A 56321-nucleotide genomic window follows, 5' to 3' on the forward strand; every position below is an offset into this window, starting at 1 on the left:
GCACTTCGCCCCGGCGTAAAACGTAAACTGCATCGCTGACCTCATAGATAAGATCGATATCATGGCTGGAGATCACCACGTGATTTCCTTGCGCCACGATGCGCTTGATTATCTCAATCATCTGCGTGCGGCCTGATGGGTCAAGGCCTGCAGTGGGTTCATCCAGTAGCAGATATTGCGCCTGCAACACCAGCGCACCAGCAATCGCCACGCGTTTTTTTTGCCCGTGGCTTAAACACTGAATCGGCTGATGGCGAAAATGCTGGGCATCAACCAGCGTGAGCGCATCCTCCACCCGGCGTGAGATCTCAGCTTCATCCACCCCAAGGTTGCGCAGGCTGAAAGCAATATCGCTGTCGATATCGGTATAAAAGATTTGCTGATCGGGATCCTGAAATACGGTTGCCACCTGCTGGCGCAGCGCCAGCAGGCCGCGCTTGCTGTAATCCAGCGGTTTGCCCTGCCACATCACCGCGCCTTGCTGCGGTCGCAATAACCCGCTCAGATTCATAAACAGCGTGGATTTCCCGCAGCCATTGGCCCCTACCAGCCCGGTGACGGCATGCGTAGAAAAGTCCAGCGTTAGCCCTTTGAGGATCGGGTCATCCTGATAGCGAAACCAAAGCGCTGAAGTGGCAAGCATACTTTTCCTTACAGGTGAAAATCACCTTGATACAGTTTGATATCCAGGGTGGTGGTCATTTGCTGGTAGCGGATCAACACACGGGTAAATAACAGTCCCACCAGCATCGCCAGCGAGCGGTAGCCCAACGGCAAGCTACGATAACCAAAACGCAGCGTTTGTGCGCGATGAATAGCCAGCGCCTCGTCTAACAGGATAAAAATAAACCGCCAGGTCAGCAGGATCTGTTCAGTCAGCAGGCGAGGAACGTGTGCGCGTTTGAGTAAAATAATCAACTGCGGAAACGGCAGATTCAGCACTAACCAGAAGGTTGCCGCCAGCGCCGCAAGGCTGCGCCAGAAGGTTTCATTGGCAGTGACCAGTCCTGGCGCGCTCACGCCGAACCAATAGCTTCCCACGGGGATACTGGCCAGCAGGGTTTGCGGATCGCGACTAAAACTAAACAGGATAGTTACGACGCCGACCGTCAGGAAACCAAACGGCAACGCCATCCAGCGGCACCAGCGCCAGAAGGAAATGCGCAGCAGCCAGCAGCTCAGTGCGGCAATCAGCAACAGCTCGATACCCTGCCCCAGCGGGGGCAGAGTGAACGCCAGAATCATCATCATCAGCCAGAGCAGAAATTTCCGCACCGGCGAGACATGAAACCAGCGGCTTTGATAGCTAAGCCTGTCAAGCCCGGTCATCACGGCGTTGTCTGCCCTTGGTGTAACCCAGAATGTAGAAAATTACGGCTGCGCCCAGCGACCCCTGGAGCGTAAACAGCAGGCTTTCAATTTCGCCACTTGCCGGTTCGTACAACGGCTGGAACCACGGCTCATAATGCGGGGCGATAGCCTGAATCTGGCTTTCCGCCTCACCGTCTGAACCACCGTACTCTCCACCGTGGTTGATAAAGAACGGCAGGATCACCAGCGCCACCACCATGCCTAACAAAATCAGCGTCTTTTTCATCGTTAATGTCCTTGTGCGGTTATCAACTGTCGTTTGGTTAGCTGGTCATAAATCATTACGGTGAGCAGACCTTCCGCAATCGCGATTGGGATCTGCGTCAGGCAGAAAATGCCCATGAATTTCACAATCGACCCCACTGCGCCAGCGGACGGATCCGGGAACGCAACGCCCAACTGAACAGAAGTAACAAAATAGGTGACGAGATCCGCCAACATGGCACACAGGAAGACGCAGACATCCCGGCGCAGCCCCGCGCGGCAGGCCATTTTCCACACCATGTAACCCACTACCGGGCCAATCACCGCCATCGACATGCCGTTGGCCCCGAGCGTCGTTAAACCGCCGTGCGCCAGCAGCAAGGCCTGGAACAGCAGGACTATCGCACCGAGAATAGCGACCACACCCGGTCCGAACAGGATAACCGCCAGGCCGACACCGGTCGGATGCGAGCAGCTTCCGGTAACGGAAGGAATTTTCAGCGCCGACAGCACAAAAATAAACGCGCCGCACAGGGCCAGTAACACTTTTTGGTGGCTGTCTTCCTGGACTATTTGACGCAAGCGCACTAATCCGTACCACAGGCAAGGTAAAAACAGCAGCCACCAGGCCAGCGCCCACATTGGCGGCAAGAAGCCTTCCATAATGTGCATGGCGAACGCTTGCTCAGGGACAATCATCAGTAATAGCGCCGCAGCCAACCCGCTGAAAGACAGCTGTTTTAGCTGTTGTTCAAGCTTCATTGTGCATACTCCCACTGTTTATTAACCAGAATGGTCGAGAAATAAGGCAGCGGCCGATCGTCGCTGACTTCGTTGAGATGACGCCAGCACTGCTCACCTGGCAGCGTGGCTTCAGACATCATCAATGCGCAATTCAACAAGCCCTCTTGTTGCAGTAATGCTTTGATGCGCGCAAAACGTCCGTACACCTTCATCAGCACCAGGCTGTCATGCCGCTTTAACGCCTGCTGGATTTCCGCTTCCGGCGCGGTACAGGAGACCACCGCCAGCGACTGTTGCTCCATGGCGAGTGGCGTTTTTGAACGCGCGGCAATCGCGGCGAAAGAGGTCACGCCCGGAACGATTTCCAACCAGTCAGGACAGCCAATACGCTGGAGTAAAAAGACCCAGGTACTGAACAGCATGGCATCACCAAGGGTAATAAAACCAACCTGTTTACCGGCCTCCACTTCCTGAACCAGCGCGGCAGCAACCTCATCCCAAACTGCCTCTTTTTCAGCACTGTCGGCACTCATAGGAAAATGGCAGCAGCGGACTTCGGTCTGCTCGCCGATATACTCCCGCACGATTGACAGCGCCAGGCTATCGCCGCCTTTCCGCCCGGCAGGCGCATAGAGAATATCGAGCTGACCCAGCGTGCGTGCGGCGCGCACGGTAATGAGATCGGAAGCGCCTGGCCCGGTGCTTAATGCGTACAGTTTTCCGCTCATGCCGCTTCCTCCAGAGCCACATTCAGCGCCTGCTGTAAATGCGCCACAAACATGGCGCGCACCGCCGGATTCTCACCCAACCCACTGAGCCACGGCGTAGCCCGTATCCCGGCCGCATTAAACAATGTCTTCCACGAATCGTCTTCGTCGGAGGCCATATCATTGATGGCATGGTCGCCAGCAACTAACATCAGCGGCATCAGATGCACCGCCGTCACCCCTTCCTGAGACAAACTCTCAATTAACACATCTACTTCCGGGTAGCTTTCTACCGCCCCGACCCGCGCCGGGTAGCGCTGCGCCGTCATCATATGGTCGAGACAGGCATAAGCGGCAAAGGCATGATGGCTGGCGCCGTGCCCCATAAACACCACTTTTTCCTTTTCGCCAAGCGGCGGCATCTGCTGTTGCAGCGCCAGCATCAGCTGGGCGTAATCTTCATGGCTGCTCAGCAGCGGTACGCCGAGCGTCAGGCGAGAAAACAGCGGACGCATACTTTGCACTTCGCGGACAATTTTTTCGTATTCATCGCCGTTGATGATGTGCAGTGACTGAATAGCCACATCCTGATACCCCTGCTCCGCCAGCTTTTGCAGCGCCTGCAGCGGCGTGTCGATATCAATGCCATCACGCTGCTTGAGCTTGCGGATAATCATCCCAGAGGTAAACGCCCGAAACAGGTCACGATCCGGGCAACTGGCCGCGAGATCGCGCTCACAGGCCACAATATTTTTCTCACAAGTGTCGTGATAGCTGGTGCCAAAGCTGACCACCAGAAGCGCCTTTTTCATCTCTAACTCCTTAAGCAGCGGCCAGCCAGCGCGTTAAACGCGCCCCAAATGCGGCCTGACTTTCCAGTAACTCTTCTCCCGTCACCAACGGTGCCGGACGTGTAATCACGATGCAGGGGATACCGGCATCCAGACAGGGTTGAACTTTTTCCTGATAACCACCTTCCGCACCGGATGCTTTGGTGATCACCACATCAGCCTGACACTGACGATAAAACGCGGCGTTGAACTCGGCGCTAAACGGTCCGCACAAGGCGAAGATCTCACCGACGCCAAAACCCAGATCCGCGCATTGCTGAATGACCTCAGGTACAGGCAGAACACGCGCCAGCAGCGTTTTTTCCGCTAATCTTTCACGCCAGATGGCTAAATCTTTACTGCCGGTGGTGAGCAACACGCGTTTACCGAAGCGTCGCGCAACATCGCAGGCTTGCTGAATACTCTGCACGGTATGCAGATGCGGGTGGGTTAAACCACTCAGCTGCTCAGGACGCTGGTAGCGGCTCAGCAGAACGCCCGCCGCTTCACAAGCGCTCATGATGTTGCGGCTCACCACCTCGGCATACGGATGCGAGGCGTCAATCACCCAGCGCGTCCGATTTTCCTGCAGCCAGGCTATCATTTGCTCGCGTTCCAGACGTCCGCAGCGCACCTGACCTTTGATGTCTCCCGCCAGCTGCTTCCCCGTCGGGGTCGCAACTGACAGGGTGTAGGCCACGTTTGCCGCATCCAGTTGCTGGCACAGCATGCGCGCATCGCTGGTACCGCCCATGACCAACACGTCACCGTAATTCACAGCACATAACCTCGTGGCGTGATCATCAGGCCGTCCTGCACGTAGGTTGTTTTGTTGCCAACGATCACCAGACTGGTCATATCAACCGGCTCAAAGTCCATTTCACCCAAGGTGGTCAGCCATTTTTCCTGCTTTTTACGTCCGGCTGACTTCACAATACCGACCGGCGTTTGCGCGCTCTTGCTGGCGGAAAGCAGCTCAAATGCGCGCGCCAGATGTCCTTCGCGACCCCGACTGCGCGGGTTGTAGAAACAGATAACAAAGTCGGCTTCGCCAGCGGCAACAATGCGTTTTTCGATAACCGGCCATGGCGTTAGCAGATCGCTTAAGCTGATGTGGCAGAAGTCGTGCATCAACGGTGCGCCCAGCAAAGAGGCGGCGGCAATGCTGGCAGTCATGCCAGGTATAAGCCTGACCTCAACGTCCAGTTTTTGCTTACTGACCAGCTCCAGCACCAGCCCGGCCATACCGTAAATCCCCGCATCACCGCTGCTGATGAGTGCCACATTGTGACCCGCCTGCGCCAGTTCGATCGCCGCCTGACAGCGTTCAATCTCTTTGCACATTCCGGTTTTGATCACCTGCTTATCGCCTGTGAAAGCCTTTACCAGATGGGTGTAGGTTTTATAGCCAACGATAATTTCCGCTGCCTGCAAAGCTTCAACGGCTTCCATGGTCATCATTGCCTGCGAGCCAGGGCCAATTCCAATTACGCTTAACATCAGTGTGAAACTCCCAAAGTGATAGTGACGCCCTGTTCTCGCAGGGTCTCGCCTAACAGTTGTCCGTGGCTCAGCAGCCAGGCTGCAGGACCAGAAACGCTTCCTGTCCCCACCGTTTTGCGAACAAACGATGAGGCCGGAAAACGGTGCTCATGCTCACGCAGCGCGTCAGCGGTAAAGGTTTCGAAAGGCACGCGGCAGCACGAGGCCAACTGGATGAGGCCCTGCTCATCTTTTTTCAGCGTGATACTGCCAATGGCTTTTAGTGCCAACGGATCGAGCTGCTGGGCTTCAAGTTGGCGGGCAAGCAGCGCAGCCAGCAGCGGGAACGGTGTGTCGCGGCGACAACCAATCCCAGCCACAACCCGCTGCGGCACCAGCTTCCAGTGCGGAACAGGCAGATCGGGTAAATTGGTGCGTAAGGTGATACACACCAGCGCATCCAGTTCGGGAAGCTGATTGAGATCGGTTACCGTGATAAAACCACGGCGATCACAATGGCTGACATCCTGCGTCAGTTCGTCATCCCACCACAGGCCAACCCGTTTGTTGCTGACCAACATCTGATTAACGATCTTCACCGCCGAACGGAAATCACTCATCCGCGCATTCAACTGGAATGCCAGTGTATCCAGGGCCGCCATATCATTGACATCCGTCGCCGTGGTGATTACCGGGTCGGCCCCCAACATGCCTGCCAGATAACGCGCCAGCGCATTCGCGCCCCCCGCGTGACCGGAAAGCAGACTGATGACATGCTGGGCACGTTCATCAATGACCACCACCGCCGGATCGCAAAATTTATCGTTGACCAGCGGAGCCAGCACGCGAACCGCAATGCCGGTCGCCCCGATAAAAATCAGCGCCGAGTAGTTCATAAACGCATCACGGGCGGTATTGGCAAAGCCGTTTTCAAAGGGAATAAACCCCTCCTCCAGCAGCTTTTCACTGGTAAAACAGGTGACCGGCAGCATAGCCGCCAGACGTTTCGCCAGCACAACGCCGCCTGGCGTCAGGCAAAAAAGCGCAATTGACTCAGGCTTTACGGTATTCATGGCTAAAGTCCGCCGCATAGAGTTTGGAGTAGTGATACTCCGAGCCCAGGAAATTACCGACCAGAATCAGGGCCGTTTTGCGGATGCCCGCATCGCGCACCTTGTCGCCAATATCCGCAAGGGTACCGCGCACGGTCTGGCTTTCCGGCCAGGTCGCTTTGTAGATCACCGCCACTGGCGTGGTCGCCGGATAACCACCTTCAATTAAACGCTCGGCCACCCGATGAATACGCTGAACGGACAGATAAATCGCCATAGATGTCTGGTGACTGGCAAACGACTCCAGCTGTTCGCGCTCGGGGACCGGCGTGCGCCCTTCCAGACGGGTAATGATCAGGCTTTGTGAGACTTCAGGCACGGTGTACTCCACGCCGAGTTCTGCCGCCGCACCGAGGAAGGCGCTGACACCGGGCACCACCTGCCAGTCGATCCCGCGTTTGGTCAGTTCCTCGCCCTGCTCGCGGACGGAACCGTACAGTGAGACATCGCCAGTTTGCAGACGCACCACGGTCTTGCCAGCCTTCACGCCAGCTTCCATCAGATCGAGGATCTGCTCCAGATGCAGTTCAGCGCTGTCGTGACATTCAGCATCGGCGGGACAATATTCCAGCAGTTCGGTGTTAATCAGCGATCCAGCGTAGATAACCACCTGCGCCTGTTGTAGCAAACGGTAACCTTTGAGGGTAATCAGCTCGCGATCGCCAGGACCTGCGCCAACGAACCACACGCTACGGGGATCAAAAATCTCAGACATGGTTTCCTTCCTTCTGACAGGCGATAACAAATACGGGGTTATTCGGTTTGAAATAATGACCACTGCCAAGCGTGGTAAGCGAGGAAACCTGTAGCTGCAGGCAATCCACTCCCTGTACGCCCAGATGGTCCAGATGAACCAGCGCGGTGTTGAGGTTTTCCTGGAGGATAAACGTCATGACCAGCCGCCCGGCGGGATGCAGTTGACGCATCGACCAGTCAATGAGATCGGTCAGATGCCCACCGCTGCCACCCATAAAAATGGCATCGGCTTTTTCGGCGATGGTCATCGGCGCAACGCCGGGAAAAATGTCGATATTTGCGCAAGCAAAATGCTGGCGATTTTCATCCAGCAACCTGAGCGCCGCCGGGTTACGTTCGATTGCCGTCACGCGCAATCCGGGATATTGCAGCGCCGCTTCTATCGACACGCTGCCGGTTCCCGCCCCAATATCAATCAGGTGACTGGCACGGTGTAATTCAAGTTTTGAGAGGGCAAGTGCGCGTACCGCTTCTTTGGTCATCGGCACCTTTTCTCCACGCAGAAACAGCTCATCTTTCATCAAGGATCACCACTGCATTCATGTCATAGTCGGCGTTAATTTCACTCACAGGCAGGACATGGATCCGCTCGTTTTCCATCGCCAGGTTTTCGCCAATGACCATCCAGCGATGTCCCTTGCCTCGAGTGATTAGCTCCTGTGCGATTTCACGTGGGCCGCACAACGCATCTGTTACCATCCCCACCTTGTTATGTCGGGCCAGCTCATCGAAACAGACGCTGCGCCCGTGGCTACTGGTCAGCCACATATCGTTCATATCGATACCGGACTGCGCGCACAGATACTGCACCGCGCTAATACCGGGAATTATGCGTACCTGCCCGATGCCAAAATGCGCCACCATGCGCGTCCCAATGCCGTAAAACAGCGGATCGCCAGACGCCAGCACGACGACATGCTTATCCTGGTGCGCAGTTACCCAGTTCAGGAGCTCCGCAATATTGGCGCCAAGAGCAAACCGTTCACCGGTAAAATCCGGGAATTGCTGCAAATGCCGCTTTCCGCCGACCAGCACATCAGCCGTTGCGACCGCTTCACGCGCCGCAGGCGTCATCAAATGCAAACCCGCGGGTCCCATTCCCACAACGGTTAACATTGCATCTCCTCAGCAATTTCAGCGATCGGGCGATTACTGCCAAGCACCTGATTGTCAAACGAGAACATGATGGCGTCGCAGGTCGGGGGATTTTTGGTAAAGCGCAACGTTTGCAGAACGCGCATGCAGATACGCTCCGCCAGATGGTTATAAATATGCTGAAAGCCGTACGCGTCGATGTGTTCCATCGCCGCTTCGGTAGTATCGCAGTCGCTGACCAGCCTCAGCAGTTCCAGCGGCGCGCCAAGCAACGCGAGATGGGCCACCAGCGTTTCCATGCGCGCATCGGCAATATGGCTGTGGGTATGGAAGATCCCCGCCGCGATTTTGATAAGTTTCCCGGGATGTCCCACCAGCACGATTTGCCGAAATCCCAGACGGACGGCTTCTTCAATCATGTAGCCGACAAAGTTGCTCATGGTGACCACAACCTGGGTGTCGATGCCCATCTGTTCGCGAACAAAACGTTCACCGTGGTTTCCAGGCACCAGAACCACGCGATCCAGACCCGCCGCGCGTTTAATTTCCAGCTCCAGCGACAGAGAACGCTTCCAGCTTTCTTCCGACATTGGCGTGACGATACCCGTGGTGCCAATAATCGAAATACCACCCAGAATGCCAAGGCGCGAGTTGTAAGTTTTTTGCGCCCGCTCTTCGCCTTCCGGCGCGAAGATTTCAATCTGCGCCCCACGATTTGGACCAATCGCTTCACGTACCGCCGACTCAATGGTCTGGCGAGGTGTGCGGTTAATCGCCGAACTCCCCACCGGTAGACCGATCCCTTTGCGGGTAACCGTACCGACCCCTTCACCGCCCTGTAAGGCGATCACGCCACTATCATCTAACGTCACGCGGGCAAAAATCAGCATCCCATGCGTGGCATCGACATCATCGCCACCGTCTTTACGGATCGCGGCTATCGCCTGCTGCCCTTCGATATGCGGCGATTCGACGTTCAGGCACAGCGTCACCCCGGAAGGCGTCACGATGGAAACCTGATGGATCAGGTGCTGGCGCAATACCATCAGCGCCGCCACTTTTGCAGCCGCCGTCGCGCACGATCCCGTGGTATATCCTTTACGCAGCGCTTTACCGTTGTGCCACACCGGTGTATCGAAGGCCTCGCTCATCGCGCCCCCTGCATGTGATAAAGCATGGCGTTGACGATAGCAGCGGCGACGTTACTTCCCCCTTTACGTCCTAACGCAGCAATGGCCGGGAGGTTGCTTTGGGTCAGCGCATCTTTCGACTCCTCAGCACCCACGAACCCGACCGGTACACCAACCACACCGCTGACGGCAACATCATGCTCAAGCAGACGGAACAGCGCTGTCGGCGCATTGCCAAAGACAAACAGCTTTTCCCCCTCTTCTTTCACCGCAATATCGACAGCCGCCATTGAACGGGTGATCCCCTGCTCTTTTGCCGTTCGTACGACCCGTGGATCGCTGATATAGCAGCGGCACTCACCGCCAAATTTTGCCAGCAGCGTTTTATTGATCCCGGAAAGGGCCATCGTGGTATCGGTATAAATTACGCTCGAACGTCTAAGCGCCGCGCAGAACTGCTCCAGCACATCACTGGAAAACCACAGAATGTCCAGCCAGTCGAAATCCGCGGTGGTGTGAATGACCCGCTTGATAATGGCTTCATGCAACGGACTGGCAAACTGATAGTCCGGACGGGTTTCACGGATAATCTCGCCAATAATGTCGAAACTTTTGGCCTCAATAGCCTGGGGTTGCTGGATATATTGCATAGTGTTGTCCTCAGGCTACACCGACCAGCAGCCACCGCAGCGCGATAAACAGCGCCAGTGCCAGCGTCGATGCCACCCACATCAATCGAATCGTATGGGAAATGTCGTCTACCGAAATGTCGCGTTGTGCATCACCGATCCACGGTTTCTCAACGCGCTCGCCAAAGTAGTCATTAGGGCCACCCAGACGAATACCTAATGCCCCGGCAACGGAGGCCTCCGACCACGCACAGTTTGGGCTGCTGTGGTTGTAGCGATCGCGCCAGCCGATCTGCAAAGCACGCGAACCGTCCTGACGGCATAAAAATGCAGCCGCGCCCAGCAACAGCCAGCTCAGTCTCGCAGGAATATAATTTGCGACATCATCCAGACGCGCGCTGACCATACCGATAGCGCGGTATTTTTCATGTTTGTAACCCACCATGGAGTCAAGGGTATTTACCGCTTTGTAGGCCATCGCCAAAGGCGCGCCGCCGAGAAGAAGGAAAAACAGCGGCGCGATGATGCCATCAACGGTGTTTTCGGCCACGGTTTCCACCACGGCACGATTGATCTGCTGAGGTTGTAATTGCGAGGTATCGCGACCTACGATCCAAGATAACTTTTCCCGACTTGCGGCAAGGTTACCGGCACGCAACGGACGTTCGACATCCTGCGCGGCGTTCGCCAGACAGCGCCCCGCCAGCACGGTAAAGATCATCCAAACCTCTACCACCCAACCAAGCCAGGGATGAATAGATTGCGCCAGCACCAGTACGCCCCAGGAGACAGTCCAGGTCAGGCCAACCACCACTACCCACATCGCCGCGCCACCAATACGCAACGCACGATCGCTATGGCAATAACGCCGGATAATTCGCTGCACCGCAGAAATCAGATTGCCAATCCAGCGCACCGGATGCGGCCAGTTCTGCGGATCGCCGATAATAAAATCAAGCAGCCAGGCAACACACCACGCAAGGATTGTCATAGCGCATTCCTCGCGGCTGCCAACCAATGGTTAAGCATCTGCGGACGTTGGGCAAAATGAACGTGCAGGTAGCTGGCGAAGGTGTTTCCGACCTGCCAGCCACCGGACCAGGCCTGCAGCGTTTTGCCATCGCGCATTTTGCGACAGTGCATCACCGCAGGTGTCTCAGGAGTGAAATCGGAATAGTGGAATTCATGTCCACGCAGCACTTCGTCTTTTGCGGCTAATAAGGTTTGCTGTGCGGCCTGCGCTTCACAGTAACCAAATCGGGTCAGACGTTTCCCCATTTTGCTATGACCGGGAATGATATCCGCCATCAGCCAGCGATCACCGTGGCTGTCCTCCAGCGAACTGCCGAGATACATCAGCCCGCCACACTCGGCATAAATCGCGACGCCGCGCTGATGGGCGGCTCGCAATTGCTTCAGCATCGAGACATTGCGGGCCAGCGCCGCAGCATGTAACTCAGGGTATCCGCCCCCCAGCCAGATCATCTGACAATCGGGTAAACAGGTGTCGTGCAACGGACTAAAACGGACAATCTTCAGCCCAGTGCGTTCAAGCAAAGTGATATTGTCCGGGTAATAAAAGTTGAACGCTTCATCATCAGCGATAGCAAGCGTTAACCCTTCTCCGGCGTCAGTAGCGGGAAGCGCAGGCCATTCACCCGCAGGAAGGGTGTTTAGCTGGCTTAATTTCAGTAGAGCATCAATATCCAGCGTCTGCTCCAGCGTCGCGGCAAAGGCCTGCCACGGCTGCTGATTGATAACAGACTCACGTGCAGTAACCAGTCCCAGATGACGCTCTGGAAGCGCAACGCCTTCCATCCGCGGAACGTAGCCTAATACAGGAACGGAACAGTAACGCTCAATCGCCACCTTCAGCAGCTGATAATGCGTTTCGCTGTTAACCCGATTAACGATCACCCCGGCGATGTTCAGCGTGGGATCAAAATGCTGAAAACCCATTACCGTTGCGGCTATCGAGGTGGAAACGGCTTTACCATCAACCAGTAAGATGACCGGGCAACCTAACTGTTTGGCCATCGCGGCGGTACTGCAGTAGTTCGGGTCGGTACCATAACCGTCATACAACCCCATCACGCCTTCAATCACGGCGATATCGGCATGTTGCATCTGCTCGCGGAATAAAGCATTGAGAGTGGAAGCGGGAAGCATGAAGCTATCAAGATTGCGGGAAGCGGTACCGCATACCGCTGTATGCCAGCCGGTATCAAGGTAATCAGGCCCCACTTTGCAAGGCTGGACGCGTAAACCGCGTTTTTTCAACAAGCTCAACAAGCCCAGCGTCACCGTGGTTTTACCACAGCCGCTTCCGGTACCTGCAAGAACAAATGCGTGAAAATTGGCCGCCATACCCTGATCCTGTTCAGGGTGGTAGGGGTGTAGAGATACCCAGTCTCTCGACTGTATGCATCTGAACCACCCACTTCCCACCGAAGTTGTTGGTAGTCACTGACAGGCAGGTCTTCTGGCTTAGCGTCATCCTCACCCGTCCTTCCCAATCTTGCGATCAGTGGTCCATACGGGGTCGTCAGCATCACAGCAGCGGGGGCTGCGGGGGATTCTCACCCCCTTCCCTACCACAAATGTGGCAAACCTGTCAGTTCAGGAGCCGTAATTAAGCTCCCTGTTATGAGGTAAATTCACGACCTCATGACAATAATTCAATTTAATATCTTTCCGGGTTCATTCAGCCAATTATCTGGCATAAACCCACTTATTCACATGTTCACATTTTGAATGAAAGTATCTGCAAAGAATAAAGAAAGTCATGCACACAGACACTGTATCTCATCACAAAAATAAAAACTGGTGCAGTTTATCCCTCTAATACTATTATTTTGTTGCGCTATGACAATTTATTGACTGCTGTTGTTACTTTTCATTTTATAGTGACTGACATAGCGCCCTATATCAAAAATCGGCAATAGCAAAATATTGCTATTTAAGCGGACTCACCGCGTGAAATGACATTTATTTGCTGGCGAAATGCCTGTGGCGTAACCTGATACGTCTGGCGGAATACTTTGCAGAAATAACTGGTTTGTGAAAAGCCTAAATTACGCGCAATGCTGGCTATGCTCCAGTCACTATGACAGAGCAACTCTTTGGCACTCGCCATTCGCTGTTGATTTACCCAGGCGTTAAATCCGATACCCTGATATTTTTTGAACAATTTACTGAAATAGTAAGGGCTAAGGTAAACATGAGACGCAACATCCTCCAGGCGTAACTCATCTGACAAATGCGCATCAATATAGCGCAGCGCTTTTTTCATTTTGCTGTCGTGAGGATTCGGTGCTCGGTTAGCGCGTACAGGCTCTGCCTGCTGTGGGTTATCCTTGATAACCACAAAATTAAGTTGTTTCTTAAGACAATTTTCTACGATGAGCTTTAGCAGGTCCGCCGAGGCGATGACTCGCGAATAGTCCATCTCCGGCACATTCCGAAATTCACTTAGCAGTTCGGGATCGGCTTGCCAGCGGTCATCGACGTTCAGGATATCAACCAGGCCGACATCGTTACTTAAACGCACCTGACCACACAATACAAACCCAACCAGATGACCCGCTATGACCAGCGGAATTGAGAAGTCGGTAAGCCCCGCGTGGCAGCGATAGATGCAGGGTTGATCGGATTTTGAAGCTTCCAGTCCTCCACAGCGATCGCTCATACGACAACGGGTACTGTGCTGAGGATGCTGGCGCATCAACTGACAAAAAGGGGTGAAATTAAAAAGCTCAGAAATTTCATCACCGTGAATATTGACAACCACAACAGCCAGACTGGTGGCCTGCGCAAAATCCTGTGCGATTTTATTAATGAGTTCTGAGTTCAGGGCACTCGCAGAAATCATGATAAAACCTCTCAGTTAATTTATTGTTATAAATAAAACATACTATTTACACATTCATTTTCATCTCGCTTTCCTAGGCGCTGATGAAAGTCATCATCGAACATAACAAAAGTCTCCCATTGTGGGGAGACTTTTTCAGCGGTTCAGGAAACCGGATCACGAAAACAGTTTTTACGCTTCAAAAATAAACATTTTCCGTGAAGCTAGCTCTCATTTTTCTCCAGCTTACACGTATTACACGGTAAATTTTTGCCAATAAAATAACGATAAATTGCTGCGCCCGCGCAAGCACCGATGACAGGGGCCACAATCGGTACGATGAAATAAGGGATATCACGCCCGCCGGTCATCGCCACATCTCCCCAACCGGCCATCCATGCAAACAATTTTGGACCAAAATCACGTGCCGGGTTCATCGCAAATCCGGTGAGCGGCCCGGTAGATGCACCGAGAACAGCCACCAGAATGCCAATTAATAAAGGTGCCAACGGCCCTCTGGGGACGCCATTACCGTCATCGGTAAGCGCCATGATCATGCCCATCAGAATGGAAGTGATCACTACTTCGACCAGCGCAGCCTGCCAGACGCTGAGCGCCGCCGCTGGATAAGTACTAAAAATACTGGCCAGTTGCAGGCTTTCAAGGCTGCCGCGCACCATTTGATGTGCCGACTCATACTCGGTAAATAAACTTCCGTACAGCAGATAGGCTAGCAACGCGCCGCCAAAGGCACCCGCAACCTGCGCTACGGTGTATGGCAATACTTTGCGCCCCGGAAAACAGGCAAATAACCACAGGGCGATGGTGATTGCAGGATTGAGATGCGCGCCAGAAATCCCTGCCGTCAGGTAAACGGCAAGCGAGATCCCCAACCCCCATATGATGCAGATCTCCCATAACCCCAAACTGGCACCCGCGACTTTAAGTGCGCTCAGGCATCCGATGCCAAAAAACAAAAACAGCCCGGTACCCAAAAACTCAGCAATGCATTGCGCTTTTAGTAAATCGTTCATTGTGACACCTTCTAAGCAGAGTTCGTGTCTTTACCAGCGGACTCCTTGCTGGCACGTAGAATACTTCGAGGCTTACTATAAAAAGCCGTGTCGGCAAATTGTTGGCAATATGAAGGCGACTGGCCCCTCAAAATCGTGTTGAGATAGCAAATTCTTGCTGTCTCCTTTATTAAAACAGGCCGAAAAACTGGGGAATCCACTATTAATGGTACATTTGTAAAATAATAAAATATTGTCATGGGCTGAATTATGATTTCAGACAACCATCACAATTTCATTTTTTCGCATAGCAAATGCTATTTTTAATGTCACTAACAAAAGTGTAAATATGGAATTAACATAGCCAAATATTCACATTGGAAAAATAAAAAAACAACCAACAAAAACAGATATATACAATAAATCACAGCAATTTTATATCACCATATCCTCACTATTTTTTCACTCATACTTTCAACTCAGCCATTCTTTTTCCTCGCTTCTTTTTATAGTCATGAAAATCGGGACAACCCAGGCGAGGTCTTTATGCAACAAGAAGCGTTAGGAATGGTAGAAACCAAAGGCTTAACTGCAGCCATAGAGGCCGCAGATGCAATGGTGAAGTCAGCCAATGTAATGCTGGTCGGCTACGAAAAAATTGGTTCGGGGCTGGTAACAGTTATTGTCCGCGGCGATGTCGGCGCAGTCAAAGCAGCAACAGATGCCGGTGCCGCCGCAGCCCGTAATGTGGGAGAAGTGAAAGCCGTACACGTTATCCCACGCCCTCATACCGATGTAGAAAAAATCTTACCGAAGGGAATTAGCTAATGAGCAGCAATGAGCTGGTTGAACAGATCATGGCGCAGGTGATTGCTCGCGTGGCAACCCCAGAACAGCAGGCTATCCCTGAAAATAATCACCCAACACGAGAAACGGCTATGGCAGAGAAAAACTGCAGTTTAACGGAGTTTGTCGGTACTGCGATTGGCGACACCGTCGGTCTGGTAATCGCCAACGTAGACAGCGCCTTACTGGACGCGATGAAACTTGAAAAACGTTATCGCTCCATTGGAATCCTTGGTGCCCGTACTGGCGCGGGTCCGCACATTATGGCCGCCGATGAAGCGGTAAAAGCAACAAATACGGAAGTCGTCAGTATTGAATTACCACGAGATACCAAAGGCGGCGCGGGCCACGGCTCGCTGATTATCCTCGGCGGCAACGATGTTTCCGACGTGAAACGCGGAATTGAGGTTGCGCTGAAAGAGCTGGATCGCACCTTTGGCGATGTTTATGCGAACGAAGCCGGTCACATCGAGATGCAATACACCGCCCGCGCCAGCTACGCGCTGGAAAAAGCCTTTGGCGCACCGATTGGCCGTGCCTGTGGTGTGATTGTCGGTGCACCAGCCTCCGTAGGTGTCCTGATGGCTGATACTGCGTTGAAATCCGCCAATGTGGAAGTTGTAGCCTACAGCTCCCCGGCCCATGGCACCAGCTTCAGCAACGAAGCCATTCTGGTCATATCAGGTGATTCCGGCGCAGTTCGTCAGGCCGTTATCTCCGCCCGTGAAATCGGTAAAACCGTACTCGGGACCCTCGGCTCAGAGCCGAAAAACGATCGTCCGTCCTATATCTGATATCAGTGAGGCTGATTCATGAGATCGAAAAGATTTGAAGCACTGGCGAAACGCCCTGTGAATCAGGATGGTTTCGTTAAGGAGTGGATCGAAGAAGGCTTCATTGCGATGGAAAGCCCGAACGACCCTAAACCATCGATTAAAATCGTCAACGGAACAGTGACTGAACTGGATGGCAAATCCGCCAGTGAATTTGACTTAATTGACCATTTCATTGCCCGCTACGGCATTAACCTGGCGCGCGCTGAAGAAGTCATGGCAATGGACTCGGTCAAACTAGCCAATATGCTTTGCGACCCTAACGTGAAGCGCAAAGATATCGTGCCGCTGACCACCGCAATGACACCAGCTAAAATTGTCGAAGTGGTGTCCCATATGAACGTCGTCGAGATGATGATGGCCATGCAGAAAATGCGTGCTCGTCGTACTCCGTCTCAACAGGCGCACGTCACTAACGTTAAAGATAACCCGGTACAGATTGCCGCAGACGCCGCAGAAGGCGCATGGCGCGGATTTGACGAGCAGGAAACGACCGTTGCCGTCGCACGCTACGCGCCATTTAACGCCATTGCCTTGTTAGTCGGTTCACAGGTTGGACGCCCTGGCGTGTTAACTCAGTGCTCGCTGGAAGAAGCGACCGAACTTAAGCTCGGCATGCTGGGCCACACATGCTACGCGGAAACTATCTCCGTCTATGGTACAGAACCCGTCTTTACCGACGGCGACGACACGCCATGGTCGAAAGGCTTCCTCGCCTCTTCCTACGCCTCTCGCGGCCTGAAAATGCGCTTTACCTCCGGCTCTGGCTCAGAAGTTCAGATGGGTTACGCCGAAGGTAAATCAATGCTTTATCTGGAAGCACGCTGCATTTACATCACCAAAGCTGCTGGCGTGCAGGGTTTGCAGAACGGCTCAGTAAGCTGCATCGGCGTGCCTTCCGCCGTACCGTCCGGTATTCGTGCGGTTCTGGCCGAAAACCTAATCTGTTCTTCTCTGGATCTGGAATGCGCCTCCAGCAACGACCAGACCTTTACCCACTCGGATATGCGTCGTACCGCGCGTCTGCTGATGCAGTTCCTGCCAGGTACTGACTTCATCTCTTCCGGTTATTCCGCGGTACCGAACTACGACAACATGTTCGCCGGTTCCAACGAAGATGCGGAAGACTTTGATGACTACAACGTTATCCAGCGCGACCTGAAAGTGGACGGCGGTCTGCGTCCGGTTCGAGAAGAAGATGTTATCGCCATTCGTAACAAAGCGGCGCGTGCGCTACAGGCAGTATTTGCCGGGATGGGATTACCACCAATCACGGATGAAGAAGTGGAGGCTGCGACCTACGCCCACGGTTCGAAAGATATGCCGGAGCGCAACATCGTGGAAGACATCAAGTTCGCACAAGAGATTATCAATAAAAACCGTAACGGCCTGGAAGTGGTAAAAGCGCTTGCTCAGGGCGGGTTTACCGATGTCGCTCAGGACATGCTCAACATCCAGAAAGCCAAGTTAACCGGGGATTATCTGCATACCTCCGCCATTATCGTTGGCGACGGACAGGTGCTATCCGCAGTAAATGACGTCAATGACTATGCCGGTCCGGCAACAGGTTATCGCCTGCAAGGCGAACGCTGGGAAGAGATCAAAAACATCCCTGGCGCACTTGATCCCAACGAACTTGGCTAAGGGGTGAAAAATGGAAATCAATGAAAAGCTGCTGCGCCAGATAATTGAAGACGTACTGTCTGAAATGCAGACCAGCGACAAACCCGTCTCATTCCGCACATCGTCAGCGGCAAGCGCGCCACAGACCACAGCGGTACAGGCCGACAGTTTTCTGACCGAGATTGGCGAAGCTAAACAAGGTCAGCAGCAGGACGAAGTGATTATTGCCGTAGGTCCGGCGTTCGGGCTCTCACAAACTGTCAATATCGTCGGGATCCCGCATAAGAATATCTTGCGCGAAGTGATTGCCGGGATTGAAGAGGAAGGCATTAAAGCACGCGTTATCCGCTGCTTTAAATCCTCTGATGTCGCGTTTGTCGCCGTGGAAGGCAACCGTCTGAGCGGTTCCGGGATCTCTATCGGCATCCAGTCAAAAGGCACCACGGTTATCCACCAGCAGGGGTTACCGCCGCTTTCTAACCTGGAACTGTTCCCTCAGGCGCCGCTTCTGACGCTGGAAACCTATCGTCAGATCGGTAAAAACGCCGCGCGTTATGCCAAGCGTGAATCTCCGCAACCGGTCCCTACGCTGAATGACCAGATGGCTCGCCCCAAGTACCAGGCGAAATCGGCCATTTTGCATATTAAAGAGACCAAATACGTCGTGACGGGCAAAAACCCGCAGGAACTGCGCGTGGCGCTTTGATAAAGGATAACTCCATGAATACCGACGCAATTGAATCGATGGTTCGGGATGTGCTAAGCCGGATGAACAGCCTGCAAAGCGAGTCCGCTACTCCGGTTGCGGCAAGTTCATCAGCACATACCGCGAAAGTCACGGATTACCCTCTCGCGAATAAACATCCTGAGTGGGTAAAAACCGCGACCAATAAAACTCTGGATGACTTCACGCTCGAAAATGTTCTGAGCAACAAGGTGACGGCACAGGACATGCGCATCACACCTGAAACGCTGCGCCTGCAGGCGGAAATCGCCAAAGATGCCGGGCGTGACAGGCTGGCGATGAACTTTGAGCGCGCCGCAGAGCTAACCGCTGTACCTGATGATCGCATCCTGGAGATCTACAACGCGCTACGCCCGTATCGCTCTACTAAAGATGAGCTGATGGCTATCGCTGACGATCTCGAAAATCGTTATCAGGCAAAGATCTGTGCGGCTTTCGTTCGTGAAGCGGCAGCGCTGTACGTTGAGCGTAAAAAACTCAAAGGTGACGACTAACTCAGGGACAGGATCATGCGATATATAGCTGGCATTGACATAGGTAACTCATCAACGGAAGTCGCTCTGGCTACCCTGGATGAGGCTGGAGCGTTGAGTATTACCAACAGCGCCCTGGCAGAAACCACCGGGATTAAAGGCACATTGCGTAATGTGTTTGGCATCCAGGAGGCACTTACGCTGGCAGCAAAAAACGCCGGCATCAATGTCAGCGATATTTCGCTCATCCGTATTAATGAAGCCACTCCGGTCATTGGCGACGTGGCGATGGAAACGATTACCGAAACCATCATCACTGAATCCACCATGATCGGCCATAACCCTAAAACGCCGGGCGGTGTCGGGCTGGGTGTTGGCATTACTATTACGCCGGAAGACCTGCTCAGCCGTCCGGCGGATACACCTTATATTTTGGTGGTGTCATCAGCATTCGATTTCGCTGATGTCGCCACGATGATTAATGCCTCGGTACGCGCCGGATACCAGTTAACTGGCGTAATTTTGCAGCAAGACGATGGCGTGTTGGTCAGCAATCGTCTGACTCACCCCCTGCCCATCGTGGATGAAGTGCTTCATATCGACCGTATCCCATTGGGTATGTTAGCTGCTATTGAAGTCGCGGTTCCAGGAAAGGTCATTGAAACGCTTTCTAACCCCTACGGGATTGCGACCGTTTTTGGTCTCAATGCCGACGAGACTAAAAACATTGTCCCGATGGCGCGGGCGCTGATCGGCAACCGCTCTGCCGTGGTGGTGAAAACGCCGTCAGGCGATGTGAAAGCACGAGCCATTCCTGCCGGGAATCTGGAGCTACAGTCACAAGGCCGCACCGTACGCGTCGACGTAGCTGCTGGCGCTGACGCGATTATGAAAGCCGTTGGTGAGTGCCCGAAACTGGATAACGTCACCGGCGAGGCGGGGACCAATATTGGCGGCATGCTGGAGCATGTACGCCAGACAATGGCTGAATTAACCAACAAACCCAGTCAGGAAATCTTTATTCAGGATCTACTGGCGGTTGATACCTCGGTTCCCGTCAGCGTGACCGGCGGGCTTGCCGGTGAATTTTCGCTGGAACAGGCTGTCGGCATTGCCTCAATGGTGAAATCAGACCGTCTGCAAATGGCGATGATTGCTCAGGAAATCACGCAAAAGCTCAACATTGATGTCCAGGTTGGCGGGGCTGAAGCCGAAGCTGCCATACTCGGGGCCTTAACCACTCCGGGCACGACGCGACCACTGGCTATTCTGGATCTCGGTGCGGGATCGACCGACGCCTCCATCATCAACCCGAAAGGCGAAATTATTGCCACACACCTGGCGGGCGCGGGCGATATGGTCACGATGATTATTGCCCGTGAACTGGGGCTGGATGACCGTTATCTCGCCGAAGAGATCAAAAAGTACCCGCTGGCGAAAGTTGAGAGCTTGTTCCATCTTCGCCACGAAGATGGCAGCGTTCAGTTCTTCCCTGAGCCTCTTCCGCCAACGGTTTTTGCCCGCGTGTGCGTAGTAAAACCTGATGGGCTGGTACCCCTGCCAGGCGAACTGGCGCTGGAGAAAGTACGGGCCATTCGCCGCAGCGCCAAGGAGCGCGTTTTTGTCACCAACGCGCTCAGAGCGTTACGTCAGGTGAGTCCGACCGGAAACATTCGGGATATTCCCTTTGTGGTGCTGGTTGGCGGTTCATCCCTGGACTTCGAAGTACCACAACTGGTCACCGATGCGCTGGCGCATTATCGCCTGGTTGCCGGGCGCGGCAACATTCGTGGCACCGAAGGTCCGCGCAATGCGGTTGCGACCGGGCTGATTCTCTCCTGGCACAAGGCGTTCGCTCATGGAAAGTAATCTCAACACGCCAGCCATCGTTATCTTCACCACCGGTGACTGCGCCAACGCCTGGAGCGACGTGCTGCTGGGTATTGAAGAAGAAGGGATCCCCTTTGTGATTCAGAAGGGCCATTCAACCGACGTTACGCACAACGCATGGCTCGCGGCATGTCAGTCGCCACTGCTGGTTGGCATTGGCTGCAGTCGCGAAAAACTGATCGTGCACTACAAAAACCTACCCGCGTCAGCGCCGCTTTTTACGCTGATGTATCAACAAGATAACCACGCTCGTCGCAGCATCGGTAATAACGCTGCGCGGCTGGTTAAAGGCATTCCATTCCGGGAATGCCACTCATAACCCACAGGAGACAAGCAGTATGAATAACGCACTGGGACTGGTTGAAACAAAAGGGCTTGTCGGCGCTATTGAAGCCGCTGATGCCATGGTGAAATCCGCAAACGTGCAGTTGGTTGGTTACGAAAAAATCGGCTCAGGCCTGATCACCGTTATGGTCCGTGGTGATGTCGGCGCGGTGAAAGCCGCAGTAGATGCAGGAAGCGCAGCGGCAAGCGCCGTTGGCGAGGTTAAATCCTGCCACGTTATCCCGCGTCCGCACAGCGACGTTGAAGCCATTTTACCTAAATCCGCATAAGTCGTTGCAACCAAGGAGCACAGCGTGAAGCAATCACTGGGATTACTCGAAGTTAGTGGTCTGGCATTAGCCATCAGTTGCGCGGACGTCATGGCGAAAGCCGCCTCCATCACGCTGGTGGGCCTCGAAAAAACCAACGGTTCAGGCTGGACGGTGATCAAGATAATCGGGGATGTGGCCTCCGTGCAGGCGGCCATTTCTACCGGTGTCAATTTCGCTGACCAACGCGATGGGCTGGTGGCTCACAAAGTCATTTCCAGACCGGGGGACGGAATCCTGTCACATAGCGTTGCCCCGGAAGCAGAGCCAACACCCGCCCCCATCCAGGTCGAGCCGCAAGAAGAGATATTGGTGGACAGTACAGCGTCCGAAGCGCCGCAAAATGCGGAGTTGATTAGCTGCAATCTGTGCCTTGACCCAGCCTGTACCCGCCAGAAAGGTGAGCCCCGCTCTCTTTGTCTGCACTCTGGAAAACGAGGTAAAGCGTGATGGATAAACAGCAACTCAAGTCAACGGTCACCAAAGTTCTAGATGAAATGCGCGAGCGCCCTATTCCGCTGGGGATCTCTAATCGTCATATTCATCTTTGCGCTGAAGATTACGTCCGTTTGTTTCCCAATCAGCCTATCAGCGAGAAAAAAGGGCTATTGCAGCCAGGCCAATACGCTGCAGAGCAGACCGTCACGCTGGTCGGACCTAAAGGACAGTTAAAAAATGTGCGTTTACTCGGCCCGCTACGTAGCACCAGTCAGGTTGAAATTTCACGTACCGATGCCCGTACGCTAGGTATTGCTGCCCCGCTGCGTATGTCGGGCAATATCCAGGGCACGCCGGGTATTCGCCTTGTCAGTCCATTTGCTGAACTGGACTTAACATGCGGCGTCATCGTTGCTCAACGGCATATCCATATGTCGCCGCTCGATGCCCTGATCCTGCGGGTTTCCCATGGCGATAAAGTCTCGGTCGCCATTAATGGCGATGAACGCCGGCTGATTTTCGATAACGTCGCCGTACGCGTTTCGCCGGATATGCGCCTTGAGATGCATATTGATACCGACGAAGCCAATGCTGCGGGGGCGGATAATCCTCAGGCATTCGCCACATTGGTGACTTCACGATGAACAACGAACTGCTGCAACGCATTATCGAGGAGGTTGTTTCCCGATTAAAAAAACGCGCGGCAAGCACGATCTCCCTTAGCGTCGCGCAGTTACGGAAAATAGACCCACGGATACTATGCTGCCAGTACTCGTCGCTGCACATTTTACAGGCTGATCTGCTCCTGCTGGAACAAATTGCCGAAAGCAGCTCCGCCAATATGTCGGTGGTCACGATCCACGAAGCGCTGGCATACGGAGTCCGCGTGAAAATTTCTCTACATCACCACTTGTTACCCGCAGTACCCGTGAAAAAACTCGCGCGTCTGCCGCTGGAATTTGGTGACGAACTGGGGCGAGCCATCGTTCTGCATCCTGAAAAACTTCTCAGTTACGCCGACGTCGCCCAATTGCACGATGCGGTTTTAGTGCTACGCCGTCGATGTGTCGTCACTGCGCTGGCTCAGGAAACTGTCAGTACGCGAAATGTCCAATTAATTAAGCAGGAGTGAGCTATGCATCTGGCACGGGTTACAGGCGTTGTTGTCTCCACGCAAAAGTCCCCCTCCCTGGTCGGGAAGAAGCTGTTACTGGTACGTCGGGTGAGTGCTGACGGAGAGCTGCCAGCCTCCCCGACGACCGGGGACGAAGTCGCCGTTGATTCTGTCGGCGCGGGAACCGGCGAACTGGTTTTACTCAGCAGCGGCTCCAGTGCCAGGCACGTTTTCTCCGGCCCAAATGAGGCCATCGATCTGGCTATTGTCGGCATTGTCGACACGCTTTCTCGTTAGGAGGAACTATGGCGATTTATACCCGCACTGGCGATGCCGGTACAACGGCCCTCTTTACCGGGCAACGCGTAAGCAAAACGCATCCACGCGTCGAGGCTTACGGGACGCTGGACGAACTCAATGCGGCACTTAGCCTGTGTATTTGTGCGGCGAAAAGCCCACAGCACCGCCAGTTACTTGAAAACATTCAACTGCAGCTTTTTTGGTTCAGCGCCGAACTCGCCAGCGAGAGCGAACAACCAAACCCAGAGCAGCGCTACATCAGCTCAGAAGAAATTGCAGCGCTGGAAACCGCCATCGATACCGCGATGGGTAGAGTACCGCCGCTGCACAGCTTTATTTTACCTGGCCGCAGCGAAGCCGCCAGCCGTCTGCACTTTGCCCGCACGCTGGCCCGCCGCGCAGAGAGGCGACTGGTCGAGCTCTCTGCCGATATCGACGTCAGACACGTTCTGATGCGTTATATCAATCGTCTGTCCGACTGCTTATATGCGCTCGCACGAGCAGAAGATCATGACGCCCATCAAAACGACATTATTCAGAAAGTGGCTGAGCGCTATCTCTCCGCCATCCGTACATCAGCCATAAAGGAGCCGGCGATGTCTCTGTCTTTTCAGGAGCTCCACCAACTGACTCGCGCTGCGGTGACGAGAGCAGAAGAACTTCAGGTTCCGGTCGTCATCAGCATTGTTGATGCGAACGGGACCCAAACGGTGACCTGGCGTATGCCTGACGCATTGCTCGTCAGTAGCGAACTGGCACCCAAAAAAGCCTGGACCGCCGTGGCGATGAAAACCGCCACGCATGAATTAACGTCTGCGGTACAACCAGGCGCAGCGCTTTACGGCCTGGAAAGCCATATGCAGGGAAAAGTCGTCACCTTTGGCGGCGGGTTCGCATTATGGCGTGAAGGTTTACTTCTTGGGGGTCTTGGCATCAGCGGGGGAAGCGTTGAACAGGATATGGACATTGCAGAAACGGCCATTGCGGCGATTAACGTGAGAACACATCAATGAATACTTCAGAACTTGAAACCCTCATCCGTAACATTTTGAGTGAACAACTCGCCCCGGCAAAAACAGAAACCAAAGGAAACGGAATCTTTCCGTTCGTTGGCGAAGCTATCGATGCCGCTCATCAGGCTTTTTTACGTTACCAGCAATCTCCATTAAAAACCCGCAGCGCCATCATTCACGCCCTGCGAGAAGAACTGACGCCTCATCTTGCTTCCCTGGCCGCTGAGAGCGCATCTGAAACTGGAATGGGCAACAAAGAGGATAAATTCCTCAAGAATAAAGCTGCGCTGGACAACACTCCAGGAATCGAAGATCTCACCACCACGGCACTGACCGGCGATGGCGGCATGGTGTTATTCGAGTATTCACCGTTTGGCGTGATTGGCTCCGTCGCCCCCAGTACAAACCCGACGGAAACCATAATTAACAACAGCATTAGTATGCTGGCAGCGGGGAACAGCGTTTATTTTAGCCCGCATCCGGGCGCGAAAGCGGTCTCACTCAAACTGATTGCCATGATTGAAGATATTGCTTTCCGCTGCTGCGGGATCCGGAATCTTGTTGTCACGGTCACAGAACCCACTTTTGAAGCTACCCAGCAGATGATGGCACACCCTAAAATTGCAGTTCTGGCGATTACCGGTGGCCCTGGCATTGTTGCTATGGGCATGAAAAGCGGGAAAAAAGTCATTGGCGCAGGCGCAGGCAACCCTCCCTGTATTGTCGATGAAACTGCCGACCTGGTTAAGGCGGCGGAAGATATCATCAACGGCGCATCCTTTGATTACAACCTCCCCTGCATTGCTGAGAAGAGCCTGATTGTTGTTGGTGCCGTTGCCGAACGACTGGTTCAACAAATGCAGTCTTTTGGCGCGCTGCTTCTCACTAGCGAAGAGGTAGACAAACTGCGCGCAGTCTGTCTGCCCGAAGGCATGGCCAATAAAAAGCTGGTAGGGAAAAGCCCGGCAACCTTACTGGAAGCCGCAGGAATACCTGTTCCGGCAAAAGCACCTCGATTACTGATAGGTCTCGTCAAGGCTGACGACCCGTGGGTTACCAGCGAGCAACTGATGCCAATGCTCCCCGTCGTCACGGTGAGCGATTTTGACAGTGCGTTAACGTTGGCCCTGAAAGTTGAAGAGGGATTGCATCACACCGCCATTATGCATTCACAAAATGTGTCGCGTTTGAATCTTGCCGCACGCACGCTTCAAACCTCCATTTTTGTGAAAAATGGCCCCTCTTACGCCGGGATTGGCGTGGGTGGTGAAGGCTTTACCACCTTCACGATCGCGACGCCAACCGGTGAAGGAACAACATCGGCACGTACTTTCGCACGCTCTCGTCGTTGCGTGCTGACAAACGGTTTTTCTATTCGCTAATGGGGCCGTTATGAAAAGCTTTTCACTGCAAACTCGATTGTACAGCGGTCAGGGAAGCCTGGATGTGCTCAAACGTTTCACGAATAAGCATATCTGGATTATCTGCGATGGTTTTCTTGCGCGTTCTCCTGTGATTGAAAAGCTGCGCAACACGCTTCCTGCGGATAATCGCATCAGCATTTTCAGCGATATTACCCCCGATCCAACCATTAGCACGGTGGTGCAAGGGATTGCGCAAATGCAGTCTCTGCAACCGGATGTTGTCATTGGTTTTGGCGGAGGCTCAGCGCTGGATGCCGCGAAAGCCATCGTTTGGTTCAGCCGACAGTTCGGTATTGAAATCGAAACCTGTGTTGCTATTCCAACCACCAGCGGGACAGGCTCGGAAGTGACCAGCGCCTGCGTGATTAGCGATCCGGATAAAGGCATTAAATATCCCTTGTTTAATAATGCGCTTTACCCGGATATGGCCATCCTCGATCCAACGCTGGTTGTCAGCGTACCTCCAGCCATCACCGCGAATACAGGCATGGACGTGTTAACGCATGCGCTGGAGGCTTACGTGTCCACGAAGGCCAGCGATTTCACCGACGCGCTGGCGGAAAAAGCGGCACAAATCGTCTTCCAGTACCTTCCCGTCGCCGTCAGCAAAGGCGAGTGTCTGGCAACCAGGGGGAAAATGCACAACGCGTCGACACTCGCGGGAATGGCATTTAGTCAGGCGGGGTTGGGGATAAACCATGCGATCGCCCATCAGTTAGGCGGCCAGTTTCATCTGCCCCACGGACTTTCCAATGCGCTGCTGCTGGCCCCTGTCATTCATTTTAACGCCCGCGACCCCAGGGCCGCGAAGCGCTATGCCCGTTTCGCTAAAGCCTGCCATTTATGCCCGGATAATGCGAACGATACGGCTGCGCTGAATGCGCTCATTCATCACATTGAGCTTCTCAAAAAACAGTGTGCGTTACCTTCTTTCGTTGACGCGCTCAAAGACGGAAAGCAAATCTGGTCACAGCGTATACCGTCGATGGTTCAGGCCGCGCTGGCTGATGTCACGCTGCAAACCAATCCTCGTGTTGCCGACGCCAGTGCCATGCAGGAACTGCTTGAGGAATTATTATGAATACAGCCATGACGGCAGAGTCCACGCTTTATGATGCGCAGACGATACGCGAACGCGTTCGGGCTGCTGGCGTTGTCGGGGCAGGCGGTGCGGGTTTTCCTGCACACGTAAAATTACAGGCGCAGGTCGATACATTTCTGGTGAATGCCGCCGAATGTGAACCGATGTTAAAAGTTGACCAGCAATTGATGAGCGTCCAGGCAGGTCGACTTATTCGCGGCGTTAAATATGCCATGACGGCTACCGGAGCCAGTGCCGGTATTATTGCGCTCAAAGAAAAATACCAGAATGCTATCAATGCGTTAGCTCCCCTACTGCCTGCCGATATCCGGTTACACATTTTACCAGATGTCTACCCGGCCGGTGACGAGGTGCTGACCATCTGGATGGCAACAGGCCGGAGGGTCCCACCTGCCGCACTGCCGGTCAGCGTCGGTGTGGTGGTCAATAACGTCCAGACCGTGCTCAACATCGCCAGAGCGGTTGAACAGCAATATCCCGTTACCCGTCGCACGCTGACCGTCAACGGCGCAGTCGCCAAACCAATCACTCTCACTGTCCCTATCGGGATGTCACTTCGCGAGGTGCTGGCGCTGGCGGGAGGCGCAACCGTTGACGATCCTGGATTTATTAATGGCGGCCCGATGATGGGCGGTCTGATTACCACCCTGGATACCCCCGTCAGCAAAACCACCGGGGGGTTGCTGGTTTTACCAAAATCTCATGCGCTGATTCAGCGGCGAATGCAGGATGAACGCACCGTGCTTTCCGTCGCAAAAACCGTATGCGAGCAGTGCCGTTTGTGTACGGATTTGTGCCCAAGGCACTTAATCGGCCATGAATTATCACCACACCTGCTGGTTCGCGCGGTTAATTATCAGCAGGCGGCCACACCACAGCTGCTGCTCACGGCCCTGACCTGCTCAGAATGCAATGTCTGTGAAAGCGTAGCCTGTCCGGTTGGAATATCGCCGATGCGAATCAACCGCATGCTTAAACACGAATTACGGGCGCTCAACCATCGTTATGAAGGGCCGCTAAATCCTGAGGATGAAATGGCGAAGTACCGGTTGATCCCGGTTAAGCGCCTTATTACCAAACTGGGTCTTAGCGACTGGTATCACGATGCGCCACTGGCTGAGACTGATTATTCCACCGATAAAACGACGCTGTTGCTACGCCAGCATATTGGTGCCAGCGCCACCCCATGTGTACAGCAAGGCGATCGCGTTGTTCGCGGTCAATGCGTTGCCGATGTGCCGGCAGGCGCATTAGGTGCGCCAGTCCACGCCAGTATTGACGGTATTGTCAGCGAAATCACTGAGCAATCCATCACGGTAATAAGAGGTTAATCATGTCTCAGGCTATAGGGATCTTAGAACTCACCAGCATTGCCAAAGGAATGGAAGCTGGCGATGCCATGTTAAAAAGCGCGAATGTGAATTTACTGGCCAGCAAGACCATCTGCCCGGGAAAATTCCTGCTTATGCTTGGTGGTGACGTAGGCGCAGTACAGCAGGCGATAGCCACTGGTACATCTCTTGCTGGCGATATGCTCGTTGACAGTCTGGTACTGCCTAATATCCATGCCAGCGTACTCCCGGCGATCAGCGGGTTAAATAGCGTGGATAAGCGTCAGGCCGTCGGGATTGTTGAAACATGGAGCGTGGCGGCCTGTATCTGTGCCGCGGATCGCGCAGTTAAAGCTTCCAATGTCACATTGGTTCGCGTGCACATGGCATTTGGTATTGGCGGCAAGTGCTACATGGTTGTCGCTGGCGATGTATCCGATGTGAATAACGCAGTAACGGTTGCCAGTGAAAGCGCGGGTGAAAAAGGCCTGTTGGTTTATCGTTCTGTCATACCTCGCCCGCATGAAAGCATGTGGCGGCAGATGGTGGAGGGATAATGGAAAGACAGCCCACCACGGATCGTATGATCCAGGAATATGTTCCTGGCAAGCAGGTCACGCTGGCGCATCTTATCGCCAATCCCGGAAAAGATTTGTTCAAGAAGCTGGGATTACAGGATTCAGTATCCGCAATCGGGATTTTGACGATTACCCCCAGCGAAGCCTCAATTATCGCCTGCGATATCGCCACGAAATCCGGGGCGGTAGAGATTGGTTTTCTCGACCGATTTACCGGCGCAGTGGTACTGACGGGCGATGTCTCCGCCGTTGAGTACGCGCTGAAACAGGTAACCCGAACGCTGGGCGAAATGATGCGTTTTACCGCTTGCCCCATCACCCGGACGTAATCTCATGAAACGCATCATGCTAATCGGACCCAGCCAGTGCGGAAAAACGTCGCTCACACAATGCATGCGGGGAGAAGCGCTTCACTATCAGAAGACCCAGGCCATAGTCTGGTCGCCCACAGCGATAGATACACCGGGCGAATACCTTGAAAACCGCTGTCTGTATAGTGCGCTGCTGGCCAGCTCCTGTGAAGCAGACATCATCGCGCTGGTCCTCAATGCTGACGCGCCGTGGTCACCATTTTCTCCCGGTTTCACCGGCCCAATGAACCGACCCGTTATTGGCCTCGTCACTAAAGCCGATTTAGCCAACCCGCAGCGCATTTCCCTCGTTGAGAGCTGGTTAATCGAGGCTGGCGCGCAAAAAGTGTTTGTCACCAGCGCGCTGGAGAATACTGGGGTCGATGAGATGTTCATTTTTCTGAATGCAAAGGAACTTTCATGTCTCACAAAATAATGGCCATTAACGCGGGGAGTTCCTCGCTTAAGTTTCAGTTGCTGGCGATGCCGCAAGGTGAAATGATCTGTCAGGGGTTGATCGAACGTATCGGTATGTCTGATGCGCAGGTCACCCTTAAGACGCCAGCGCAGAAATGGCAGGAAACATTGCCCGTAGCCGATCACCGTGAAGCAGTGACGCTGTTACTGGAAAAACTGCTCAGTCACAATATTATCAGCAGTCTGGAAGAGATTGACGGCGTAGGGCATCGCGTTGCGCACGGTGGGGAATCTTTTAAAGACTCCGCGTTGGTGACTGATGAAACGTTGGCGGAAATCGATCGCCTTGCCGAACTGGCGCCGCTACATAACCCGGTAAATGCCCTGGGGATCGCGGTATTTCGCCAGCTATTACCCGAAACGCCAGCCGTTGCGGTTTTTGACACGGCTTTTCATCAGACTCTTGACGAGCCTTCTTTTATTTATCCCCTGCCCTGGCGTTACTATTCAGAGCTGGGTATTCGTCGTTACGGTTTTCATGGCACCAGCCACAAATACGTCAGTGCCCAGCTTGCAGAAAAGCTGGGAGTGCCCCTCAGCGCCCTGCGCGTCGTTTGTTGCCATCTCGGCAACGGCAGCAGCATCTGCGCCATTAAGGGTGGGCAATCGGTTAATACCTCAATGGGATTTACGCCGCAGTCAGGCGTAATGATGGGCACGCGAAGCGGCGATATTGACCCATCGATTTTGCCATGGATTGCCCTGCGCGAAGGCAAAACACCGCAGCAGCTCAACCAATTGCTCAACAATGAATCCGGACTACTCGGTGTCTCTGGCATCTCACCTGACTATCGCGATGTTGAACATGCCGCAGATGCAGGTAATCATCAGGCGGCGCTGGCGTTGACGCTTTTTGCCGAGCGAATTCGCGCCACCATTGGCAGCTATATTATGCAGATGGGCGGTCTGGACGCGCTAGTGTTTACCGGTGGGATCGGCGAGAACTCAGCGCGAGCGCGAGCGGCAATTTGTCGCAATCTGAATTTCCTGGGACTGGCCGTCGATGAAGAAAAAAATCAGCGAAACGCCACGTTTATTCAGACAGAAAATGCGCTGGTTAAAGTGGCGGTGATTAATACCAATGAAGAGCTGATGATAGCGCAGGACGTTATGCGTTTAGCGATATCAGAAACTGTGACATTGGGCATTCCCGCTTAGCGCTGCCGCACCGCAAATTGCGGCAAATCATGGTAATAGCATGATCGCCATGACACTATGCGCCGAAGATTGCTGATCACAAAGGTGAAGACGTGGCTGTTGCGCAATGTCCCGCATCGTGCGGAGAACTTATCCAGGGCTGGATTCTGGGCAGTGAGAAATTAGTCTCCTGCCCGGTCGAATGGTATAGCACCGTTGAGGTCACTTCAGGCTCGCCGCTGGCAGAGGAACGTCCACTTTCACGGGCGATGGTTAATCGGCTATTGCAGCACTGGCAGTACCCGGTGCAGATGAGTCAGGATATCCGAATTGACGTCCAGTCAACTATTCCCATCGCTAAAGGAATGGCCAGCAGCACTGCAGATATTGCCGCCACCGCTGTCGCCACAGCACATCATCTGGGCCATCACCTGGATGAGCCTACGCTGGCGCACCTTTGCGTTTCGCTGGAGCCTACCGACAGCACCGTTTTTCGTAAGCTTACCCTTTTCGATCATAACGACGCCTCCACGCAAATTGCCTGCGAAGCCCAGCCTCAACTCGATCTGTTGGTTCTCGAAAGCCCGGAGACCTTGCGTACTGCGGATTATCACCGTATTCCCCGTCATGCCGGGTTACAGGCAGGCGCTCCGGCCCTCAAACAGGCATGGGAAAAAGTACAGGATGCCTGTATCAGCCAAAACCCTTACCGGTTGGGCGAAGCCGCTACGCTTAGCGCAGTCGCCAGCCAGTTGCTGTTACCGAAGCCAGATTTTGATTTGCTCTTAGCGCTGGTAGAGGAATGTGATTTATACGGCGTTAACGTCGCGCACAGCGGCAGCGTTGTCGGCCTGATGCTGGACAGAACACGTCATGATGTGGATTACATTAAATGGATGCTGGCGCAGAAAAAACTGACGGCCCACTGGCCGGAACAGCATTTATTACGGATGGTCGCAGGCGGAGTTGAACTGCAATAAGGGTCGCCGCGCAGCAGCGACCCGGACAAGCATAAGCATAAATCGTTACTCAGCTTTCGCTTCGCCGTTTTTCAGTTCGCCCATGGCTTTCAGCTTCTTAGAAATATCGCGGCGCTCTTTTGAGATCTCAGCATTTTTGATGATGTAATCATCAACGCGATCTTCGTAATCGCTTTTCATGCTGGCAATAATGCCCTGGATCGCTTCGACGCTCATGCCAGGCTTGATGTAGTCGCTCAGGTTGTCCAACAGCAGGACACGTTTCTGGTTGTCACGGATCTTTTTCTCAACGTCCTGGATTTCACGTTGCAGTTTGTTTTTACGACGGAACAGACGAACAAATTCCAGCACGTCCTGGAAAGAAGGCTTGGTAGTTTCCATTTTTACACCCCTGATAATGTGAGATTCGGATTCGTTAAAACAACGGCTAAAGTGGGTCAACATTACTTTCATGCCCGCCATACTTCAAGTTGCATCTGCATCGACAATGCATGGTTGAAACCTGAATTATCGAGGGTAAAGCCATTGCAGTTACCAATGGTTTTAGCCTTTTTCAGTATCATACCTCTAATCTTTGCTGAATCGAAGCAGCAGTAGAACCAATCCCCTCATCTGCTCTTTATTTGCGCAACGCGCGACAGATTAAATGCGAAAGTAACTCCAGCTGTCGCGCCATCTCCATATTCAACCAAACGTAGCCGTGAATAGGCGTTTCCGCGACATTATCACCTTTATGCTCAGCGATAAGCTGACGCAGCTCCACCACGGTATCATTGAGCTTCTCCGTATTGGCAAGTACTGGCTGCGGGTTACCTTCATATAATGCATGCGTTATTGTCAGTAGCGCCTGCTGCGTCCTGAGCTGGGTTTCGCGCAGAGTATGCGCGTTCAGCATAACAAAATGGCTGGTACGGCTGGCCCAGAGCGCATTAATTTGCAGCTCCAGCATGCAGACGAGGTTACGATTAACCGTCTGAATAGCCTCAAAAATGGATTTTTGAATGTGTGTTTCTTTACTGGCAGGGACGATGAGCCCGCGCATTTTGACAACCTCGCTCAACAGCTGTTGTAAATGCTTCTCCAGTCGCGGTTGTTCAAGCAGATTGGGGGAGAGCGCCGCCTGGTACACCCGATTGTACCCGGTTACGCAATGCGCCAGTTGAATACGCCAGTGTATAAATGCCCGTTGTGGCCACACGCCGGTAAACAGCATCGCCAGTAACGATCCCAGAATAACGTCGCCGCCACGCCATAACGCCGTATTCATATCCCCAGCGGGAGCGCCCACTACAACGGCAAGCGTAATACCAATCAGCAGCGCCTGATACGGTTTTTTGCCCAATGCCAGCCAACCGCAGAGAAACATCGCCACCGCGCACCATATCAGCATTAGCGGAAGCGAAAAAAGCTCCAGACGCAGTGCCACCAGCCCAAGCACCGAACCCAGGATCGTGCCGCCAATCCGTTCAAAAGCTCGGGGAACAACGTTACCCCAAAAAGAAATAGGCCCCATGATCACCACCAGCGTGATCAGAGGCCATGTACCTTCAGGAATGTTTAACAGGCGTACCAACAGAAAAGTGAGAATAAACGCAAGCGCAATGCGAATACCGTGCACTACACGATAATGACGATACAAACGAATTTCAAAAGGACTCAGTGACTTATTGGCACGCACTCATGCACTCCGTCAGCGAATAGCAAAGAACAAAATTGTACTCGTTTTTTGCCTGAAAATATCATCCTGTTTTGCATCAAAAACAGTTACTTCGACTGCACCGGTATGTACATTTCAATGTCCCAGTAGCCATCCTCCATGCCATTGTTCATGTACACTTCAAAGCAGGGTTTAGCGGCTATTTCGTAAGTCGTATCCTGCATCAGGCGGTCAAAGAACTGATACCAGGGCGTGGCAAAATCATGATTTTCAACGCGCGCAACGGCAATAGCATAGTCGCCACCCGCCACTTCGGTCAGGATCACCCCTTCGCTATTTTCCGGGATCGCAAAATCTTCAGGCACGGATACCACGGTATCGCAACGCAGTTTCTCCGCCGGGACAACGTCAGGATTGTCGTAATAAACGGCTATCCATTCCAGCGGAACAATTTGCTTCCCGTCGACCCACTTCATTAACTGCTCAAAACCTTGCTTTACCGTTTGTTCCCACGGACCAACCATGTGAAAACCGGCAATCCTGCGTTTATCGACCTGCTTAATCTCGTACTCCATATAACCTCCGCGATTACACTGTATTTATATACAGTATAATTTTTAGGTATTACGGCCACAAGCAAATAGTGATTATTATGTGAGCAGATTCGCACTCTTGCCAGTCAGGCTTTCCAGGAAATAACTACGCCTTATGGTGGAAATAATCGCTCAGACGCGAGAAAACGCCGCCTTCGCTGACGGACTCCAGCGTAACCAGAGGCCAGTGCGCCACCAGCTTGTCCCGATCGTAGAGTTCAATTTCACCCACACGCTGATGTGCCGCGATTGGTGCAACCAGTTCTTTCTTATCAAGGACATATTTTGCTTTAATGTTAGCGACTTCCGCTTTAGGCAGGGCCATCCAGAAATCCTGCTCGGTGCCCAGGCTGATTTTTTCTTTGTCGCCATACCAGATCCGTTCAGTACCGACCTGCTTACCGCTACGCAAAACCTGCACCGTATCGAAGTTTTGTTGCCCCCATTGCAGCAGCTTACGCGCCTGGTCTTCACGCCCTTTCGCACTCTCCGCCCCCATCACAACCGCAATCAGTCGACGTTGTCCATCAACGGCGGAAGCGATCAGGTTGAACCCGGCCCCGGACGTATGCCCTGTCTTCAGACCATCAACGTTCATGGTTTTATCCCACAACAGGCCATTACGGTTTTGCTGCGTGATTCCGTTCCAGGTAAGGCTTTTCTCACTGTACATATGGTAGAAATCCGGTTCACCATGGATGATAGCCCTCGACAATACGGCCAGATCGTAAGCAGAGCTATGCTGACCTGGCGCATCCAGACCATGGACCGTTTCAAAATGGGTGTCCTGCAGGTTCAGCTTTTGCGCATAGCTGTTCATCATCGCGACAAACTGCGGTTGTCCCCCGGCGATGTAATCCGCCAGCGCCACGCAGGCATCATTACCTGAATCAACAATTAGCCCGCGGCTGAGGTCGCGTACCGAAACACGATCGCCTTGTTTCAGGAACATCAGGGATGAACCGACGAATACCGGATTGTCTTTCGCCCAGGCATCGCGCCCAACGGTGACAATATCGGTTGGACTAATGCGCTTACTGTCGATTGCGCGATCAACAACATAGCCGGTCATCAGCTTGGTCAGACTGGCGGGGTTACGTTGCTGGTGTTCATTACCGGCTGTCAGAATTTGGCCCGTGGTGTAATCCATTAATACCCACGCCCCGGCATTTATCGCAGGCGGCTGAGGGGTGAAGCTGGCGGCATCGGTCGCCCAGGCGGACGTAAAACTCATCGTGAATAGTGAAGCGGCAATAAACAAACGGCGTTTCAACAGTATGTCCTCAGAAAAGGGAGAAATAGCCGTTCTTTTTACGGAAGTTCTGTCGAACAAACTTGAATAAATTGCAAGAAAATGTGACACAAGACACATTTTCTTGCTGTTATACAAGGCTGTCAGAGACAAACCGCGCGCGAAATTATCCTTTGCGTGGCGCAGTCTCTGCGTGATGACTGCGATGGCGATGGTAGCCGTCGATCATACTGCGGAAAATTTGCCCTGGCGTGTCGCCCAGCGTGCACAGGTAAATATGTGCGCAGATGAACAGCAAACCCACAATCGCTAACGCCATATGCAGCACCAGCATTACCGGCCCTGCCGCTACCACCTGCGGGTAGAGGCATAACAACCCTGTGATGATCAACAGCGGAACCAGCGCATACATAATGCCCAGGTAGGCCAGTTGTTGCAGTGGGTTAAATTTATCCTTTGCCGTTGCGGCAAACGGATGCGGCTCGCCTTTCATGATGCCATACAGATAAAAGCGCGTTTGCAGCAGGCAGCGTGATATCAACCCGTTTAACTTCACGCGATAATGGCAGCCGTTGCCGCTGGTTGCGTTTATTAACACAAAGCCAATCCAGAAGGCCAGCAATGCGAAGCCGCACCAGGTATGTACCTGCACCATCAACGCTACCGGCCCGACAGAGAAGTGGCCAAACAGGCCGCTCAGCAAAAGCAGAATAAAGAGCAGCGCATTTCCCCAGTGCCAACGGCGAACAGCCAGCGAATAGAGGTACTCCCGGTGCTCCTCTCCGGTTGCCGTTTTCGGCGCCAGCATCCGACGTAACAGCGCGTGCGTGATCAGCCCTGCAATCATCAGCACCACAATAACGCCCGCATAAATGAGCCACAGCGGCCAGTAGTCCGGCGCATAGTTAAGCTCCGCTCCCCAGATAGAATTCATACTTTACCCTCCTGATGGATCTCTTTACGCCGATAAACACTCACCGGACCACTACGCGTATCCTGCTGGCGATAAACCTCTTTTTGATTGATCCAGTGCTGTATTTCCGGATCATCGCGACGACCAAACTTCAACGCATCCGTAGGACAAACGGAAACGCAGGCGGGTGACTGTCCGACCTCCAGGCGGGTATCCGCGCAGAAATTACATTTGTCTGCGATTCCCGTTTGTGAATTGAGATAACGGACATGGAACGGACAAGCAGCAACGCAGTAGTCACAGCCAATACAGCGAGATTTATCCACCTGCACAATACCGTTTTCATCACGGAATGAAGCACCGGTTGGACAAACGCTGACGCACGGCGCATCTTCACAATGCTGGCAGGAAACACGAACAAACTGGAAGTGGGACAGTGCCTCGGGTTCCTGTTCCGGTGAACGGATCTGCACCTGTAAGCGGCTAAAACCTTCAGGCACGTCATTCAGTACCTTGCAGGCAACCGTACACGCCTGACAACCAATGCAGCGTTTTTCGTCATGCAGCATGACATAAGGGTTTGTTGATTGATTCATGATGTACTCCTTTCTCATGCCCGACGAAGCGTAACGCCAGAGGTGTGGACCACCGTACCTGACACCGGACTGGTGACATGCGGAAGCAAATTACCGCAGTGAATACCGTGCGTCGTCGCGGCTGTTTTGGCTCCTGCCTTGGCGCCAAATCCCATATAGACGAATAGCGTATCGGGTCGAATACCAGCGGTGACCAGCGCTTTGCCTTTTTCCTTACCGGTTGCATTTTCCAGCCAGATGTCATCGCCGCTTTCGATACCTTTTTCACGGGCCGTTTGCGGGTGGATCCACACCGCGTTGTCCCACATCAGCTCACTCAGCAGTGGCACATATTGCGTTGCGCCATTGGTATGAACCGCCACTTTCCCTTGAATAAAGTAGAGTTCATTGTCGCCTTTGAGCGCGAAATTGCGGGCGCGGGGAACACCGTAGCCAGGCAGGAGTGTTTCCAGCTCCGCAGAGTAGAGTTCGATTTTTCCTGACGGGGATTTAAAGCGCAGTTGTTCACCATAGGTGCCGTCGCTATCAACCGCAACCGCGCCCGGATAGCGCGCCACAAACTGACGCACCGCTTCGGGTTCGCGCAGCAATAGCGGAACACCCCACTCGCGATACCCTTTCTGACGTAGCTCAGCAGATAACGCATGATCGCCATTAAGCTGGTACAACTGACGCGTTTGCATATCCTGCCATGGGTAGAATTGCCCAAGGCCTAACTGAACAGCCAGTTCTTTCCAGATTTGCCAGCTCGGACGCGCATCACCGATAGGCTCTACAACCTGCTGACGCAGGGCATAGGCTGGATTCAGCCCTGACATATCAGAAACTTCTTCATCGCGCTCAAGGTAAGTACATTCAGGTAAAAGATAATCGGCATACGCCGCGCTTTCGCTTAAATAGACATCGCAGCTGACCACCAGGTCGAGCTGTTCAACAGTCTTAACCAGATCTGGTCGACAGGTCACGGTCTGGAAAGGGTTGTGTCGGGACATAATCCATCCCTTCACCGGATACGGCGTTTGATTTAAGACGGCATCAATAATGCTCTGTACAACGCCGCCGCCGGCCGCGATGTACTTGAACTGCGGGGCAACCAGATCGATACGCTGCGCCGTTGGTTTGGGTAACTTGGCATCGGGTTTTGCCAGCACGGGAGCAACTTTCTCTCCGGCCAGCTTATTGTACGTTGCCGCCGCTTTTTTCTGATACAACCCGCCCTCACGCTCAATATTTCCAAGTAACACATTGAGGGTGAAAATCATGCGCCGCATATCAATTTCTTCTTGCGAAAACGTCGCACGATGACCCGGACTGACGATGGCGTGAGGCGCGCAGGCGGCCATTTCGCGGGTGACCCGGATAATCACATCAGCAGGCACATCAGCGAGCTTTTGCGCCCATTCCGGCGTGGTCTCTTGTACCGCCTCAGCCAGTTGGTCAAACCCTGTGGTGTAGCGTGCCACAAAGTCTGCGTCATACAGATTTTCTTTGATCATGACGTGACACATCGCCATCAGCACTGGTAAGTCACCGCCAGGCTTAAGCGCATGCCATTCATCCGCTTTGCTGGAGAAGACGGACAAACGGGGATCAAAGCTGACCATCTTCGCGCCCTTTTCCTGCGCGGTCATCAGTTCATGCGTGTCGGCAACTTCAATGCCTTCATAGAGGTTATGGCCAAAAGAGACCATATAACGGGTATTGACGATATCCATGGCTAAATCGCCGCCCATCATAACTTTAGCGGCAATCGCTTTTCCGGCGGGACATGTCGACGCGTGAGTAAACGTGTTCGGCGATCCAAAAGCCGTCGCGAGATGAAATAAATGGCCAGAAAGCGAACCGGACTTGGAAGAGAATACGACCCCCTCGGGACCATGCTGCGCTTTTATTGCCGTCATTTTCTCGGCAATTTCTTTATATGCCTGCTGCCAGCTAATCACCTGCCATTCACCGCTCCCGCGAGGTCCTGTGCGTTTCATCGGTTTAACAATACGATGCGGGTCGTTGACCAGGCTAACACCGCTCCCTCCGCGCGCACAGACACGCGTGCCCTGCTGAGGCGCATTAGGGTTTCCTTGAATAAAAACCGTCTTATTATTAATTACCTGAGCCTGAATTGGGCAGCGAAAAGAACACATTTCGCACAAACTTGGCGTCAGGGATGTTTTCCCTTTTATGTGCTCGGGAGAATTTCGCGCCAGTGCGCCTGGTGGAAAACTTCCTATCGCACAGGCTGAGCAGCCTATACCCACCCCTCGTAGAAAATTACGCCGACTAATGCTCATATAACCTCCTGTTATTAGATATATCCAATTATTATATGGAGTTTAAATTATTAATTCTTAACCTCACTCACATTTTATTACAATGCATACAAGCGTATTAGTTGAAATATGAAACCGTTGTTTATAAAAGACTTTTAAAGTTTCCAGAACACAGAAAACGAAATGGAAATAACAATAATGGTTATCAATTAACTTATTTCCCAAGTTCTGATTTTAAGAAAATTTATTCCAGTAATTTCCTTTAATGAGGAGAAAATAATTAACCATTCGTTCAAAGCTTCGTTCAGCGCAATTTTCTTGCGGAGGTCATTCCGCATCGATAATCCTCTTGCTGATTCCCTCGCTATTTTTTGGTATTCTTAGATAAGCGCTAAATTGATCCCGGACATAACTGAACAATGAATGACGGCAAGCAGCAACCTGGTTTTCTCTTCCACGATTACGAGACCTTTGGTACCCATCCGGCGCTGGACAGACCCGCACAATTTGCGGCCATCCGCACAGATAACGATTTCAACATTATCGGTGAACCTGAAGTCTTTTATTGCAAACCCGCAGACGACTATCTGCCACAGCCAGAGGCGGTGCTGATTACCGGTATCACACCGCAGGAAGCACGTGAAAAGGGAGAAAATGAAGCTGCTTTTGCTGCGCGTATTCACGCCCTGTTTACCGTGCCGAAAACCTGCATTCTTGGCTATAACAACGTGCGCTTCGATGATGAAGTGACGCGAAACATCCTGTATCGCAATTTCTACGATCCCTATGCCTGGAGCTGGCAGCACGATAATTCGCGTTGGGATCTGCTGGATGTAATGCGAGCCTGCTATGCCCTGCGTCCTGAAGGTATTAACTGGCCGGAAAACGACGATGGCTTGCCCAGCTTTCGCCTGGAACATTTGACCAAAGCGAATGGGATTGAGCATGCCAATGCCCACGATGCAATGGCCGATGTGTATGCCACGATTGCAATGGCGCAATTAGTCAAGTCACGCCAACCACGTTTGTTTGAGTATCTCTATAGCCATCGTAATAAGCACAAACTGGCGGCGCTAATTGATGTGCCGCAGATGAAACCGCTGGTCCATGTCTCGGGCATGTTCGGCGCCTGGCGCGGTAACACCAGTTGGGTGGCACCATTGGCCTGGCATCCGGAGAATCGCAACGCGGTTATCATGGTCGACTTAGCCGGTGATATTTCACCACTGCTCGAAATGGACAGTGACGCGCTGCGTGAGCGGCTCTACACCGCTAAGGCAGATTTGGGAGATAACCCAGCGGTTCCGGTTAAACTGGTGCACATCAACAAATGTCCGGTACTGGCACAGGCGAACACCCTGCGCCCGGAAGATGCAGATCGTCTTGGTATTAACCGCCAGCGTTGTCTGGATAACCTCAAAACTCTGCGCGAAAACCCACAGGTACGCGACAAAGTCGTGGCAATCTTCGCCGAAGCGGAACCCTTTGCGCCATCTGATAACGTAGACGCCCAGCTGTACAACGGCTTTTTCAGCGATGCCGACCGTGCCGCAATGAAAATCGTTCTGGAAACCGAACCGCGCAATTTACCGGCGCTGGATATCACCTTTGTCGATAAACGCATTGAAAAGCTGCTGTTTAACTACCGTGCGCGTAACTTCCCCGGCACGCTGGATGAAGCCGAACAACAGCGCTGGCTGGACCATCGTCGTCAGGTATTCACGCCGGAGTTTTTGCAAAATTACGCCAATGAATTACAGATGCTGAGTCAGCAATATGCGGATAACAAAGAGAAGCTGACGCTGCTGAAAGCGCTCTGGCAATATGCGCAAGAGATTGTATAAATCCCACGTATAAAAAAACGGAGAACATGTCTCCGTTTTTTTTCAGCTAAATGCAATTATTACGCGATATCTTCGTCGTACTGCGGGACCGGGTTGCGGAAGCTTTTGGTCACGCAAGCCAGGTAGATCAGACCGATACCCGCCCAGATCAGGCCCAGAACCATTGAGCTTTCTTCCAGGTTCACCCACAGCGCGCCAACGGTCAGCGCACCGCACATTGGCAGGAACAGGTACTGGAAGTGATCTTTCAGCGTCTTGTTACGCTTCTCACGGATCCAGAACTGGGAGATTACCGACAGGTTAACGAAGGTAAACGCCACCAGCGCACCAAAGTTAATCAGCGCCGTCGCCATCACCAGGTCGAAGTTGATTGCCAGCAAAGCAATCGCACCAACCAGAATGATGTTCATGGACGGAGTACGCCATTTCGGGTGTACATAACCGAAGAAGCTTTTCGGGAATACGCCATCACGGCCCATCACGTACATCAGACGCGCAACGCCTGCATGCGCCGCCATACCGGACGCCAGTACGGTAATGGTAGAGAAAATCAGCGCGCCTACCTGGAAGAACTTACCCGCAACATACAGCATGATTTCCGGCTGCGAAGCATCTGGATCCTTAAAGCGCGAAATATCCGGGAAGTACAGCTGCAACAGATAGGTGGAGACGATAAAGATCAGGCCACCAATCAGAGCAGTCAGGAAAATCGCACGCGGGATCACGCGCTCAGCGTCTTTGGTTTCTTCTGACAGGTTGCTGATACCGTCAAAACCGGTGAACGAGAAGCACAGGATGGTCGCACCGGTGATCATCGGGATCACGTGCGCATCACCAGACCAGAACGGACGGCTGCTTGCCAGCGTACCGGCCCCTTCCCCTTCGAACACGCCATAAACGACCATGCCGAGGATCACCGCAATCAGCACCACCTGCAACAACACGATCACGGTGTTGAAATTGGCGACGGATTTGAGGCTACGCAGGTTGAAGGCGGTCATAAAGGCCACCAGCGCCACCACGAACATCCACGATGGAATCGAGGGCACCAGCGCTTCAAAATATATTTTCGCCAACAGAATGTTGATCATCGGCGCGAACAGGTAGTCCAGCAGCGATGACCAGCCAACCATAAAGCCAACGGTCGGGCTAATGGATTTCTGGGCGTAAGTGTAGGCAGAGCCTGCGGACGGATAGCGACGTACCAGTTTACCGTAGCTTAGTGCGGTAAAGAGGATGGCGATCAGTGCAAAGGCGTAAGCTGTCGGGACGTGACCATCGGTCATTCCTGAGACGATACCGAATGTATCGAACAGCGTCATCGGCTGCATATAGGCAAGGCCCATCATGACAACCGGAACCAGCGTAAGCGTTTTACGTAATTCCACGCGAGAGGTGTTTGGAGTAGCGTTATGCGACATGGTTATCCCCCATTACGGCGAAAACCGTCGCGTAAGCAAAAAATTGCCCCATTTTTTGTTAATCCTCAGCGACAACAACTGTCGATTTTTAAGTAAGTATCTATCCGGTACGAAGCCCGGCCTCTTTTATGAATGATTGGTTTGATGCAAAAAAATAACCGACGCGTATTAAAACGTCGGTTAATGTCATTTTTTGCAAGCGGCGTATTTTGCACTAATTTGGGGAGAAATAACAAGAGATTGAAGCAACTGTAAAAAAATATTTTTTCTCAACTGACTGATTTATCAGCATCCGTTTTAACATACACCCCGGCAATAGCACTATTTGCTAAAATCTCATCCCGCCACCAGGCGCTGGCAAGCCCGGCGGTCTGTTCATTCCACCCTATCCACACGGGTTCAAACAGAATTTGTCCGACCACTTTCTTCTCAATCAGCGCGCCGCTGTCCAAAAATCGCTGCGCCAGATAACGAGGAATATATCCGCATCCCAAACCACTAATTTGCAGCTCCAGCTTGGTTTTGAAGTCAAAAACGGTAATCGCTTCCTGATCGTCTAACACCTGAACGCCGGAGATGTTCGCTTGATGCGCATTCTCTCCCACCACGATGGCTCGAAAACGTCGAATAGTACGCCGATGTAACGGTTCCTGTTCCTGCGCCAGGGGGTGATGCGGCGCAACAACAAACACCTGTTCCAAAACGCCCAGCCGCGCAAAGCCAAATTCACTCCCCGCTGGCGGTTCATGCATAGCACCGACAATAATATCCGCCCGCCCCTGAGTCAGTGCATCCCAGGAGCCACCCAGCACGCCGTTAATAAATTTCAGACGCGTCACACTATGACGTTGATAGAAAGATTCGATAAGGGGAGCCAGCAGGGAAAAGGGAAACGTATCATCGACGCCGATAACCAGTTCATTCTCCCAGCCTTCATGGAGCTTAATGGCTTGCTTTTCGAGTTCGCGGACGGAGTGCAATACCTCTCGCCCCTTTTCCAGCAGCATTTGACCGGTGCGGGTAAACTTAGCCCGGTGCCCACTGCGATCTAATAACTGAATATTAAGATCGCTTTCCAGTTTATGGACTGTGTAGCTAAGCGCAGACGGCGTCTTATACAATTTTGCCGACGCCGCCGCGAAACTGCCCTCTTTTTCTAACGCATCGAGGATGATAAGAACGTCCAGCAGTGGTTTCATACTCGCCCCCTGGCGGTATACAGCGACACTCTGCTGGCCTGTCACTCCATCGGCATCACCAGCGGATCGGGATACTGGTACTCAAATCCAAGCTCATTACAAATACGGCTGCCATCAATGACTTTACCTTTACCGTTATCCGCACCGCCGCGAAATTCCGGCGGTTCCATCCCCAACTGGCGGGCCATCTGTGGATAGAACACGTTACGCGCCGGATGCAAAGGCGCACATATATTATAGATGTGTCCCCCTTTGGGCGCTTGCAGCAGCAACGTGATGGCAGAAACGACATCATCCAGATGCACCAGATTGACGCCATGGTACCCATCTGGTGCCGTCTTACCCGCGAAAAATCGGCCAGGATGTCTTCCCGGACCAACCAGCCCGGCCAGGCGCAGAATATCAACCGAGGTGCCAGGCAAGTTGTGCAGCCAGTCCTCAAGTTCTTTCAGGACACGCCCGCTGGCGGTGACCGGGTTACGCGGTGTTCCCTCTTTCACGATGCCCTGGACATCACCATAGACCGACGTCGAGCTGGTAAAAATAATCCGCGGGATCCGGTACGCCAATGCACTGTCCACCAGCTCCTGCATGGCCTGCAGGTAAAATGCCTCCCCCGGCCCGCTACGGCGCGCAGGTAGCGTAATAACCAGAGCATCAGCGTCCATGAGTGCGTCGAGATCGTCGGCCTCACAGACCAGTTCAGGCTCCAGGCGCAGCGAGTAACTCTCGATACCGCTCATGCGGGCCGCTTCCACTCCATCTAATGTGGTTTTGCTGCCGGTCACCTGCCAGCCTCTCGCCGCCAGCGACATGGCTAACGGCATGCCTAACCAACCTAACCCGACAATTGCGACCTTTTTCATGCCTTCTCTCCTGACTTTTGGCCTATAACGCAAGGCTACGCCAGCCCACGGTGGCTGACAATTCATAGTATCAATATGAAATGAATTAATGATCAAAAAAAGCCCTTGCTTTCCGTAGCTAAAGTGGTTTAGGTTAAAAGACATCAAATGAATAAACATTCATCGAGAAATTTATGACACGCGCTCAATTTAAACACCATCACCACCATCATCCTGACTAGTCTTTCAGGCGATGTGTGCTGGGAGACATTTAAATCTTCCAGCGGTGCATGAGCGTATGAGAAAGCCCCCGGAAGATTTCTTCCGGGGGCTTTTTTTGTGCGTGACCCAAACTGATTCAGACAGGATAACGAGGAACAAACAATGTTAGACAACACCCGTTTACGCATAGCTATGCAGAAATCAGGCCGTTTAAGCGACGATTCACGCGAATTACTGGCCCGTTGCGGCATTAAAATTAATCTTCACACCCAACGCTTAATTGCGATGGCAGAGAATATGCCGATTGATATTCTGCGCGTGCGTGATGACGATATCCCGGGTCTGGTGATGGACGGCGTCGTTGATCTTGGCATCATTGGGGAAAACGTTCTGGAAGAAGAGCTGCTCAACCGTCGGGCACAGGGTGAAGATCCTCGCTATTTTACCCTGCGTCGTCTGGACTTCGGCGGCTGCCGTCTTTCGCTGGCAACCCCGGTTGATGAAGCCTGGGATGGCCCGACCGCGCTGAACGGGAAGCGTATCGCCACCTCTTACCCGCACCTGCTCAAGCGTTATCTCGATCAAAAAGGGGTGTCATTTAAATCCTGTCTGTTAAACGGTTCTGTCGAAGTCGCACCCCGCGCGGGCCTTGCCGATGCGATTTGTGATCTGGTCTCAACCGGTGCGACACTTGAAGCCAATGGTTTGCGTGAAGTGGAAGTGATTTACCGATCTAAAGCGTGTCTGATTCAGCGCGATGGCGAAATGGCCGCAGCCAAACAGCAGTTGATCGACAAACTACTGACCCGCATCCAGGGGGTTATTCAGGCTCGTGAATCCAAATACATCATGATGCACGCGCCGAGCGAGCGTCTGGACGAAGTCATCGCCCTGCTGCCTGGCGCTGAGCGCCCTACCATTCTGCCACTGGCGGGTGACCAGCAGCGTGTGGCCATCCACATGGTCAGCAGCGAAACCCTGTTCTGGGAAACAATGGAAAAACTGAAAGCGCTCGGCGCCAGCTCAATTCTGGTGCTGCCGATTGAGAAGATGATGGAGTAACGACCATGAGCTTCAATACCCTGATTGACTGGAATAGCTGTAGCCCTGAGCAGCAGCGCGAACTGCTAATGCGCCCGGCGATTTCCGCCTCTGAAAGCATTAGCCGCACAGTGGCCGAGATCCTTGAAAACGTCAAAAACAACGGCGACCAGGCACTGCGCGAATACAGCGCGAAGTTTGATAAAACCGAGGTCGGCGCGCTACGCGTCACCGAGCAAGAAATTCAGCAGGCCAGCAGTCGCCTGAGCGACAAGCTGAAACAAGCCATGCAGGCGGCGGTACGTAATATTGATACTTTCCACAGCGCGCAAATTCTGCCGCCGGTGGATATCGAAACCCAGCCGGGCGTACGCTGCCAGCAGGTTACCCGCCCTATCGCTTCCGTGGGCCTGTATATTCCTGGCGGGTCGGCACCGCTGTTCTCTACCGTATTAATGCTGGCGACCCCGGCGCGCATCGCCGGCTGCAAAAAAGTGGTGCTGTGCTCGCCACCGCCAATTGCCGATGAAATCCTCTACGCTGCGCAGCTGTGTGGCGTGAAAGAAGTGTTTAACGTGGGTGGCGCACAGGCCATTGCCGCGCTGGCGCTGGGCACGGAGTCTATTCCGAAGGTCGATAAAATCTTCGGGCCGGGCAATGCGTATGTGACCGAAGCCAAACGCCAGGTCAGCCAGCGTCTTGACGGCGCAGCCATCGACATGCCTGCCGGACCGTCCGAAGTATTGGTTATCGCCGACAGCGGCGCAACGCCAGATTTTGTCGCCTCCGACCTGCTCTCTCAGGCCGAGCACGGTCCGGACTCGCAGGTGATCCTGCTGACGCCGGACGCTAAGCTTGCCGAGGGAGTTGCCAAAGCTGTTGAACGTCAGCTCGCCGAGCTGTCCCGCGCCGACACCGCGCGTCAGGCGCTCTCTGCCAGCCGCTTAATCGTAGCGAAAGATCTGGCGCAGTGCGTTGAAATCTCCAACGCCTACGGGCCGGAGCACCTGATCATTCAGACCCGCAACGCACGTGAGTTGGTTGACGACATTACCAGCGCCGGTTCGGTGTTCCTTGGCGACTGGTCGCCGGAATCCGCAGGCGACTACGCTTCCGGCACCAACCACGTGCTGCCAACCTACGGTTATACCGCAACCTGTTCCAGCCTGGGGCTGGCTGATTTCCAGAAACGGATGACCGTACAGGAATTAACACCACAAGGTTTCTCTGCGCTGGCCGCCACCATTGAAACCCTGGCCGCGGCTGAGCTGCTGACCGCCCACAAAAATGCCGTCACCCTGCGCGTTAACGCCCTGAAGGAGCAAGTATGAGCACTGACAACTTTCTCAGCGTCACTGATTTAGCCCGTAAGAATGTCCGCGAGTTAACGCCTTATCAATCTGCCCGCCGTCTTGGCGGTAACGGCGACGTCTGGCTCAACGCGAATGAATACCCCACCGCCGTTGAGTTTCAGCTAAGCCAGCAAACGCTGAACCGCTACCCGGAGTGCCAGCCGAAAGCCGTGATTGAGAATTACGCGCAGTATGCAGGCGTCAAGCCGGAGCAGGTGCTGGTCAGCCGCGGCGCAGATGAAGGGATCGAACTGCTGGTGCGCGCTTTTTGCGAACCCGGTAAAGATGCGATTCTGTACTGCCCACCGACTTACGGCATGTACAGCGTCAGCGCTGAAACAATTGGCGTCGAATGCCGTACCGTCCCGACACTTGACGACTGGCAACTGGATTTACAAGGTATCGCGGACAAGCTTGATCGCGTGAAGGTGGTTTATGTATGCAGCCCCAATAACCCAACGGGCCAGTTGATTAAGCCACAAGATCTGCGTTCGCTGCTCGACATGACGCAGGGTAAAGCTATCGTGGTTGCCGATGAAGCGTATATCGAGTTTTGCCCGCAGGCCACGCTGGCAGGCTGGCTGTCTGAATATCCGCACCTGGTGATTTTACGCACGCTGTCCAAAGCGTTTGCTCTCGCCGGTTTACGCTGCGGGTTTACGCTGGCCAATGAAGAGGTTATCAATCTACTGTTAAAGGTGATCGCCCCTTACCCGCTCTCTACGCCGGTGGCGGATATCGCCGCCCAGGCGCTGACGCCGCAAGGGGTTGCCTCCATGCGCCAACGTGTAGAGCAGATCCTGCAAGAGCGTCAGTATCTGGTAGAGAACCTGAAAACAATTCGCTGTGTAGAACAGGTTTTCGCTTCTGAAACCAACTATGTTCTGGCGCGCTTTACCGCCTCCAGCAGCGTATTTAAATCTTTGTGGGATCAGGGCATTATCTTACGAGACCAGAACAAACAACCCTCGTTAAGCGGCTGCCTGCGAATTACTGTCGGAACCCGTGAAGAGAGCCAGCGCGTCATTGACGCCTTACGTGCGGAGCAAGTATGAGCCAGAAGTATCTTTTTATCGACCGCGATGGAACCCTGATTTCCGAACCGCCAAGTGACTTTCAGGTTGATCGCTTTGACAAACTGGCTTTTGAGCCGGAAGTCGTTCCTGTTTTGCTGAAACTGCAAAAAGCAGGCTATAAGCTGGTGATGATTACCAACCAGGATGGACTGGGAACGCAGAGTTTCCCGCAGGCCGATTTTGACGGTCCGCATAACCTGATGATGCAAATTTTCACCTCTCAGGGCGTGGCATTTGATGAAGTGCTGATTTGCCCGCACCTGCCGACGGACGAATGCGCTTGCCGGAAGCCAAAAGTGAAGCTGGTTGAGCAGTACCTGGTTGAACAGGCCATGGACATAGCAAACAGCTACGTCATTGGTGATCGTGCCACAGATATTCAGCTGGCTGAAAACATGGGAATTCGCGGATTGCGTTATCACCGTGACACCCTGAACTGGGCGATGATCGGCGAACAGTTGACCAAGCGTGACCGCTACGCGCACGTTGAGCGCAATACCAAAGAAACGCAGATTGACGTCAAAGTCTGGTTGGACCGCGAAGGTCAAAGCAAAATCAATACCGGCGTTGGCTTCTTTGACCACATGCTGGATCAAATCGCCACCCACGGTGGTTTTCGCATGGAGATAGCCGTTAAGGGCGATCTGTATATTGACGATCACCACACCGTAGAAGATACCGGTCTGGCGCTGGGTGAGGCCTTAAAGCTGGCATTAGGCGATAAACGTGGCATCAACCGTTTTGGTTTTGTCCTGCCGATGGACGAGTGTCTGGCACGTTGCGCGCTGGATATCTCCGGGCGTCCGCACCTGGAATACCGCGCTGAGTTTACCTACCAGCGCGTGGGCGATCTGAGCACGGAGATGATTGAACACTTCTTCCGCTCACTCTCTTACACCATGGGCGTCACCCTGCACCTGAAAACCAAAGGGAAAAATGACCACCACCGCGTTGAAAGCCTGTTTAAAGCCTTTGGCCGCACGCTGCGTCAGGCAATTCGCGTAGAAGGCGACACGCTGCCCTCCTCAAAAGGAGTGTTGTAATGAACGTAGTGATCCTGGATACCGGCTGCGCCAATCTGAACTCGGTGAAATCCGCCGTCGAGCGCCATGGATACGACCCGGTTGTCAGCCGCGATGCAGATGTGGTGCTCCGTGCCGATAAGCTGTTTCTACCCGGCGTTGGTACCGCGCAGGCAGCTATGGACCAGTTGCACGAGCGTGAACTTATTGAGCTGATTAAGGCCTGTACGCAGCCGGTGCTGGGGATCTGCTTAGGCATGCAACTGCTTGGGCGGCGCAGTGAAGAGAGTAACGGTGTCTCCCTGTTGGGCATTATTGATCAGGACGTCCCTAAAATGACCGATTTCGGTCTGCCGCTGCCGCATATGGGCTGGAATCGCGTTTATCCGCAGGCGGGAAATCGTCTGTTCCAGGGTATTGAAGATGGGGCGTATTTCTACTTTGTCCACAGCTACGCGATGCCAGTGAATCCATGGACCATCGCCCAATGTCATTACGGCGAACCGTTTACCGCGGCAGTGCAAAAGGACAATTTCTTTGGCGTGCAGTTCCACCCGGAACGTTCGGGTGCGGCTGGGGCGCAGTTGCTGAAAAACTTTCTGGAGATGTAATGATTATTCCGGCATTAGATTTAATCGACGGCACGGTGGTGCGTCTTCATCAGGGCGATTACGCACAGCAACGTGATTACGGCAACGATCCCCTGCCCCGTCTGCAGGATTATGCGGCACAAGGCGCACAGGTACTGCACCTGGTCGATCTGACCGGGGCAAAAGATCCGCAGAAACGACAAATACCACTGATTAAAACGCTGGTCGCGGGCGTCAATGTTCCGGTGCAGGTGGGCGGCGGTGTGCGTACTGAAGCGGACGTTGCGGCACTGCTTGACGCCGGTGTGGCGCGTGTGGTGGTCGGTTCGACGGCGGTTAAAACCCCTGAGGAAGTTAAGAGCTGGTTTACCCGTTTTGGCGCCGACGCGCTGGTGCTGGCGCTGGACGTGCGTATTGATGAGCAAGGTAATAAACAGGTTGCGGTCAGCGGCTGGCAGGAAGATTCCGGGGTTTCGCTGGAAGAACTGGTGGAAACCTATTTGCCCGTGGGTCTGAAGCATGTGCTGTGCACCGATATTTCCCGCGACGGTACGCTAGCGGGTTCAAACGTCGCGCTTTATGAAGAAGTGTGCGCCAAATATCCGCAGGTGGCGTTTCAGTCATCTGGTGGCATTGGCGGAATCGAGGATGTAGCGGCCCTGCGCGGGACCGGAGTACGCGGCGTGATTGTCGGACGCGCCCTGCTGGAAGGTAAGTTCACCGTTGAGGAGGCCATCCAATGCTGGCAAAACGCATAATTCCTTGTCTGGACGTTCGCGATGGACAGGTGGTAAAAGGCGTCCAGTTTCGCAATCACGAGATTATTGGCGACATCGTTCCGCTGGCAAAACGCTATGCCGATGAAGGCGCAGATGAACTGGTGTTCTACGATATCACCGCTTCCAGCGATGGCCGTGTAGTCGATAAAAGCTGGGTATCGCGCGTGGCGGAAGTGATCGACATTCCGTTCTGCGTTGCCGGTGGGATTAAGTCCATCGATGATGCGGCGCGTATTCTCTCCTTCGGGGCGGATAAAATCTCCATCAACTCCCCGGCGCTGGCTGACCCGGAGCTTATCACGCGTCTGGCGGACCGCTTTGGCGTACAGTGCATTGTGGTGGGTATCGATACCTGGTATGACGCTGCAACCGGTAAATATCACGTTAACCAGTACACCGGGGATGAGAGTCGTACCCGCATCACGCAGTGGGAAACGCTGGATTGGGTGCAGGAAGTGCAGAAACGTGGCGCGGGCGAAATCGTGCTGAACATGATGAATCAGGACGGTGTGCGTAACGGCTACGATCTGGAACAGCTGAGAAAAGTGCGCGACGTTTGCCATGTACCGCTGATTGCCTCCGGTGGCGCGGGCACCATGGAACACTTCCTCGAAGCCTTCCGGGATGCTGACGTTGACGGCGCGCTTGCCGCCTCCGTCTTCCACAAGCAAATTATCAATATTGGCGAATTAAAAGCGTACCTGGCAACACAGGGCGTGGAGATCAGGATATGTTAACGAAGCAACAATGCCGCGAGCTGGACTGGGAAAAAACTGACGGACTGATGCCAGTTGTCGTGCAGCATGCGGTCTCCGGCGAAGTATTGATGCTGGGTTATATGAACCCGGAGGCGCTGGATAAAACGCTTGAAAGCGGTAAGGTAACCTTTTTCTCGCGGACCAAACAACGCCTGTGGACCAAAGGTGAAACCTCGGGCAACTTTCTTAATGTGGTCAGCATCACACCCGATTGCGATAACGACACCCTGTTAGCACTGGTTAACCCAATCGGGCCAACCTGCCACAAAGGCACCTCAAGCTGCTTTGCTGACGCCAGCCATCAGTGGCTGTTCCTGTATCAGTTAGAACAACTACTGGCTGAGCGTAAAACCGCCGACCCGGCAAGCTCTTACACCGCGAAGCTGTATGCCAGCGGCACCAAACGCATTGCGCAAAAAGTGGGTGAAGAAGGCGTGGAAACCGCGCTGGCCGCCACCGTGAACGATCGTTTCGAGCTGACGAATGAAGCCTCTGACCTGATGTACCACCTGTTAGTGCTGCTACAGGATCAGGAGCTTGACCTGACCACCGTGATTGAGAACTTACGTAAGCGTCATCAGTAATCTACAGACGTAAAAAAACCGGGCTTGCCCGGTTTTTTTGTTATTAGATTAGGCTTACTGCGCTCTGGCTTTGTAACCACGCAGTGCATTTCGCCCCAGCACGATACCTGCACCAATCATCCCACCCAGCAATACTGCCAGTACCAGGGTAATTGCTTTTTTCGGACTGTCGCGACGAATCGGTAACGTTGGTTTCATCACGTAGCGATAAGTGTGCAGTTTTGCCTTCTCGATTTTTAATGCTTCAATATCCAGCAGGTTTTGCTTGGTCTGATAGTAATTACCAGAGAAAATCAATGGACGCGTTGCTTCGTGCTCAATCATTGATCTCAAAGCATCGCTGCCAAGCAGCAGCATACTATCCTGCGTAACATCCTGAGTTTGCTGAATTTGCGGCTTAGTGACACCTGCCTGTTCTGCATAACGCAACGCTTCCTGGATTTGCTTGATGCGCAAATCTTTTTGTTCCTGAGCGACGACTTCCTGGGTCTTCAGAGAGTCTTCAAGAGTACTGGTTTGCAGCTTGATGTTATCAGTCAGGTCAAGCTCCAGCTCTTTGGCAACTTTTTCATCAGTTTGTTGAATGTATTCAGCCAACTGACGCTGAGCTTCTTCTGGTGATCCGCCAACATAAGAAACTGCTAACGGCAACTGTTGGCCTTTAACAGACTGCTCAATTGACAATTTCTCTGGTTTTTCCTGATTATCAAGCGTTTCAGCCAATGCAGAGAAAGAGGTACTGAAACGACCAATAACGTTTGTCTGCAGTTCAGTTACCTTAGGTGCACTGGCGCCATACATCACGTTAAGCGCGTTGTTATAGGTGGCAATCTGTCCGACATCAGGTTGAGTAATAATTGCAGTAGAGGTCCATTTCTCTTTAGCAACCGCCAGATAGCCCACGGCCAGTGCAATGGCAACAACAATCGCGACAACGATAGTGACTTTCCCACGCCATAATTGCAGCAGCAAATCAATCAAATCAATCTGTTCCGGATCGTTAACGCGCCCGGACATGTTGTTATCACTTACAGACATAAATACCCTAATTAAGGAAAGGCTTAAACTCGAATTAGTTTAGCTATAATTTGAAGCAATTCCATAGGATTAATGATAAAAAAATCAAATTGTTTGAGAGATTTTGATTGGTATTTTAGTCACTGGTGAAAAAGGGAAGGAATTTAAAAGAAGTGTCAATATACAAAAGATACTCTTTACAGGAAAAGCATCGATCAGCGGGTTAAATGTCAGAATGGTTTATGCTCAACACTTTTGTCAATAAATTCATGACATGAATATTTATTGACTTACCCGTAAAAATGGTATGAGTAAAAAGGATAACCATTAGCTTTTTTGCCATCTGACGGTATTATTCCAGTTTTCGTTGCACCAGATAGTGCCTGGCTGCTTTTTAGCCGAAAAGAGGAACGAACATGAAATACCTGGTTACGGGGGCCGCTGGTTTCATCGGCTTCCATGTTAGCAAACGCCTCCTTGAGGCTGGCCATCAAGTCGTCGGTATCGATAATCTAAACGATTACTACGACGTGAGTCTTAAGCAGGCCCGTCTGGAGCTGCTGGTACACCCCGGCTTCAATTTTCATAAGATCGATTTAGCCGACCGCGAAGGTATGTCAACTCTTTTCGCATCCGGGCATTTTGATCGTGTGATTCATCTCGCCGCCCAAGCTGGAGTGCGTTATTCACTCGAAAATCCGCATGCTTACGCGGACTCAAACCTCACTGGTTTTCTGAACATACTGGAAGGTTGTCGTCATAATCACATACAACACTTACTCTATGCGTCCTCAAGTTCAGTATACGGTTTAAACCGAAAGATGCCTTTTTCTACAGGTGATTCTGTCGACCACCCTATTTCCTTCTACGCGGCGACTAAAAAAGCCAACGAACTGATGGCGCATACCTATTCTCATTTGTACGGGATTCCTACCACCGGCCTGCGTTTCTTTACTGTATATGGGCCATGGGGACGCCCTGATATGGCATTGTTTAAATTCACCAAAGCCATACTTGAAGGTAACAGTATCGACGTTTATAACTATGGAAAAATGAAACGTGATTTTACTTATATTGATGATATTGCTGAGGCGATCATGCGTTTACAGGATATCATTCCGCAAACCACCCCTGACTGGACCGTTGAAACAGGAACACCAGCAACAAGTATAGCCCCGTATAGGGTTTATAACATCGGTAACAGCGCGCCAGTGGAGTTGATGGACTATATCAACGCGCTGGAAGAAAGTCTTGGGGTTGTAGCCACTAAAAATATGCTTCCGTTGCAATCAGGAGACCTGCTAGACACCAGTGCGGATACCCAAGCGCTCTATAATATTATTGGCTTTAAACCTGAAACAACGGTTAAAAATGGAGTGAATAGCTTTGTTAGGTGGTACCGAGATTTCTACAAAGTGTAATTACCGAGCTATTTAATGTAAAAAAGGCCTTTTAATAAGGCCTTTTTTACGGCAACGCAGCTTAATCGCTCCCAAACAAATCGCGGGTATACACTTTTTCTGCAACATCAGCCAATTCTGATGTCATACGATTAGAAATAATAACATCCGCTTCATTTTTGAACGCGTTAAGATCGCGGATTACCCGAGAGTGGAAAAATTCATCCTCCTCCATGACCGGCTCATAAATAATAACGGGTACGCCCTTGGCCTTAATACGCTTCATGATCCCCTGAATAGAGGAGGCGCGGAAGTTATCCGAGCCAGACTTCATGATCAGACGGTATACGCCCACCACCCTCGGCTTGCGCGCGAGGATAGAGTCAGCAATAAAGTCTTTACGCGTACGATTAGCATCAACGATTGCACCGATGATGTTATTCGGCACCGATTCGTAGTTGGCCAGCAGTTGCTTGGTATCTTTCGGTAAGCAGTAGCCACCGTAGCCAAAGGATGGATTGTTGTAATGATTACCAATACGCGGATCCAGACAAACGCCTTCAATAATCTGCCGGGAGTTCAAACCAAGGCTTTCTGCATAACTATCCAGCTCGTTAAAGTAGGCCACGCGCAGCGCCAGATAGGTGTTGGCAAACAGCTTGATCGCCTCGGCTTCGGTGGAGTCAGTAAACAGCGTCGGAATGTCTTGCTTCAGAGCCCCTTCCTGCAACAGCGCGGCAAAGCGCTCAGCGCGCTCAGAACGCTCGCCAATCACGATACGCGACGGATGCAGGTTGTCGTACAGCGCGCGACCTTCACGCAGGAACTCCGGCGAGAAGAAAATATTATCGATGCCAAACTTCTCTTTAATCGAGTTAGTAAAACCGACCGGAATGGTGGATTTGATGACCATTACCGCCTTGGGGTTAATGGCAAGCACATCGCGGATAACGGACTCGACGCTGGAGGTGTTGAAGTAGTTAGTCTTCGGATCGTAATCAGTCGGTGTCGCGATAATTACGTAATCCGCATCACGATATGCATCGTACTTATCAGTCGTTGCACGAAAATTAAGCTGTTTCGTCGCCAGGTACTCTTCGATCTCTTTGTCAACAATCGGGGATTTTTTCTGGTTCAACATCTCGACCTTCGCCGTGACGATATCCAGAGCCACCACTTCATGGTGCTGGGCAATCAGAATACCGTTCGACAGACCTACATAACCTGTTCCTGAGATAGTTATCTTCATTCGCTCTGTAACTTCTTCCAGTTAAACATTGAGGTTGAGCACACCGCCAGCATTGTGGCGTATCGGCTTTGCATTGAATGAGTATATCGTGATTTGCTATTGCACCGACTATCAGACCTGACCGAATCCCATTTTTTGACAATAAAAAAGCCCGGAGGAGCGCTCCGGGCCTGGCTTTACAGTTAGGCTAAATCAGATTAATCCAGCCATTCGGTATGGAACACACCTTCTTTATCAGTACGTTTATAGGTGTGCGCACCGAAGTAGTCACGCTGAGCCTGAATCAGGTTCGCCGGCAGTACCGCAGAACGGTAGCTGTCGTAGTAGGCTACAGCAGCGGAGAATGTCGGTACCGGAATACCGTTCTGCACCGCGTAGGCCACGACATCACGCAACGCCTGCTGGTACTCGTCG

At 52.9% G+C, this 56321-nt stretch carries 63 protein-coding genes, 1 pseudogene, 1 riboswitch and 1 other annotated feature (2 of these 66 cut by a window edge); of the genes and pseudogenes, 32 read left to right on the plus strand and 32 right to left on the minus strand.

Features of this window, described 5'->3' with window-relative positions; translation table 11 throughout:
• From FDW96_RS16610 to pduF, 18 genes are all read right to left on the minus strand, one after another.
• Positions 1 to 643 carry the 5' portion of an energy-coupling factor ABC transporter ATP-binding protein gene (locus tag FDW96_RS16610; RefSeq protein WP_038641638.1) on the minus strand. 173 nt of this gene lie to the left of the window's left edge, so the window shows 643 of its 816 coding nt (coding positions 1-643); it begins with the start codon at positions 641 to 643; the stop codon falls past the left edge of the window.
• A gap of 8 nt (positions 644 to 651) precedes the next feature.
• Positions 652 to 1329: an energy-coupling factor ABC transporter transmembrane protein gene (locus FDW96_RS16615; RefSeq protein WP_061381967.1), complete on the minus strand. Its 678-nt coding sequence runs from the start codon at positions 1327 to 1329 to the stop codon at positions 652 to 654.
• A complete protein-coding gene (locus FDW96_RS16620; RefSeq protein WP_006683999.1) occupies positions 1316 to 1597 on the minus strand; it encodes an energy-coupling factor ABC transporter substrate-binding protein in 282 nt (93 codons plus the stop codon). Before FDW96_RS16620 ends, FDW96_RS16615 begins: the two co-directional genes overlap by 14 nt.
• 2 nt (positions 1598 to 1599) lie before the next feature.
• Positions 1600 to 2337, minus strand: coding sequence for a cobalt ECF transporter S component CbiM (cbiM, locus tag FDW96_RS16625; RefSeq protein ID WP_061381969.1), 738 nt, complete (start codon positions 2335 to 2337; stop codon positions 1600 to 1602).
• Positions 2334 to 3047 carry a cobalt-factor II C(20)-methyltransferase gene (locus FDW96_RS16630; protein WP_137349977.1) on the minus strand — a complete coding sequence of 238 codons (714 nt, stop codon included), beginning with the start codon at positions 3045 to 3047 and terminating at the stop codon, positions 2334 to 2336. Before FDW96_RS16630 ends, cbiM begins: the two co-directional genes overlap by 4 nt.
• Entirely contained in the window at positions 3044 to 3838 is a 795-nt protein-coding gene (locus FDW96_RS16635; protein ID WP_042307607.1) for a sirohydrochlorin cobaltochelatase, read from the minus strand. Before FDW96_RS16635 ends, FDW96_RS16630 begins: the two co-directional genes overlap by 4 nt.
• A 10-nt stretch (positions 3839 to 3848) precedes the next feature.
• Positions 3849 to 4634, minus strand: a complete 786-nt coding sequence (locus tag FDW96_RS16640) for a cobalt-precorrin-6A reductase (RefSeq protein ID WP_137365968.1) — start codon at positions 4632 to 4634, stop codon at positions 3849 to 3851.
• A complete protein-coding gene (locus FDW96_RS16645) occupies positions 4631 to 5356 on the minus strand; it encodes a precorrin-3B C(17)-methyltransferase (RefSeq protein ID WP_003030278.1) in 726 nt (241 codons plus the stop codon). The genes FDW96_RS16640 and FDW96_RS16645 overlap by 4 nt, the downstream gene beginning before the upstream one ends.
• Positions 5356 to 6411, minus strand: coding sequence for a cobalt-precorrin 5A hydrolase (gene cbiG / locus FDW96_RS16650; RefSeq protein WP_042307600.1), 1056 nt, complete (start codon positions 6409 to 6411; stop codon positions 5356 to 5358). Before cbiG ends, FDW96_RS16645 begins: the two co-directional genes overlap by 1 nt.
• The gene (locus FDW96_RS16655; RefSeq protein WP_042307599.1) at positions 6392 to 7165 is read right to left on the minus strand and encodes a cobalt-precorrin-4 methyltransferase; all 774 of its coding nucleotides are present in this window, start codon (positions 7163 to 7165) and stop codon (positions 6392 to 6394) included. Before FDW96_RS16655 ends, cbiG begins: the two co-directional genes overlap by 20 nt.
• A complete protein-coding gene (locus FDW96_RS16660; RefSeq protein ID WP_042307594.1) occupies positions 7158 to 7727 on the minus strand; it encodes a decarboxylating cobalt-precorrin-6B (C(15))-methyltransferase in 570 nt (189 codons plus the stop codon). Before FDW96_RS16660 ends, FDW96_RS16655 begins: the two co-directional genes overlap by 8 nt.
• Positions 7717 to 8322 carry a cobalt-precorrin-7 (C(5))-methyltransferase gene (locus FDW96_RS16665; protein ID WP_042307592.1) on the minus strand — a complete coding sequence of 202 codons (606 nt, stop codon included), beginning with the start codon at positions 8320 to 8322 and terminating at the stop codon, positions 7717 to 7719. Before FDW96_RS16665 ends, FDW96_RS16660 begins: the two co-directional genes overlap by 11 nt.
• Positions 8316 to 9452, minus strand: a complete 1137-nt coding sequence (gene cbiD, locus FDW96_RS16670; protein ID WP_038641657.1) for a cobalt-precorrin-5B (C(1))-methyltransferase CbiD — start codon at positions 9450 to 9452, stop codon at positions 8316 to 8318. Before cbiD ends, FDW96_RS16665 begins: the two co-directional genes overlap by 7 nt.
• Positions 9449 to 10081 (minus strand): cobalt-precorrin-8 methylmutase, encoded by a 633-nt coding sequence (locus FDW96_RS16675; protein ID WP_137349976.1) that lies wholly within the window; start codon positions 10079 to 10081, stop codon positions 9449 to 9451. The genes cbiD and FDW96_RS16675 overlap by 4 nt, the downstream gene beginning before the upstream one ends.
• A gap of 10 nt (positions 10082 to 10091) precedes the next feature.
• On the minus strand, positions 10092 to 11051 hold the full coding sequence (gene cbiB, locus FDW96_RS16680) for an adenosylcobinamide-phosphate synthase CbiB (protein ID WP_137349975.1): 960 nt from the start codon (positions 11049 to 11051) through the stop codon (positions 10092 to 10094).
• Positions 11048 to 12427, minus strand: coding sequence for a cobyrinate a,c-diamide synthase (locus FDW96_RS16685; RefSeq protein ID WP_079223619.1), 1380 nt, complete (start codon positions 12425 to 12427; stop codon positions 11048 to 11050). The genes cbiB and FDW96_RS16685 overlap by 4 nt, the downstream gene beginning before the upstream one ends.
• 87 nt (positions 12428 to 12514) lie before the next feature.
• Positions 12515 to 12690: riboswitch (cobalamin riboswitch) on the minus strand.
• A 329-nt stretch (positions 12691 to 13019) separates the two neighbouring features.
• Positions 13020 to 13931 carry a regulatory protein PocR gene (gene pocR, locus FDW96_RS16690; RefSeq protein WP_137365969.1) on the minus strand — a complete coding sequence of 304 codons (912 nt, stop codon included), beginning with the start codon at positions 13929 to 13931 and terminating at the stop codon, positions 13020 to 13022.
• Positions 13932 to 14134: 203 nt separating this feature from the next.
• Positions 14135 to 14944: a propanediol diffusion facilitator PduF gene (gene pduF, locus FDW96_RS16695; RefSeq protein WP_137365970.1), complete on the minus strand. Its 810-nt coding sequence runs from the start codon at positions 14942 to 14944 to the stop codon at positions 14135 to 14137.
• 525 nt (positions 14945 to 15469) lie between these two features.
• Between pduF and pduA the strand changes: the two genes are divergently transcribed.
• From pduA to FDW96_RS16800, 21 genes are all read left to right on the plus strand, one after another.
• A complete protein-coding gene (gene pduA, locus FDW96_RS16700; protein ID WP_003030255.1) occupies positions 15470 to 15751 on the plus strand; it encodes a propanediol utilization microcompartment protein PduA in 282 nt (93 codons plus the stop codon).
• Positions 15751 to 16563 carry a propanediol utilization microcompartment protein PduB gene (gene pduB, locus FDW96_RS16705; RefSeq protein WP_042307583.1) on the plus strand — a complete coding sequence of 271 codons (813 nt, stop codon included), beginning with the start codon at positions 15751 to 15753 and terminating at the stop codon, positions 16561 to 16563. Before pduA ends, pduB begins: the two co-directional genes overlap by 1 nt.
• Before the next feature lie 18 nt (positions 16564 to 16581).
• Positions 16582 to 18246, plus strand: a complete 1665-nt coding sequence (pduC, locus tag FDW96_RS16710) for a propanediol dehydratase large subunit PduC (protein WP_042307581.1) — start codon at positions 16582 to 16584, stop codon at positions 18244 to 18246.
• Between the two features lie 10 nt (positions 18247 to 18256).
• Complete coding sequence (pduD, locus tag FDW96_RS16715) at positions 18257 to 18931, plus strand: propanediol dehydratase medium subunit PduD (RefSeq protein WP_042307579.1); 675 nt, start codon at positions 18257 to 18259, stop codon at positions 18929 to 18931.
• Between the two features lie 14 nt (positions 18932 to 18945).
• Positions 18946 to 19464 carry a propanediol dehydratase small subunit PduE gene (pduE, locus tag FDW96_RS16720; protein ID WP_042307577.1) on the plus strand — a complete coding sequence of 173 codons (519 nt, stop codon included), beginning with the start codon at positions 18946 to 18948 and terminating at the stop codon, positions 19462 to 19464.
• A gap of 15 nt (positions 19465 to 19479) precedes the next feature.
• Positions 19480 to 21312, plus strand: coding sequence for a diol dehydratase reactivase subunit alpha (locus tag FDW96_RS16725; protein WP_137365971.1), 1833 nt, complete (start codon positions 19480 to 19482; stop codon positions 21310 to 21312).
• Positions 21302 to 21652, plus strand: a complete 351-nt coding sequence (locus tag FDW96_RS16730) for a glycerol dehydratase reactivase beta/small subunit family protein (protein ID WP_137365972.1) — start codon at positions 21302 to 21304, stop codon at positions 21650 to 21652. The genes FDW96_RS16725 and FDW96_RS16730 overlap by 11 nt, the downstream gene beginning before the upstream one ends.
• Before the next feature lie 19 nt (positions 21653 to 21671).
• A complete protein-coding gene (gene pduJ / locus FDW96_RS16735; RefSeq protein ID WP_001057752.1) occupies positions 21672 to 21947 on the plus strand; it encodes a propanediol utilization microcompartment protein PduJ in 276 nt (91 codons plus the stop codon).
• Positions 21948 to 21971: 24 nt separating this feature from the next.
• A complete protein-coding gene (locus FDW96_RS16740; RefSeq protein WP_137365973.1) occupies positions 21972 to 22436 on the plus strand; it encodes a BMC domain-containing protein in 465 nt (154 codons plus the stop codon).
• Positions 22436 to 23068, plus strand: a complete 633-nt coding sequence (locus tag FDW96_RS16745) for a phosphate propanoyltransferase (protein WP_042307570.1) — start codon at positions 22436 to 22438, stop codon at positions 23066 to 23068. Before FDW96_RS16740 ends, FDW96_RS16745 begins: the two co-directional genes overlap by 1 nt.
• The gene (gene pduM, locus FDW96_RS16750; protein WP_137365974.1) at positions 23065 to 23556 is read left to right on the plus strand and encodes a microcompartment protein PduM; all 492 of its coding nucleotides are present in this window, start codon (positions 23065 to 23067) and stop codon (positions 23554 to 23556) included. Before FDW96_RS16745 ends, pduM begins: the two co-directional genes overlap by 4 nt.
• A 3-nt stretch (positions 23557 to 23559) precedes the next feature.
• Positions 23560 to 23835, plus strand: a complete 276-nt coding sequence (locus FDW96_RS16755; RefSeq protein ID WP_042307565.1) for a EutN/CcmL family microcompartment protein — start codon at positions 23560 to 23562, stop codon at positions 23833 to 23835.
• A gap of 8 nt (positions 23836 to 23843) precedes the next feature.
• Positions 23844 to 24851, plus strand: a complete 1008-nt coding sequence (gene pduO, locus FDW96_RS16760; RefSeq protein ID WP_042307563.1) for a two-domain cob(I)yrinic acid a,c-diamide adenosyltransferase PduO — start codon at positions 23844 to 23846, stop codon at positions 24849 to 24851.
• Positions 24848 to 26233, plus strand: a complete 1386-nt coding sequence (pduP, locus tag FDW96_RS16765; RefSeq protein ID WP_137365975.1) for a CoA-acylating propionaldehyde dehydrogenase PduP — start codon at positions 24848 to 24850, stop codon at positions 26231 to 26233. Before pduO ends, pduP begins: the two co-directional genes overlap by 4 nt.
• 10 nt (positions 26234 to 26243) lie before the next feature.
• A complete protein-coding gene (locus FDW96_RS16770) occupies positions 26244 to 27356 on the plus strand; it encodes a 1-propanol dehydrogenase PduQ (RefSeq protein ID WP_137365976.1) in 1113 nt (370 codons plus the stop codon).
• Positions 27353 to 28708, plus strand: a complete 1356-nt coding sequence (pduS, locus tag FDW96_RS16775) for a cobalamin reductase PduS (protein WP_137365977.1) — start codon at positions 27353 to 27355, stop codon at positions 28706 to 28708. Before FDW96_RS16770 ends, pduS begins: the two co-directional genes overlap by 4 nt.
• A 2-nt stretch (positions 28709 to 28710) precedes the next feature.
• Positions 28711 to 29265 (plus strand): propanediol utilization microcompartment protein PduT, encoded by a 555-nt coding sequence (pduT, locus tag FDW96_RS16780; protein WP_137365978.1) that lies wholly within the window; start codon positions 28711 to 28713, stop codon positions 29263 to 29265.
• Positions 29265 to 29615: a propanediol utilization microcompartment protein PduU gene (gene pduU / locus FDW96_RS16785; protein ID WP_032939586.1), complete on the plus strand. Its 351-nt coding sequence runs from the start codon at positions 29265 to 29267 to the stop codon at positions 29613 to 29615. The genes pduT and pduU overlap by 1 nt, the downstream gene beginning before the upstream one ends.
• A gap of 4 nt (positions 29616 to 29619) precedes the next feature.
• Complete coding sequence (gene pduV, locus FDW96_RS16790) at positions 29620 to 30072, plus strand: EutP/PduV family microcompartment system protein (RefSeq protein WP_042307555.1); 453 nt, start codon at positions 29620 to 29622, stop codon at positions 30070 to 30072.
• Complete coding sequence (locus tag FDW96_RS16795) at positions 30057 to 31271, plus strand: acetate/propionate family kinase (protein WP_079223603.1); 1215 nt, start codon at positions 30057 to 30059, stop codon at positions 31269 to 31271. Before pduV ends, FDW96_RS16795 begins: the two co-directional genes overlap by 16 nt.
• A gap of 92 nt (positions 31272 to 31363) precedes the next feature.
• Complete coding sequence (locus FDW96_RS16800; protein WP_137365979.1) at positions 31364 to 32230, plus strand: L-threonine kinase; 867 nt, start codon at positions 31364 to 31366, stop codon at positions 32228 to 32230.
• A 45-nt stretch (positions 32231 to 32275) separates the two neighbouring features.
• Here the strand turns inward: FDW96_RS16800 and FDW96_RS16805 are convergent, their stop codons facing one another.
• The 7 genes from FDW96_RS16805 to phsA all read right to left on the minus strand — a co-directional run bounded on the left by FDW96_RS16805 (position 32276) and on the right by phsA (position 39529).
• Positions 32276 to 32611, minus strand: coding sequence for a DUF496 family protein (locus FDW96_RS16805; RefSeq protein ID WP_032939582.1), 336 nt, complete (start codon positions 32609 to 32611; stop codon positions 32276 to 32278).
• Between the two features lie 238 nt (positions 32612 to 32849).
• Positions 32850 to 33908 carry an FUSC family protein gene (locus tag FDW96_RS16810; RefSeq protein ID WP_038641701.1) on the minus strand — a complete coding sequence of 353 codons (1059 nt, stop codon included), beginning with the start codon at positions 33906 to 33908 and terminating at the stop codon, positions 32850 to 32852.
• An 86-nt stretch (positions 33909 to 33994) separates the two neighbouring features.
• Positions 33995 to 34462 carry a DNA gyrase inhibitor SbmC gene (gene sbmC, locus FDW96_RS16815; RefSeq protein ID WP_042307550.1) on the minus strand — a complete coding sequence of 156 codons (468 nt, stop codon included), beginning with the start codon at positions 34460 to 34462 and terminating at the stop codon, positions 33995 to 33997.
• A gap of 124 nt (positions 34463 to 34586) precedes the next feature.
• On the minus strand, positions 34587 to 35759 hold the full coding sequence (gene dacD, locus FDW96_RS16820) for a serine-type D-Ala-D-Ala carboxypeptidase DacD (RefSeq protein WP_137366046.1): 1173 nt from the start codon (positions 35757 to 35759) through the stop codon (positions 34587 to 34589).
• 139 nt (positions 35760 to 35898) lie between these two features.
• On the minus strand, positions 35899 to 36666 hold the full coding sequence (gene phsC / locus FDW96_RS16825; protein WP_137365980.1) for a thiosulfate reductase cytochrome B subunit: 768 nt from the start codon (positions 36664 to 36666) through the stop codon (positions 35899 to 35901).
• Positions 36663 to 37241 (minus strand): thiosulfate reductase electron transport protein PhsB, encoded by a 579-nt coding sequence (phsB, locus tag FDW96_RS16830; protein ID WP_137365981.1) that lies wholly within the window; start codon positions 37239 to 37241, stop codon positions 36663 to 36665. The genes phsC and phsB overlap by 4 nt, the downstream gene beginning before the upstream one ends.
• Positions 37242 to 37255: 14 nt before the next feature.
• Entirely contained in the window at positions 37256 to 39529 is a 2274-nt protein-coding gene (gene phsA, locus FDW96_RS16835) for a thiosulfate reductase PhsA (protein WP_137365982.1), read from the minus strand.
• A 398-nt stretch (positions 39530 to 39927) separates the two neighbouring features.
• On the opposite strand from phsA, the gene sbcB reads away from it, so the two are divergent.
• Positions 39928 to 41352, plus strand: coding sequence for an exodeoxyribonuclease I (gene sbcB / locus FDW96_RS16840; protein ID WP_042307540.1), 1425 nt, complete (start codon positions 39928 to 39930; stop codon positions 41350 to 41352).
• Positions 41353 to 41411: 59 nt separating this feature from the next.
• Here sbcB and plaP read toward each other — a convergent pair whose 3' ends face one another.
• From plaP to FDW96_RS16860, 4 genes and pseudogenes are all read right to left on the minus strand, one after another.
• A complete protein-coding gene (gene plaP / locus FDW96_RS16845; protein WP_003030167.1) occupies positions 41412 to 42773 on the minus strand; it encodes a putrescine/proton symporter PlaP in 1362 nt (453 codons plus the stop codon).
• Positions 42763 to 42825 carry a membrane protein YoeI gene (yoeI, locus tag FDW96_RS26290; RefSeq protein ID WP_099045591.1) on the minus strand — a complete coding sequence of 21 codons (63 nt, stop codon included), beginning with the start codon at positions 42823 to 42825 and terminating at the stop codon, positions 42763 to 42765. Before yoeI ends, plaP begins: the two co-directional genes overlap by 11 nt.
• Before the next feature lie 162 nt (positions 42826 to 42987).
• Positions 42988 to 43972 (minus strand): annotated as a pseudogene (locus FDW96_RS16855) (LysR substrate-binding domain-containing protein).
• Positions 43973 to 44013: 41 nt separating this feature from the next.
• Positions 44014 to 44838, minus strand: coding sequence for an SDR family oxidoreductase (locus tag FDW96_RS16860; RefSeq protein ID WP_137365984.1), 825 nt, complete (start codon positions 44836 to 44838; stop codon positions 44014 to 44016).
• Between the two features lie 173 nt (positions 44839 to 45011).
• Here FDW96_RS16860 and hisL point away from each other — a divergent pair, with 173 nt between their 5' ends.
• The 9 genes from hisL to hisIE all read left to right on the plus strand — a co-directional run bounded on the left by hisL (position 45012) and on the right by hisIE (position 52241).
• Positions 45012 to 45059, plus strand: coding sequence for a his operon leader peptide (hisL, locus tag FDW96_RS16865; RefSeq protein ID WP_100250077.1), 48 nt, complete (start codon positions 45012 to 45014; stop codon positions 45057 to 45059).
• Positions 45035 to 45157, plus strand: a sequence feature (His leader region). (Overlaps the previous gene by 25 nt.)
• A gap of 44 nt (positions 45158 to 45201) precedes the next feature.
• Positions 45202 to 46101 (plus strand): ATP phosphoribosyltransferase, encoded by a 900-nt coding sequence (hisG, locus tag FDW96_RS16870; RefSeq protein WP_137365985.1) that lies wholly within the window; start codon positions 45202 to 45204, stop codon positions 46099 to 46101.
• 5 nt (positions 46102 to 46106) lie between these two features.
• Positions 46107 to 47411 (plus strand): histidinol dehydrogenase, encoded by a 1305-nt coding sequence (gene hisD / locus FDW96_RS16875; RefSeq protein ID WP_137365986.1) that lies wholly within the window; start codon positions 46107 to 46109, stop codon positions 47409 to 47411.
• On the plus strand, positions 47408 to 48487 hold the full coding sequence (hisC, locus tag FDW96_RS16880) for a histidinol-phosphate transaminase (RefSeq protein WP_137365987.1): 1080 nt from the start codon (positions 47408 to 47410) through the stop codon (positions 48485 to 48487). The genes hisD and hisC overlap by 4 nt, the downstream gene beginning before the upstream one ends.
• Positions 48484 to 49551: a bifunctional histidinol-phosphatase/imidazoleglycerol-phosphate dehydratase HisB gene (gene hisB, locus FDW96_RS16885; RefSeq protein ID WP_042307531.1), complete on the plus strand. Its 1068-nt coding sequence runs from the start codon at positions 48484 to 48486 to the stop codon at positions 49549 to 49551. The genes hisC and hisB overlap by 4 nt, the downstream gene beginning before the upstream one ends.
• Positions 49551 to 50141, plus strand: coding sequence for an imidazole glycerol phosphate synthase subunit HisH (hisH, locus tag FDW96_RS16890; RefSeq protein WP_137365988.1), 591 nt, complete (start codon positions 49551 to 49553; stop codon positions 50139 to 50141). The genes hisB and hisH overlap by 1 nt, the downstream gene beginning before the upstream one ends.
• On the plus strand, positions 50141 to 50878 hold the full coding sequence (hisA, locus tag FDW96_RS16895) for a 1-(5-phosphoribosyl)-5-[(5-phosphoribosylamino)methylideneamino]imidazole-4-carboxamide isomerase (protein WP_137365989.1): 738 nt from the start codon (positions 50141 to 50143) through the stop codon (positions 50876 to 50878). The genes hisH and hisA overlap by 1 nt, the downstream gene beginning before the upstream one ends.
• Positions 50860 to 51636, plus strand: a complete 777-nt coding sequence (gene hisF, locus FDW96_RS16900) for an imidazole glycerol phosphate synthase subunit HisF (RefSeq protein WP_079223590.1) — start codon at positions 50860 to 50862, stop codon at positions 51634 to 51636. Before hisA ends, hisF begins: the two co-directional genes overlap by 19 nt.
• Positions 51630 to 52241 (plus strand): bifunctional phosphoribosyl-AMP cyclohydrolase/phosphoribosyl-ATP diphosphatase HisIE, encoded by a 612-nt coding sequence (gene hisIE / locus FDW96_RS16905; protein ID WP_137349958.1) that lies wholly within the window; start codon positions 51630 to 51632, stop codon positions 52239 to 52241. Before hisF ends, hisIE begins: the two co-directional genes overlap by 7 nt.
• 54 nt (positions 52242 to 52295) lie before the next feature.
• Here hisIE and wzzB read toward each other — a convergent pair whose 3' ends face one another.
• Entirely contained in the window at positions 52296 to 53279 is a 984-nt protein-coding gene (gene wzzB / locus FDW96_RS16910; protein WP_137349957.1) for an LPS O-antigen chain length determinant protein WzzB, read from the minus strand.
• A 395-nt stretch (positions 53280 to 53674) separates the two neighbouring features.
• Between wzzB and FDW96_RS16915 the strand changes: the two genes are divergently transcribed.
• Positions 53675 to 54679 (plus strand): NAD-dependent epimerase, encoded by a 1005-nt coding sequence (locus FDW96_RS16915; RefSeq protein ID WP_137365990.1) that lies wholly within the window; start codon positions 53675 to 53677, stop codon positions 54677 to 54679.
• Positions 54680 to 54740: 61 nt separating this feature from the next.
• Here FDW96_RS16915 and ugd read toward each other — a convergent pair whose 3' ends face one another.
• Entirely contained in the window at positions 54741 to 55907 is a 1167-nt protein-coding gene (gene ugd / locus FDW96_RS16920) for a UDP-glucose 6-dehydrogenase (RefSeq protein WP_137365991.1), read from the minus strand.
• A 197-nt stretch (positions 55908 to 56104) separates the two neighbouring features.
• Positions 56105 to 56321 carry the 3' portion of an NADP-dependent phosphogluconate dehydrogenase gene (gene gndA / locus FDW96_RS16925; protein ID WP_048224404.1) on the minus strand. The gene runs 1190 nt beyond the window's last position, so the window shows 217 of its 1407 coding nt (coding positions 1191-1407); its start codon lies beyond the right edge, outside the window — the gene reads right to left on this strand; the stop codon is at positions 56105 to 56107.

Origin of the sequence: Citrobacter sp. TBCS-15 (assembly GCF_005280815.1) — a bacterium.
GTDB classification, from domain to species: Bacteria; Pseudomonadota; Gammaproteobacteria; order Enterobacterales; family Enterobacteriaceae; genus Citrobacter; species Citrobacter werkmanii.

Bases quoted from the DNA above. Each gene is read 5' to 3' on its own strand.
- cbiD (WP_038641657.1), bottom strand. From the start codon at position 9,452: ATGAGCGAGGCCTTCGATACACCGGTGTGGCACAACGGTAAAGCGCTG.
- sbmC (WP_042307550.1), bottom strand. From the start codon at position 34,462: ATGGAGTACGAGATTAAGCAGGTCGATAAACGCAGGATTGCCGGTTTT.
- pduB (WP_042307583.1), top strand. From the start codon at position 15,751: ATGAGCAGCAATGAGCTGGTTGAACAGATCATGGCGCAGGTGATTGCT.
- pduC (WP_042307581.1), top strand. From the start codon at position 16,582: ATGAGATCGAAAAGATTTGAAGCACTGGCGAAACGCCCTGTGAATCAG.
- cbiB (WP_137349975.1), bottom strand. From the start codon at position 11,051: ATGACAATCCTTGCGTGGTGTGTTGCCTGGCTGCTTGATTTTATTATC.
- hisF (WP_079223590.1), top strand. From the start codon at position 50,860: ATGCTGGCAAAACGCATAATTCCTTGTCTGGACGTTCGCGATGGACAG.
- FDW96_RS16730 (WP_137365972.1), top strand. From the start codon at position 21,302: ATGGAAAGTAATCTCAACACGCCAGCCATCGTTATCTTCACCACCGGT.
- FDW96_RS16660 (WP_042307594.1), bottom strand. From the start codon at position 7,727: ATGAAAGATGAGCTGTTTCTGCGTGGAGAAAAGGTGCCGATGACCAAA.
- FDW96_RS16655 (WP_042307599.1), bottom strand. From the start codon at position 7,165: ATGTCTGAGATTTTTGATCCCCGTAGCGTGTGGTTCGTTGGCGCAGGT.
- hisH (WP_137365988.1), top strand. From the start codon at position 49,551: ATGAACGTAGTGATCCTGGATACCGGCTGCGCCAATCTGAACTCGGTG.
- phsC (WP_137365980.1), bottom strand. From the start codon at position 36,666: ATGAATTCTATCTGGGGAGCGGAGCTTAACTATGCGCCGGACTACTGG.
- pduE (WP_042307577.1), top strand. From the start codon at position 18,946: ATGAATACCGACGCAATTGAATCGATGGTTCGGGATGTGCTAAGCCGG.
- FDW96_RS16615 (WP_061381967.1), bottom strand. From the start codon at position 1,329: ATGACCGGGCTTGACAGGCTTAGCTATCAAAGCCGCTGGTTTCATGTC.
- cbiG (WP_042307600.1), bottom strand. From the start codon at position 6,411: ATGAATACCGTAAAGCCTGAGTCAATTGCGCTTTTTTGCCTGACGCCA.
- FDW96_RS16770 (WP_137365976.1), top strand. From the start codon at position 26,244: ATGAAAAGCTTTTCACTGCAAACTCGATTGTACAGCGGTCAGGGAAGC.
- FDW96_RS16725 (WP_137365971.1), top strand. From the start codon at position 19,480: ATGCGATATATAGCTGGCATTGACATAGGTAACTCATCAACGGAAGTC.
- plaP (WP_003030167.1), bottom strand. From the start codon at position 42,773: ATGTCGCATAACGCTACTCCAAACACCTCTCGCGTGGAATTACGTAAA.
- hisG (WP_137365985.1), top strand. From the start codon at position 45,202: ATGTTAGACAACACCCGTTTACGCATAGCTATGCAGAAATCAGGCCGT.
- hisC (WP_137365987.1), top strand. From the start codon at position 47,408: ATGAGCACTGACAACTTTCTCAGCGTCACTGATTTAGCCCGTAAGAAT.
- pduS (WP_137365977.1), top strand. From the start codon at position 27,353: ATGAATACAGCCATGACGGCAGAGTCCACGCTTTATGATGCGCAGACG.
- hisA (WP_137365989.1), top strand. From the start codon at position 50,141: ATGATTATTCCGGCATTAGATTTAATCGACGGCACGGTGGTGCGTCTT.
- pduA (WP_003030255.1), top strand. From the start codon at position 15,470: ATGCAACAAGAAGCGTTAGGAATGGTAGAAACCAAAGGCTTAACTGCA.
- pocR (WP_137365969.1), bottom strand. From the start codon at position 13,931: ATGATTTCTGCGAGTGCCCTGAACTCAGAACTCATTAATAAAATCGCA.
- FDW96_RS16675 (WP_137349976.1), bottom strand. From the start codon at position 10,081: ATGCAATATATCCAGCAACCCCAGGCTATTGAGGCCAAAAGTTTCGAC.
- FDW96_RS16860 (WP_137365984.1), bottom strand. From the start codon at position 44,838: ATGAAAAAGGTCGCAATTGTCGGGTTAGGTTGGTTAGGCATGCCGTTA.
- FDW96_RS16620 (WP_006683999.1), bottom strand. From the start codon at position 1,597: ATGAAAAAGACGCTGATTTTGTTAGGCATGGTGGTGGCGCTGGTGATC.
- ugd (WP_137365991.1), bottom strand. From the start codon at position 55,907: ATGAAGATAACTATCTCAGGAACAGGTTATGTAGGTCTGTCGAACGGT.
- wzzB (WP_137349957.1), bottom strand. From the start codon at position 53,279: ATGTCTGTAAGTGATAACAACATGTCCGGGCGCGTTAACGATCCGGAA.
- pduV (WP_042307555.1), top strand. From the start codon at position 29,620: ATGAAACGCATCATGCTAATCGGACCCAGCCAGTGCGGAAAAACGTCG.
- FDW96_RS16915 (WP_137365990.1), top strand. From the start codon at position 53,675: ATGAAATACCTGGTTACGGGGGCCGCTGGTTTCATCGGCTTCCATGTT.
- pduD (WP_042307579.1), top strand. From the start codon at position 18,257: ATGGAAATCAATGAAAAGCTGCTGCGCCAGATAATTGAAGACGTACTG.
- FDW96_RS16755 (WP_042307565.1), top strand. From the start codon at position 23,560: ATGCATCTGGCACGGGTTACAGGCGTTGTTGTCTCCACGCAAAAGTCC.
- FDW96_RS16645 (WP_003030278.1), bottom strand. From the start codon at position 5,356: ATGTTAAGCGTAATTGGAATTGGCCCTGGCTCGCAGGCAATGATGACC.
- pduM (WP_137365974.1), top strand. From the start codon at position 23,065: ATGAACAACGAACTGCTGCAACGCATTATCGAGGAGGTTGTTTCCCGA.
- pduF (WP_137365970.1), bottom strand. From the start codon at position 14,944: ATGAACGATTTACTAAAAGCGCAATGCATTGCTGAGTTTTTGGGTACC.
- cbiM (WP_061381969.1), bottom strand. From the start codon at position 2,337: ATGAAGCTTGAACAACAGCTAAAACAGCTGTCTTTCAGCGGGTTGGCT.
- hisB (WP_042307531.1), top strand. From the start codon at position 48,484: ATGAGCCAGAAGTATCTTTTTATCGACCGCGATGGAACCCTGATTTCC.
- pduJ (WP_001057752.1), top strand. From the start codon at position 21,672: ATGAATAACGCACTGGGACTGGTTGAAACAAAAGGGCTTGTCGGCGCT.
- hisD (WP_137365986.1), top strand. From the start codon at position 46,107: ATGAGCTTCAATACCCTGATTGACTGGAATAGCTGTAGCCCTGAGCAG.
- pduO (WP_042307563.1), top strand. From the start codon at position 23,844: ATGGCGATTTATACCCGCACTGGCGATGCCGGTACAACGGCCCTCTTT.
- FDW96_RS16805 (WP_032939582.1), bottom strand. From the start codon at position 32,611: ATGGAAACTACCAAGCCTTCTTTCCAGGACGTGCTGGAATTTGTTCGT.
- pduU (WP_032939586.1), top strand. From the start codon at position 29,265: ATGGAAAGACAGCCCACCACGGATCGTATGATCCAGGAATATGTTCCT.
- sbcB (WP_042307540.1), top strand. From the start codon at position 39,928: ATGAATGACGGCAAGCAGCAACCTGGTTTTCTCTTCCACGATTACGAG.
- phsA (WP_137365982.1), bottom strand. From the start codon at position 39,529: ATGAGCATTAGTCGGCGTAATTTTCTACGAGGGGTGGGTATAGGCTGC.
- phsB (WP_137365981.1), bottom strand. From the start codon at position 37,241: ATGAATCAATCAACAAACCCTTATGTCATGCTGCATGACGAAAAACGC.
- FDW96_RS16745 (WP_042307570.1), top strand. From the start codon at position 22,436: ATGGATAAACAGCAACTCAAGTCAACGGTCACCAAAGTTCTAGATGAA.
- FDW96_RS16685 (WP_079223619.1), bottom strand. From the start codon at position 12,427: ATGGCGGCCAATTTTCACGCATTTGTTCTTGCAGGTACCGGAAGCGGC.
- FDW96_RS16665 (WP_042307592.1), bottom strand. From the start codon at position 8,322: ATGTTAACCGTTGTGGGAATGGGACCCGCGGGTTTGCATTTGATGACG.
- pduP (WP_137365975.1), top strand. From the start codon at position 24,848: ATGAATACTTCAGAACTTGAAACCCTCATCCGTAACATTTTGAGTGAA.
- FDW96_RS16635 (WP_042307607.1), bottom strand. From the start codon at position 3,838: ATGAAAAAGGCGCTTCTGGTGGTCAGCTTTGGCACCAGCTATCACGAC.
- hisIE (WP_137349958.1), top strand. From the start codon at position 51,630: ATGTTAACGAAGCAACAATGCCGCGAGCTGGACTGGGAAAAAACTGAC.
- pduT (WP_137365978.1), top strand. From the start codon at position 28,711: ATGTCTCAGGCTATAGGGATCTTAGAACTCACCAGCATTGCCAAAGGA.
- FDW96_RS16630 (WP_137349977.1), bottom strand. From the start codon at position 3,047: ATGAGCGGAAAACTGTACGCATTAAGCACCGGGCCAGGCGCTTCCGAT.
- FDW96_RS16795 (WP_079223603.1), top strand. From the start codon at position 30,057: ATGTCTCACAAAATAATGGCCATTAACGCGGGGAGTTCCTCGCTTAAG.